54 protein-coding genes, 2 pseudogenes and 1 riboswitch (2 of these 57 only partly in view) are annotated in these 57,671 nt (G+C 35.7%); of the genes and pseudogenes, 14 read left to right on the top strand and 42 right to left on the bottom strand.

Annotated elements, in window-relative coordinates:
* The 10 genes from pulA to AC4G3O_RS10490 all read right to left on the bottom strand — a co-directional run.
* Window positions 1-1,000, bottom strand: the beginning of a protein-coding gene (gene pulA / locus AC4G3O_RS10535; RefSeq protein ID WP_490558375.1) for a type I pullulanase. The gene continues 1,562 nt to the left of window position 1, outside the view; only the first 1,000 of its 2,562 coding nucleotides appear in the window; its start codon is at window positions 998-1,000; its stop codon lies off the left edge, out of view.
* A gap of 752 nt (window positions 1,001-1,752) precedes the next feature.
* Window positions 1,753-2,781, bottom strand: coding sequence for a PTS sugar transporter subunit IIC (locus AC4G3O_RS10530; protein WP_066099792.1), 1,029 nt, complete (start codon window positions 2,779-2,781; stop codon window positions 1,753-1,755).
* Window positions 2,782-3,334: 553 nt separating this feature from the next.
* A complete protein-coding gene (locus AC4G3O_RS10525) occupies window positions 3,335-3,760 on the bottom strand; it encodes a hypothetical protein (RefSeq protein ID WP_490558334.1) in 426 nt (141 codons plus the stop codon).
* Between the two features lie 271 nt (window positions 3,761-4,031).
* Window positions 4,032-4,559, bottom strand: a complete 528-nt coding sequence (locus AC4G3O_RS10520) for a hypothetical protein (RefSeq protein ID WP_066099799.1) — start codon at window positions 4,557-4,559, stop codon at window positions 4,032-4,034.
* 94 nt (window positions 4,560-4,653) lie between these two features.
* Complete coding sequence (locus AC4G3O_RS10515) at window positions 4,654-5,451, bottom strand: ABC transporter ATP-binding protein (protein ID WP_490558333.1); 798 nt, start codon at window positions 5,449-5,451, stop codon at window positions 4,654-4,656.
* Between the two features lies 1 nt (window position 5,452).
* Window positions 5,453-6,484 carry a FecCD family ABC transporter permease gene (locus tag AC4G3O_RS10510; RefSeq protein WP_490558332.1) on the bottom strand — a complete coding sequence of 344 codons (1,032 nt, stop codon included), beginning with the start codon at window positions 6,482-6,484 and terminating at the stop codon, window positions 5,453-5,455.
* A gap of 1 nt (window position 6,485) precedes the next feature.
* Complete coding sequence (locus AC4G3O_RS10505; RefSeq protein ID WP_491136139.1) at window positions 6,486-7,457, bottom strand: ABC transporter substrate-binding protein; 972 nt, start codon at window positions 7,455-7,457, stop codon at window positions 6,486-6,488.
* A gap of 191 nt (window positions 7,458-7,648) precedes the next feature.
* Window positions 7,649-7,828: riboswitch (cobalamin riboswitch) on the bottom strand.
* A 141-nt stretch (window positions 7,829-7,969) separates the two neighbouring features.
* Complete coding sequence (locus AC4G3O_RS10500; protein ID WP_491136138.1) at window positions 7,970-9,469, bottom strand: amidase; 1,500 nt, start codon at window positions 9,467-9,469, stop codon at window positions 7,970-7,972.
* A 94-nt stretch (window positions 9,470-9,563) separates the two neighbouring features.
* Window positions 9,564-10,631, bottom strand: a complete 1,068-nt coding sequence (gene murG / locus AC4G3O_RS10495) for an undecaprenyldiphospho-muramoylpentapeptide beta-N-acetylglucosaminyltransferase (protein ID WP_491136137.1) — start codon at window positions 10,629-10,631, stop codon at window positions 9,564-9,566.
* Window positions 10,632-10,761: 130 nt separating this feature from the next.
* Window positions 10,762-11,223 carry a histidine phosphatase family protein gene (locus AC4G3O_RS10490; RefSeq protein ID WP_491136183.1) on the bottom strand — a complete coding sequence of 154 codons (462 nt, stop codon included), beginning with the start codon at window positions 11,221-11,223 and terminating at the stop codon, window positions 10,762-10,764.
* 343 nt (window positions 11,224-11,566) lie between these two features.
* Between AC4G3O_RS10490 and AC4G3O_RS10485 the strand changes: the two genes are divergently transcribed.
* The 3 genes from AC4G3O_RS10485 to AC4G3O_RS10475 all read left to right on the top strand — a co-directional run bounded on the left by AC4G3O_RS10485 (window position 11,567) and on the right by AC4G3O_RS10475 (window position 13,245).
* Window positions 11,567-11,833 carry an acylphosphatase gene (locus AC4G3O_RS10485; RefSeq protein WP_491136136.1) on the top strand — a complete coding sequence of 89 codons (267 nt, stop codon included), beginning with the start codon at window positions 11,567-11,569 and terminating at the stop codon, window positions 11,831-11,833.
* A gap of 144 nt (window positions 11,834-11,977) precedes the next feature.
* A complete protein-coding gene (locus tag AC4G3O_RS10480) occupies window positions 11,978-12,754 on the top strand; it encodes a C40 family peptidase (RefSeq protein WP_066099829.1) in 777 nt (258 codons plus the stop codon).
* 182 nt (window positions 12,755-12,936) lie between these two features.
* Window positions 12,937-13,245, top strand: a complete 309-nt coding sequence (locus AC4G3O_RS10475; protein ID WP_066099832.1) for a hypothetical protein — start codon at window positions 12,937-12,939, stop codon at window positions 13,243-13,245.
* A gap of 28 nt (window positions 13,246-13,273) precedes the next feature.
* On the opposite strand, the gene AC4G3O_RS10470 is transcribed toward AC4G3O_RS10475, so the two are convergent.
* The 3 genes from AC4G3O_RS10470 to AC4G3O_RS10460 form a co-directional block, all read right to left on the bottom strand.
* Complete coding sequence (locus tag AC4G3O_RS10470) at window positions 13,274-13,474, bottom strand: ChaB family protein (RefSeq protein WP_066102205.1); 201 nt, start codon at window positions 13,472-13,474, stop codon at window positions 13,274-13,276.
* A 108-nt stretch (window positions 13,475-13,582) separates the two neighbouring features.
* Complete coding sequence (locus AC4G3O_RS10465) at window positions 13,583-14,302, bottom strand: YebC/PmpR family DNA-binding transcriptional regulator (protein ID WP_066099835.1); 720 nt, start codon at window positions 14,300-14,302, stop codon at window positions 13,583-13,585.
* Between the two features lie 669 nt (window positions 14,303-14,971).
* Entirely contained in the window at window positions 14,972-16,096 is a 1,125-nt protein-coding gene (locus tag AC4G3O_RS10460) for an acyltransferase (protein WP_491089946.1), read from the bottom strand.
* Between the two features lie 229 nt (window positions 16,097-16,325).
* Here AC4G3O_RS10460 and AC4G3O_RS10455 point away from each other — a divergent pair.
* Window positions 16,326-16,583 (top strand): annotated as a pseudogene (locus AC4G3O_RS10455) (IS3 family transposase); the annotation flags it as partial.
* 192 nt (window positions 16,584-16,775) lie between these two features.
* Here the strand turns inward: AC4G3O_RS10455 and AC4G3O_RS10450 are convergent.
* Window positions 16,776-17,249: a hypothetical protein gene (locus AC4G3O_RS10450; RefSeq protein WP_491136135.1), complete on the bottom strand. Its 474-nt coding sequence runs from the start codon at window positions 17,247-17,249 to the stop codon at window positions 16,776-16,778.
* Between the two features lie 144 nt (window positions 17,250-17,393).
* Complete coding sequence (locus tag AC4G3O_RS10445) at window positions 17,394-18,143, bottom strand: aminoglycoside phosphotransferase family protein (RefSeq protein ID WP_491136134.1); 750 nt, start codon at window positions 18,141-18,143, stop codon at window positions 17,394-17,396.
* 538 nt (window positions 18,144-18,681) lie between these two features.
* On the opposite strand from AC4G3O_RS10445, the gene AC4G3O_RS10440 reads away from it, so the two are divergent.
* The 4 genes from AC4G3O_RS10440 (at window position 18,682) to AC4G3O_RS10425 (ending at window position 21,667) form a co-directional block, all read left to right on the top strand.
* Window positions 18,682-19,116: a hypothetical protein gene (locus tag AC4G3O_RS10440; protein ID WP_491136133.1), complete on the top strand. Its 435-nt coding sequence runs from the start codon at window positions 18,682-18,684 to the stop codon at window positions 19,114-19,116.
* A gap of 430 nt (window positions 19,117-19,546) precedes the next feature.
* Window positions 19,547-19,771, top strand: a complete 225-nt coding sequence (locus tag AC4G3O_RS10435; RefSeq protein ID WP_139891144.1) for a hypothetical protein — start codon at window positions 19,547-19,549, stop codon at window positions 19,769-19,771.
* 360 nt (window positions 19,772-20,131) lie between these two features.
* Complete coding sequence (locus tag AC4G3O_RS10430) at window positions 20,132-21,169, top strand: MerR family transcriptional regulator (protein WP_066099853.1); 1,038 nt, start codon at window positions 20,132-20,134, stop codon at window positions 21,167-21,169.
* Between the two features lie 21 nt (window positions 21,170-21,190).
* Window positions 21,191-21,667, top strand: a complete 477-nt coding sequence (locus AC4G3O_RS10425; protein WP_066099855.1) for a MerR family transcriptional regulator — start codon at window positions 21,191-21,193, stop codon at window positions 21,665-21,667.
* A 108-nt stretch (window positions 21,668-21,775) separates the two neighbouring features.
* Here AC4G3O_RS10425 and AC4G3O_RS10420 read toward each other — a convergent pair whose 3' ends face one another.
* Both AC4G3O_RS10420 and AC4G3O_RS10415 read right to left on the bottom strand, forming a co-directional pair.
* A complete protein-coding gene (locus AC4G3O_RS10420) occupies window positions 21,776-22,318 on the bottom strand; it encodes a GNAT family N-acetyltransferase (RefSeq protein ID WP_066099858.1) in 543 nt (180 codons plus the stop codon).
* A 25-nt stretch (window positions 22,319-22,343) separates the two neighbouring features.
* Window positions 22,344-22,826, bottom strand: a complete 483-nt coding sequence (locus AC4G3O_RS10415) for a GNAT family N-acetyltransferase (protein ID WP_175354207.1) — start codon at window positions 22,824-22,826, stop codon at window positions 22,344-22,346.
* Window positions 22,827-23,033: 207 nt separating this feature from the next.
* Between AC4G3O_RS10415 and zupT the strand changes: the two genes are divergently transcribed.
* Window positions 23,034-23,843 (top strand): zinc transporter ZupT, encoded by an 810-nt coding sequence (zupT, locus tag AC4G3O_RS10410; RefSeq protein ID WP_066099864.1) that lies wholly within the window; start codon window positions 23,034-23,036, stop codon window positions 23,841-23,843.
* 64 nt (window positions 23,844-23,907) lie between these two features.
* On the opposite strand, the gene AC4G3O_RS10405 is transcribed toward zupT, so the two are convergent.
* Window positions 23,908-24,729: an STAS domain-containing protein gene (locus tag AC4G3O_RS10405; RefSeq protein ID WP_066099869.1), complete on the bottom strand. Its 822-nt coding sequence runs from the start codon at window positions 24,727-24,729 to the stop codon at window positions 23,908-23,910.
* A gap of 772 nt (window positions 24,730-25,501) precedes the next feature.
* On the opposite strand from AC4G3O_RS10405, the gene AC4G3O_RS10400 reads away from it, so the two are divergent.
* Entirely contained in the window at window positions 25,502-25,765 is a 264-nt protein-coding gene (locus AC4G3O_RS10400; RefSeq protein WP_491136132.1) for a hypothetical protein, read from the top strand.
* A 58-nt stretch (window positions 25,766-25,823) separates the two neighbouring features.
* Here AC4G3O_RS10400 and AC4G3O_RS10395 read toward each other — a convergent pair whose 3' ends face one another.
* Window positions 25,824-26,333: an LURP-one-related family protein gene (locus AC4G3O_RS10395; protein ID WP_066102213.1), complete on the bottom strand. Its 510-nt coding sequence runs from the start codon at window positions 26,331-26,333 to the stop codon at window positions 25,824-25,826.
* Window positions 26,334-26,574: 241 nt separating this feature from the next.
* On the opposite strand from AC4G3O_RS10395, the gene AC4G3O_RS10390 reads away from it, so the two are divergent.
* On the top strand, window positions 26,575-26,865 hold the full coding sequence (locus AC4G3O_RS10390) for a hypothetical protein (protein WP_066099877.1): 291 nt from the start codon (window positions 26,575-26,577) through the stop codon (window positions 26,863-26,865).
* Between the two features lie 191 nt (window positions 26,866-27,056).
* Here AC4G3O_RS10390 and AC4G3O_RS10385 read toward each other — a convergent pair whose 3' ends face one another.
* The 4 genes from AC4G3O_RS10385 to fosB form a co-directional block, all read right to left on the bottom strand.
* Window positions 27,057-28,019, bottom strand: coding sequence for a S8 family peptidase (locus tag AC4G3O_RS10385; protein ID WP_491136131.1), 963 nt, complete (start codon window positions 28,017-28,019; stop codon window positions 27,057-27,059).
* A gap of 379 nt (window positions 28,020-28,398) precedes the next feature.
* Window positions 28,399-29,109, bottom strand: coding sequence for a 6-phosphogluconolactonase (locus AC4G3O_RS10380; RefSeq protein ID WP_066099884.1), 711 nt, complete (start codon window positions 29,107-29,109; stop codon window positions 28,399-28,401).
* A gap of 375 nt (window positions 29,110-29,484) precedes the next feature.
* On the bottom strand, window positions 29,485-30,444 hold the full coding sequence (locus AC4G3O_RS10375) for a DMT family transporter (protein ID WP_491136130.1): 960 nt from the start codon (window positions 30,442-30,444) through the stop codon (window positions 29,485-29,487).
* A gap of 334 nt (window positions 30,445-30,778) precedes the next feature.
* Window positions 30,779-31,198 (bottom strand): metallothiol transferase FosB, encoded by a 420-nt coding sequence (gene fosB / locus AC4G3O_RS10370; RefSeq protein ID WP_140461336.1) that lies wholly within the window; start codon window positions 31,196-31,198, stop codon window positions 30,779-30,781.
* Between the two features lie 178 nt (window positions 31,199-31,376).
* On the opposite strand from fosB, the gene AC4G3O_RS10365 reads away from it, so the two are divergent.
* A complete protein-coding gene (locus AC4G3O_RS10365) occupies window positions 31,377-32,750 on the top strand; it encodes an MATE family efflux transporter (protein WP_490551759.1) in 1,374 nt (457 codons plus the stop codon).
* Window positions 32,751-32,815: 65 nt separating this feature from the next.
* Here AC4G3O_RS10365 and AC4G3O_RS10360 read toward each other — a convergent pair whose 3' ends face one another.
* The 9 genes and pseudogenes from AC4G3O_RS10360 to coaA form a co-directional block, all read right to left on the bottom strand.
* Window positions 32,816-34,885 (bottom strand): catalase, encoded by a 2,070-nt coding sequence (locus tag AC4G3O_RS10360; RefSeq protein WP_491136129.1) that lies wholly within the window; start codon window positions 34,883-34,885, stop codon window positions 32,816-32,818.
* A gap of 323 nt (window positions 34,886-35,208) precedes the next feature.
* Entirely contained in the window at window positions 35,209-35,358 is a 150-nt protein-coding gene (locus AC4G3O_RS10355) for a YvrJ family protein (protein ID WP_066099896.1), read from the bottom strand.
* Between the two features lie 74 nt (window positions 35,359-35,432).
* Window positions 35,433-35,651, bottom strand: a complete 219-nt coding sequence (locus AC4G3O_RS10350) for a DUF2922 domain-containing protein (protein ID WP_066099898.1) — start codon at window positions 35,649-35,651, stop codon at window positions 35,433-35,435.
* A gap of 42 nt (window positions 35,652-35,693) precedes the next feature.
* A complete protein-coding gene (locus AC4G3O_RS10345; protein WP_066099901.1) occupies window positions 35,694-35,906 on the bottom strand; it encodes a DUF1659 domain-containing protein in 213 nt (70 codons plus the stop codon).
* Between the two features lie 417 nt (window positions 35,907-36,323).
* On the bottom strand, window positions 36,324-38,099 hold the full coding sequence (locus AC4G3O_RS10340; protein WP_066102216.1) for an ABC transporter ATP-binding protein: 1,776 nt from the start codon (window positions 38,097-38,099) through the stop codon (window positions 36,324-36,326).
* A 32-nt stretch (window positions 38,100-38,131) separates the two neighbouring features.
* On the bottom strand, window positions 38,132-39,871 hold the full coding sequence (locus tag AC4G3O_RS10335) for an ABC transporter ATP-binding protein (protein ID WP_140461333.1): 1,740 nt from the start codon (window positions 39,869-39,871) through the stop codon (window positions 38,132-38,134).
* 371 nt (window positions 39,872-40,242) lie between these two features.
* Entirely contained in the window at window positions 40,243-40,992 is a 750-nt protein-coding gene (pssA, locus tag AC4G3O_RS10330) for a CDP-diacylglycerol--serine O-phosphatidyltransferase (RefSeq protein WP_066099906.1), read from the bottom strand.
* A gap of 207 nt (window positions 40,993-41,199) precedes the next feature.
* Window positions 41,200-41,760: pseudogene (gene maa / locus AC4G3O_RS10325) on the bottom strand (maltose O-acetyltransferase).
* A 29-nt stretch (window positions 41,761-41,789) separates the two neighbouring features.
* On the bottom strand, window positions 41,790-42,725 hold the full coding sequence (coaA, locus tag AC4G3O_RS10320) for a type I pantothenate kinase (RefSeq protein WP_066099908.1): 936 nt from the start codon (window positions 42,723-42,725) through the stop codon (window positions 41,790-41,792).
* A gap of 162 nt (window positions 42,726-42,887) precedes the next feature.
* Here coaA and AC4G3O_RS10315 point away from each other — a divergent pair, with 162 nt between their 5' ends.
* Entirely contained in the window at window positions 42,888-43,832 is a 945-nt protein-coding gene (locus AC4G3O_RS10315) for an ATP-grasp domain-containing protein (protein ID WP_491136128.1), read from the top strand.
* A 226-nt stretch (window positions 43,833-44,058) separates the two neighbouring features.
* On the opposite strand, the gene AC4G3O_RS10310 is transcribed toward AC4G3O_RS10315, so the two are convergent.
* Window positions 44,059-46,365: a tetratricopeptide repeat protein gene (locus AC4G3O_RS10310; RefSeq protein WP_491136127.1), complete on the bottom strand. Its 2,307-nt coding sequence runs from the start codon at window positions 46,363-46,365 to the stop codon at window positions 44,059-44,061.
* A 37-nt stretch (window positions 46,366-46,402) separates the two neighbouring features.
* On the bottom strand, window positions 46,403-48,154 hold the full coding sequence (locus tag AC4G3O_RS10305; protein WP_491136126.1) for an Hsp70 family protein: 1,752 nt from the start codon (window positions 48,152-48,154) through the stop codon (window positions 46,403-46,405).
* A 388-nt stretch (window positions 48,155-48,542) separates the two neighbouring features.
* On the opposite strand from AC4G3O_RS10305, the gene AC4G3O_RS10300 reads away from it, so the two are divergent.
* The gene (locus AC4G3O_RS10300) at window positions 48,543-48,800 is read left to right on the top strand and encodes a hypothetical protein (protein WP_139891156.1); all 258 of its coding nucleotides are present in this window, start codon (window positions 48,543-48,545) and stop codon (window positions 48,798-48,800) included.
* A 113-nt stretch (window positions 48,801-48,913) separates the two neighbouring features.
* Here the strand turns inward: AC4G3O_RS10300 and AC4G3O_RS10295 are convergent, their stop codons facing one another.
* The 8 genes from AC4G3O_RS10295 to AC4G3O_RS10260 all read right to left on the bottom strand — a co-directional run.
* Entirely contained in the window at window positions 48,914-50,194 is a 1,281-nt protein-coding gene (locus AC4G3O_RS10295; RefSeq protein WP_066099922.1) for an ADP-ribosylglycohydrolase family protein, read from the bottom strand.
* A gap of 530 nt (window positions 50,195-50,724) precedes the next feature.
* Window positions 50,725-51,579 (bottom strand): malate synthase, encoded by an 855-nt coding sequence (locus AC4G3O_RS10290; RefSeq protein ID WP_066099925.1) that lies wholly within the window; start codon window positions 51,577-51,579, stop codon window positions 50,725-50,727.
* 753 nt (window positions 51,580-52,332) lie between these two features.
* On the bottom strand, window positions 52,333-53,523 hold the full coding sequence (locus tag AC4G3O_RS10285; RefSeq protein WP_066099928.1) for an NRAMP family divalent metal transporter: 1,191 nt from the start codon (window positions 53,521-53,523) through the stop codon (window positions 52,333-52,335).
* A gap of 77 nt (window positions 53,524-53,600) precedes the next feature.
* A complete protein-coding gene (locus AC4G3O_RS10280) occupies window positions 53,601-54,380 on the bottom strand; it encodes a LamB/YcsF family protein (RefSeq protein ID WP_066099931.1) in 780 nt (259 codons plus the stop codon).
* Window positions 54,373-55,350 (bottom strand): 5-oxoprolinase subunit C family protein, encoded by a 978-nt coding sequence (locus AC4G3O_RS10275; RefSeq protein ID WP_140461328.1) that lies wholly within the window; start codon window positions 55,348-55,350, stop codon window positions 54,373-54,375. Before AC4G3O_RS10275 ends, AC4G3O_RS10280 begins: the two co-directional genes overlap by 8 nt.
* Window positions 55,344-56,060, bottom strand: a complete 717-nt coding sequence (gene pxpB, locus AC4G3O_RS10270) for a 5-oxoprolinase subunit PxpB (RefSeq protein ID WP_140461327.1) — start codon at window positions 56,058-56,060, stop codon at window positions 55,344-55,346. The genes AC4G3O_RS10275 and pxpB overlap by 7 nt, the downstream gene beginning before the upstream one ends.
* Before the next feature lie 415 nt (window positions 56,061-56,475).
* A complete protein-coding gene (locus AC4G3O_RS10265) occupies window positions 56,476-57,120 on the bottom strand; it encodes a hypothetical protein (protein WP_140461326.1) in 645 nt (214 codons plus the stop codon).
* Window positions 57,121-57,535: 415 nt separating this feature from the next.
* Window positions 57,536-57,671: the 3' end of a DUF2087 domain-containing protein gene (locus tag AC4G3O_RS10260; protein ID WP_262365956.1), read on the bottom strand. The gene runs 161 nt beyond the window's last position; 136 of the gene's 297 nt are visible here — the last part of the coding sequence; the start codon falls outside the window, past its right edge; its stop codon occupies window positions 57,536-57,538.

Here is a 57,671-nt window from a genome sequence, read left to right as displayed (position 1 = left end):
TATCCCAGCCCTTCGGATTTGTTTTCGCTAATTCTATCACGGCTCCTTTTTGACCATTGACTGACGCTGCCTTTACATATGGATCAACAGCCTCTGTCCATTTCCCACCTATATTCACTTTATATGTGTAAAAGAGACCATCCTGATTTCCTTTTAATTTAGCCGTCCATGTCCCCTTTTTATCCGACTTCATCGTAATTTCCTTGCCCTTAGGATCATTCCAATTTTCATAAAGAACGAGCTTTGCCTCTTGAGCTGTTGGAGCCCATAAACGGAAGTTGGTCGAAAAACGTGAGTAGGTGTTCCCAAGATCATTGCCACCATAATAATACTGGCGATCAAACTCCTCTGTCCGCACCACTCCTCCTATCTCAACAGCCCGCTCTCCATAGCCCTCAATTCTCACGGCATAGCTTCCACGCACATCAAGCTTCTTGTTTGTTTTTATCGTAAACTTATTTGTTACTGAGTTATTCCCTTCCTCAGGAATAATTGCTTGAATGGGTGCATTTTCAAGCTCAATCACTGTTCTGTTTATATCAAGTGGATTATTTGTCGTGACAGTGATTTCTGTAAAGCTGTCCATCGCTGCCTTTTTGATGCTCGGCTCACTGTTTGGTTCTGAATAGTACACTTCATCATCTCCTGAAATAATCCACACCTCCGCCTTTCCATCCTTTATTCCTTCAATCCAACGGTCGCCTCCATCTTTTTCCCATGAATCAGTACGAATAATAAAGCCAACCCGCTCATGAAGTCCCTCCAGTGTAAATCTCGCAACCTTTCCAAATGCATCTTCTTCCTCAAACTGTTCGACATGACCTTCTCCATTTTCAGGCCATACCCATAGATTCCAATCCTTTGCATCATCATTTTCCTGATAATGGATGACAATCTCCGTGTTTCCATCTTCTGCTTTTGCACTTAGCTGAGGGAGCATTGTCAATAACAAGCAAAATGTGCCTAGCCACGCGATAATTCTCTTCTTTCTCACAGACATCTTCCACTCCTCCTTCATTCTTCTCTTAGTAGGCAAACGATTGCATAAATTCATATATGTAATCGTTTTCATAATTACACCCTTCCATTCTAGTAAACTAGCTTTCTGAAGAACAGTTTACGTTTTCCTATTTTTAGAAGAATATGATTCAGAAATATGGACTTTATACCTATACCTTCATATAAAATACACGAAAGAAGATTTTCAGGCAGTTGAATCATTTTCCCTTACCAAAAAGATCCGTAATTCTTGAATAAGTCCTCTTTGACAGAAGGAAAGTTGCCCATCAACATACAAATGTCATTAATTATATGTATCTGCTACTATATTGCAGAATTCTCTTACATAATGGAGATATTTTTCACCCCAACAATAATCTGATTATTGATTACGAAGACATATTATCCCCCAAAGAATAATCGTGAAATATTCTAGCCATATTCTTAAACTCATGGCCCACCTGAAACATTCTTTGTACTTAAGTAAACTGAAGTACTTTATATTTTAAATCAACAAGCAACTAAGCTATCATTCTGTACACGAAGAAAGATGGTCTCTGCATCATACAGAAACCATCTACCCACCACGTAAAATTTTTATATGTTCAATAAAATGAAAATAGAACTAACTTTCTCTATTCATCATTGTTTAGGTTCATTTTTAACACATTCTATCAAAATAGATTCTCTTCTTCGTATGATTTACCTAAACCCCTATCTGAGTCAATATTTCAAAAGAGACAAAGCAGACAACTATTGAACTTCAAGATGAAGATCACCTGCTTTAACCTTTCCAGCCATTTTTAGGAGGCGGTGAATCGCAAGAGCAATCATAACAGGAAGCACCATCCCTATTCCTACATAGTTGAGGAATATGCCCATCCCTTGATTAGCTAAGATGTTTATCGGTGCAATCAACGAGCTTAGCCCCATCCCGCCTAGTTCATACGGTACTTTAAAATCAAAGACCATCGTAGCTATTGGCGCAGCAATTGCGGCAGCCGTAAACGCAGGTATAATGTAGATTGGGTTTTTTATCAAATTTGGAAACTGTACCTTTGGTGTCACGATTGATTGTGCAAGAAAGCCACCTAAATCATTATCTTTATAGCTCATTGCTGTAAAGGCTACAAATTGTACCGTACAGCCAATCAAGGCTGCTGCACTTGATACTGGGTCCAACTGCAGAGCAATCGCAAGCGCAGCTGATGAAGCTGGGGTCATTAATAAAAGACTAAATATTAAGGATAAGACAATCGATCCAATTAAAGGTGAGCCTTCTACAGAAGCTGTAATTTGTGCACTTATCCTTGTTAGTAATGGTGTTGTCACCGCTGCTAATCCAACTCCGGAAATCCCACCAATAAAAATAGCTGTAATCGGAATTGCCATAATGTCCAATTTTGTTTTACCAACCATCCTCTTGCCTATATATGTAGCGATGAGTGCAGCCAATACAGCTGATATAGGTTGTCCAGTGACAATCGTAAAAGCACCTTCTGCTGTTTTTTGAATAGCGGCTCCACCAACAGAGGCACATGCCATTGCACTAAATTGTACTAATGAGTTACCTCCAAGCTGATAGGCAATCCCTGCACCAAGAGCAGGCGCAAGCAAGACCTTTGCCGCTCCTCCAATAGTAAGGAATATTTGCCAATCAAAGTAACCCCCAATTGATTCGAATAATAGACCGATTCCTAATGTTACTAAAACGGCATTTGCGATTCCCGTAGATGCCTTATACATTCGATCAATAATATATTCTTTTCTCTTCATCCCCATCGCCCCTTAGTAGTTAATTAAATATTCTGAAAAATAAAGGTGTTATGTTTTCTTTTTTCTGCATCCTTCCTTTATTGGAGATATTAGTATTTAGATATATTAACACAAATAAAATATAAATAGCAAAATATTTTGAAAATTTAATATAAATAAGTAAATTTGTACTTCGAAATAATTCCATAACGCTTTTATCAACTAATTTTCCCGGTTTATATTAAACTTTTAACCCACAGTTATAGTTGGTTTCTGGCATATCCACAGTTATAGTTGGTTTCTGGCATATTTTCCTTTTTCACTCTCCACTTTCCACAGCCTATAATTCTATTTTTAAATATAATCTAGTTTACACATTTTTATTTATGAATACTTACTAATAATTTCAGTCATAAAGTATCATACAAACAGACAAATATACAAAACTTGTTCTACCTTTTAACCAGTGCGAAGTATCTATGAATGATTTAGAGGATTTCTATCTAAAATAGGTGCTACATCTAATCTTTTTGGTCCAAAAAAAGGATTTCCGCACTTTTACGGAAATCCTCGCTCTTCTTTATAATGATAATGTTAACTTGATTGTCCCATCATTCATCTCATACGATTTAATTTTTCCAACAGGTATCTTTTTGACGATACCCCAGGAATTAAAATCCATTTTAATCGTCTGATTTGTGTAATTTGAAAATGGCGGACTGTTAAAAATTTTAATTTCATCTATCTTTATATCAATCGGCTTCATACTCTCAATTTCAAAAATAATCACTCTTTTTTCCATATGAATTGGTTTCAGGCTTATCATATATGAAACATTTTTATCTGTTTTACCTCGAATGTTCAAATGGCCTGTTGTTATTTCTACTTTTATATCTTTTTGGCCAGACTGTCTTTTTATTAGTTGTTCTAACATTACTGGCTTAATAGGAACGGTCACTCCATTTTTACTTATTTCGTTAAATTTCTGTTTAAATTTATCCAGCACGGTGGCAACACTCCTAAAGTATTTAGTTTCCGGTTTAATTAAACTCAAATTTTACTTCTGCTTGTTTCTTTTTAATATAACTTAATCGTAACATGGCTAGAATTACATTCCCTACTAATGTGTCCTCTTTTCATCCATAAAAAAGCACGATTCTTTCTTTGGTTATGAAAGAATCGTGCTTTTCTTTTTATCAAATCATACATTCTCTCTTCATTAAAAATGGATAACAAGATCTATCTAACTCTATTATTTTAGATGTAGGCTTAAACATTCATTTCTTTTTCACAGCATATGATTTACTGACAAAAGGAATTTCCTGTATGCCGTTCACCTGATTTACATAAACAGCCATCACAAAACAAACATTTGCGAGCAATCCTAGGAAATCAAATAAGATGTCTAGCACTTCTCGCTCTTCACTAACTTTATGCAGGGCACGATAGGATTTCTTGGCCTCACTGCGTACGACATGAAGTGCGCATGCAGCGTTGCTTCCTTGCGGTAATACGAATTGTTTTACCTTTTCCCCTGTTTTCTCAACATAAAAATCATATCTATCACTCAACCACTGTAAATCTGCTTCAGTTATCGCCAATTTTCCGCGCACAGAACCGTTCACATGATAGCATAGCGCTTGAACCTTACGAAGGTCATCAATGACTGCTTGCTCTTTCTCAGTCAATAACGGGAAAACAGCTCCAAGCCTTGTGGTTAAACTATCAGTGCGAATCTCATAATCAACTAAACAGCTTTTTTCTCTCATGAATGGATAACTGGAGTAACGCCAGTCTTTTTTCAAGGTTCATTCCCCCTTATTTAAAACTTAGGTTTTAGTATGAAATAATGGTAACTCCGCGACGCCTTCACATAGAAGGCCATCGCACATGAATTCTTCATGCCTCCCCTTTTATATCTATGGCATAAGGAATCATCTGCCTTTTTCCAAAATAGGAATCATTGTATGTATACGTATGAGTTTTAAAAATACGCATCAAGTTAAGATCCGTAATGACTTGTTCGGGTTCCCCTGCTGCAACGAGTTCTCCATTTCCCATAAGTATGAGTCGATCACAATAGCGAGTGGCTAAATTAATATCATGGATGGCCGCGAAGACAGCCTTTCCCTCTTTTACAAGCTCCCGGATGACCTCGGCAATTTGGACCTGATGATAAATATCCAGATCTGAAGTTGGCTCATCCAACAAAATAACCTCAGAATTCTGAGTGATGGCTTTAGCTAAGAAAACAAGCTGACGTTCTCCTCCTGATAGGGATGTGATATAACGGTCTCTCAAATGATGAATTCCTGTTTGTTTCATCGCTTTCTCTGCCAGTTGAGTATCATCTTTTTGTGAGAATTGCCATTTCTTCCGATGCGGATGCCTTCCCATAAGTACTACCTGACTCACTGTAAATTCATAGTCAAGGACCGTGCTTTGTGGCATATAGGTGATGGCTTTGGCCACTTCAAGAGTAGTCATCTCAGAGAGAGTTTGATTCTTGAATTCTATTGAACCTGCAGTTGGCTTTAACAATCCAGCCATTAAACGAAGCAAAGTAGATTTTCCGGTACCATTCGGACCAATCAAGCAAGTGAACTGGTTAGTTTCCAAAGAGATATCCATTGCTTTTAAAATCACCTGCTTCCCACGACTAAAGCTGAGTTTCTCCACATTCAAAACAGCTGCCATCTCATAGTTCCCCCTTCTTTTTATTCTTTAAAATTAAATAAAGGAAAAACGGAGCGCCGAAAAAAGCAGTGATAATACCGATTTGAATCTCAGCAGGCCTGATGGCCAAACGGGAGATTAAATCAGCTATAATTAAGAAGCTCGCTCCCCCAAGGGCACTGGCCAACAGCAAATTCCAATGGGAGGGCCCAATGATCATACGGATCATATGAGGGACAATCAAACCAACAAATCCGATGGCTCCTGTTAATGAAACACTCATTCCAGTCACTAATGAAGCAGTAATTAACAACAGATTACGGGTTCGCTGAACAGAAATCCCCATATTTTGTGCCTGTTCTTCACCCAGCAGAAAGATATCCAAGTCGTTTGCATAGTACAAAAAGAGACAAATCGAAAATAAAACAGGGACAATCAATAGTTGCACATGACTCCAATCACGCCCGTTTAAGTTTCCCATCATCCATTGGACAATCTGCTGCATTACTCCTGCATTCGAAAAAGAGATCAGCAGGGAAGTACTGGCTGACAAAAATGAACTAATCGCAATACCCGTCAGTAGCAACGTCAACACTGAAGTTTTTCCATTGTTCGTCGCAATCAAATAGATTGTAAACAGTGTCAAGGCAGCCAGGATAAACCCCATTAACGGGACGAAAAGAGAATGGACAGCTGACAAACCAAAATAGATGGCCAGCACTCCTCCGAACGCTCCGCCTGAAGATACACCAATAATTCCCGGATCAGCCATCGGGTTGCGAAAAACACTTTGCATCACAACTCCCGATATAGCCAGACCTGCCCCAACTAATCCAGCTACAACAACCCGCCCCAGGCGAATCTGAACGAGGATTGTTTCATACATCGGGTTATAGTCAAACTCTATAAACGGAAGCAATGAGAGTAATACTTTCACAGTTTCCGTAAATGGAACGATGACCCCGCCATACATCGTTGCTAAAAGCAACGATGCGAGCAAGGAACAAATCAGGATTATGAAAATAAGTACCTGTTTAGACTGTTTAAAAGCCATATTATTCTCCATAAAGAACTTTATAAATATCTTCTGCTCCCTCAATCACAAAATGGGATGCCGTTGTTAAATTTGCACTGTCTATTACATGCACTTCATTATTCTTAAAGGCCTTCACATTTTTAAGAGCCGGATCCTTTTTCCATTCCTCGACGAATGTTGCTTTTGAGCCATCATACTGCCAATCACTTGTAATAATCACATCTGGATTTAACTCAACTAATTTTTCCTTTGAAAGATTCGGATAATCAGGATACTCTTCACCGGTAATGCCCGCTTCTGTAATGGCATTTATCCCGCCTGCTAAGGTGATGATTTCTCCTATTGTAGTATTCTCAGTAACTGAAGAATTTTGCTGTGTCCAGTAAACCACTCGTTTTTTATCTGTTTGTGCTTTTGCTTTCGTTTGTAAATCTGACATCCTCTTTTTGACATCAGCTATGATTTCTTCTGCTTTATCTTCTTCGCCAACAATGGTACCAACCTCCATTAGACCCTCCAATACACCTGATATAGAGGAATCATCTTTAAGTTGGTAGGTGGTGATGTCTGCAGCATCAATTTGTTTAAGAACCTCAGGATCTACATAGGAAGGAATCAGCACTAAATCAGGCTGAAGTGACAGCACCAATTCAGATGTAACTGATTCAATTTTTGTATCAATTCCATCTGTTAGATCTGCTACATTCGAAATCCCTGAGTCTGTCGACATTTTCGTAACCGCTGCAATCCGTTCCTCTTCTGCCAATGGCAATAAATATTCATCAATGGCCAACGTTGTTGAAACAATCCTTGAAGGTTTTTCTTTTATTGTTACCTTTTCTCCACGACCATCTGTCAGTGTTTTCGGATACTCGCTAGTTTCCTGGTTTGTTTCATTTTTCTGGTTATTTACTGTCTCATCATTTCCGCATGCAAACAATGCAAAAACGGATAAGAACACCAAAAGTGATAAGCTTGCAATCTTTTTCATCTCACTATTCTCCCTTTTCCAAAATTTATTATATTTAGCGAATTCACGCTGAAATATTAAACATAAAAAAGCCTGTCTTCCCGGTTAAGGAAAACAGGCTTGATTCATGCACAGACAAAAAAACGCTGTCAAAATCAGCGCAAAGACACAATCATCTCTACGTTCGCCATCCCTTTTCCCACCGAAAAGTAAGCAATACACATTCATAAGCAGGTTTCCTGACTCTGAGCTTCACTTTACTCTCACACCTTCCCTCATTTAAAGGTGGTCACGTGATTTCATCAGCTCTTACAGTAGCGGGGGCTGTTCCAGATTTACACTGGATTCCCTTTTACCTCACAATAGTGAGCACTTATGATTGTTTTAAATTTTCGTATTATTAATATATCATGTTGAAAATGTAAACGGAAGATATTTTCGATATATAGGAATTCTCATAAATATAAACAAGTGAAATGACTGTTTTAATTGACCAACTGAATTACACGCATCTTCTAGTCGATCTATCACTTTTATCGCCATCCAATATATGGATTCCCTTTCTGTCCAACCCATATATCGGATTGCTCTAACAACGCTCCTATTTTAAGAAGCCAATCTTCCCTTCCCTTTGGAGCCATCAATTGCACTCCAAGGGGTAAGCCAGAATCTGTCATATGAACAGGCAAGCTAATCGCAGGCTGTCCGATGATGTTCGCCAACTGTGTAAAAGGCGTATACGTTAAACTTGGTTTAAACATTTCATAGACCATTGCTAACTGTTCAGAGGGTTTTAGTTCATTTACTTTCAATAACTGCAAGCTCTGTTCATCCGTATGCGTCAATTCGCCCACCTTTGGAGCTGAGAAAGCTGTTGCCGGCGTCAAATACAAATCATAATCCTCATTGAACCTGGCCATTTGTGCAGCTGCCGTATCCCATTCAGCTAAACTGCGTGTAAATTGAACAGCTGATACATTCTGCCCGGCAGTTCTGAGTACCCATGTGACTATCTCTATATCATTAACGGTAATCGGCCGTCCAATGGCTTCCTCAATGGACAGTATATCTGCTGCCATTTCTCCGCTATTCATAATATAGTAATTTTCCATAAGGCGGATTCCATCTACCCCATTATCACATTCTTCAACGGTGAACCCTGCCTGTTCCAGCCATTTGACTGTCTTATGTACCGCTTCTACAGCTTCTTCACTAACGGGTGTTCCCACCGGAGACTTTGTGGAAAAAGCAATTTCAAACCTTTCTTTCAATGGATTCGAAAGCTCCTTCAAATAGCTCCCATTATATAAAGGTACCTGAAAGGCAGTATCCGGCTGAATGATTTGCAAGGCATCCAGCATAGCTGCACTATCACGAACCGTTTTGGTTAAGGCAAAATCTACCGCAGCTCCATGCCATTGGCGGCCCACACCTGGACCAACGGGTGTCCTTCCCCTTGTTGGCTTCAAGCCTACTAATCCAGTGAATGATGCCGGTATACGAATAGAGCCGCCGCCATCACTGGCACCGCTAATTGGGACCATACCTGAAGTTATACTGGCTGATGCTCCGCCGCTTGATCCACCCGATGAATGCTGCAGGTTCCATGGATTACGTGTCGCTCCATATACAGCTGGCTCAGTAATATTTTTCAGACCAAACTCCGGAGAACTCGTCTGTCCAATAATGACAAATCCTGCCTCACGAATTTTTTTCACAAAATTAGAATCCCGTTTAGCAATCCGATTTACATGTAATTTTGAACCCGCTGTAATCGGTTCGCCTTTAATAGATTGTGATAAGTCTTTTAATAAGATAGGTACTCCTGCAAAAGGTCCGTATATAGATTCAGACTTTCCAGTTTCCATCATTGCCTTTTCGAATCTAGTTCGAACAACTGCATTTGTTTTAGGATTTAGTTCATTTATTTGTTCAAATGCGTCCTCTATTAATTCTATTGCGGATACTTGTTTTTCCTTTACAAGCTTCGCTAACCCAAGTCCATCATATTGGGTATAACATTTAAGATTCATTGCTCCGACACTCCTACTTTTTGGCTACAAATCCTGTTTAGTGTTCTGTTTTAATGCTTTTTTCGTATATAGAATAATACTTATCATTTCAACATTAAATTTTATAGGTATCAATCAATTCATACAAGCGTTCCAGTCCATCTTCTTCCTCAAAATTGTTCATTTTATCGATAATCATCTGTTTGTTTTTAAATATAGTTTCTACCTTATCAGCTAACGTGTTTAACGAAAGCTCATCCTCTTCAATAACATAGGCAAAACCCTGCTTTTTAAATGATTCAGCATTCATGATTTGATCGCCTCTGCTGGCTTGCCTTGATAACGGGATTAAGACCATTGGAATTTTTAAACTTAAAAATTCAAAAATAGAATTTGAACCGGCCCTTGAAACAGCCACAGCTGTCATAGCCAATATATCTGCCAAGCCTTGGTTAATATATTCAAACTGAGCATATCCATCACGATGTAGGGTGGAATCTACTTTTCCTTTTCCGCATAAATGAATGACATTAAAGGTTTTGAGCAATCGATCCAAGTCCGTACGCAAAGCCTTATTCACTGCTTCAGAACCCTGACTGCCTCCCATGATCAATAATCCAGGTTTCCTTGTATTAAATTGGCATATTTTCATTCCAATCGATGGGTCACCCTGACGCAGTTCATCTCTTACGATGGGCCCTAAGAAAAAAGACTTTTCTGCAGGAATATGATTTTTAGCCTCCGGAAAGGTATAACAAATTTTTTGAACAAAAGGCAATGATAGCTTATTGGCCAACCCTGGTGTAATGTCTGACTCATGCGAAATGATCGGTACTTTTCTACTCGCCGCAGCAAGAATGACAGGAACGGAAACAAAGCCACCTTTTGAAAAGATTATGGACGGCTGTAATCGCTTAATAATCTTTCTTGATTGCATAAAGCCTTTCAAAATATTAAAAGGGTCTTTTACATTTTTTATATCCATATATCTGCGAAGTTTACCTGTGGATATTGGAAAATAAGTGACACGATCAAACTCCTTTATCAAAGAGACTTCAATTCCCTCTTTAGATCCTATATAGTAAATCTCCCAATCCCTTTCAATCAAATAGGGAATGAGCGCCAAATTGACAGCAACATGCCCAGTTGATCCCCCACCTGTTAAAATGATTCTTTTTTTCATTTTATAAACCTCCGACAAATTTAAACGAGTCATGGAAAGTAACCATTAATATGTATGCTAAGACATGAAATCTAAATTTTATTCTCTCCTATTCACCTTGCTAATCAAAAACGGAGATGTCATCAGTGACTTACTTCCACACCCTTGTGATATTGCTTTGATCCTCATCTATCTTTAAACAATACACATCCGGATTAGTCAGACCCAACCAAGTTTCGTAACCAAAGGATTCATCCAGATGATTTAGGATTAAAGTCAGTAAGTTACCATGTGTTACGATTAATATATTGAGATTCTCGCTATCCAATGCCTCCTTTATTACAGTAAAACCTCTTTTAGCAGCCTCATTGCTGGATTCTCCTCCGGCTAATTTAACATCACGTTCCAAAAACGATTGGTATAATCTATTTTTCCAATCAGGTAAATCATGTCCAGATAAGATCCGTTCCTTTAAACGATCATCATATTCGAGCTGTATATTCTTTTCTTCAGCAATTGCTTCAGAAGACTCAATTGCCCTTTTATATGGACTGCAGACTATACGCTCTATTGAAATAGAGTTAAAAAAATCAGCTAGTTCCCTCGCCTGTATTTTCCCTTTTTCTGTTAAATCACATTCAGAACCCTGTCCGGTAGCCTCAACAATGTCGAACTAAATATATGTATTTCAACACGACACTCTCCTACTCCCTATAAATTTCATTTACTATATTCTACCATATAAGGAATTCCATTAGAGCTTTGGTTAGTACGTCATCCTATTGTTGATAGTTAAATAAAAAATAAGTACCATTAAAATATAGAAATATGAATTCTTAAAACAAGTAGTGCTGAAGCACCTAGTCTTGTACACTCATGTAAATTCTAAATATTTGAGATGCTTGGGATTAAAGATATTGGGATTCTATCTATATATCAGAATAGGAGGATAAATAATGAAGCAATATCACATAATTGTCTCTGGGATTGTTCAAGGTGTAGGATTTCGCTATTTTACTCTGCTTACAGCAAAAGATTATGATATACACGGGTGGGTGCGTAATTTAGTAAATGGTGATGTAGAAATTGTTGCACAAGGAATAGAAGAAGCATTGGATCATTTTCTTGGCAAAATTAGAATAGGCCCAAAATATAGTCGAATAAACCATGTAGAGGTTAACACTCAGGTCGCTACTGAATATAAAAATTTTACAATTAAGTAAACTTATCCAAACACAGAAAACTCACTTTTATTACAATAAACTTTCTGTTTTGTTACATTTAGGAAACATACCTAGTAATTTTTTGTCGAATCTACTACACTAGGCTAGTACTTTAAAATTTTACTAAGTTTAGTGGGGGTCAACATGAAGAATAAAGTTTTATCTATTACTGCTACCGCTGTCCTGGCGTCTTCTATTTTTGCTGGTGCTGCTTCTGCTGCTACCGTCACAGTTTCTAAAGGTGATTCTTTATGGAAATTAGCAGTTAAATATAATACTACTGTGTCTGCAATCAAAAAGGAAAACAACCTAACGTCTGATACTATTTACATAGGTCAAACACTTAATATTGGTGAAAATACGACTGCAAGCACTTCTACAAAGAAATATACAGTAAAATCCGGTGATTCTTTATGGAAAATTGCAAATACCTATAATACAACTGTTGCAAACTTAAAATCTTGGAATAATTTAAAAAGCGACACCATTTATGTTGGACAAGTATTGGTTGTAAGCAAATCAACTACTTCAACTGGTACCACTTCAGGCAGTACGGTTACAAAATCAGAAGCTGAGCGCATGGTTGCTACGGCAAAAAGTTTAATTGGCACTCCTTATAAATGGGGTGGAACAACACCATCAGGATTCGATTGCAGCGGGTTCATTTACTATATCGTTAAACAAGAACGCCCAAGCTTTACACGTACTAACACAGCAACTTACTTCTCTACTATGAAGAAAGTAAACACACCTTCTGTAGGTGACTTTGTATTCTTTGAAACATATACTTCCGGTGCTTCTCATATGGGAATCTATGTTGGAAACAATAAATTCATCCACGCTGGCTCCAGCGGTGTTGTACAGGCTGATATGACATCATCCTATTGGAAACCAAAATACTTAGGCGCAAGAAGCCTATAAGCATATCTTTATCAATCAAAATCGGTAAGCTACTATTGCTTGCCGATTTTTTATTTTTTCTTCTGAATTATGATTTCATTATTTGAGGATTTATCTAAATTTATACAATTAGGAATTAGCCGTATAGCTGAATATCATTCGGACATCATATTCTTAAATCGGTTATGTAAGGAGATTGTCAGATGGCTAAAGTATTTGGAAATGACCCATTACATATACTATTTGCATCCATTCAAGGAGAAACTGAACGAGATTACTGGGAGCAACTAAATGATGGCTTATCCTATCATAAAGGAATATCATGCTTGGAAGATGGCAGCTATCTGATTATTGAACAAAGGCAATGGATTGAACAAGAAAGCATTGGCTACCCCATTTCAAAGGAAGATGCCCTAAAAGAAATTCTCTTATCAGATAATCTTCATTTATTAAATCACCCTAAATTTTATGATTTAAAAATTCTTTATGAAAAAACAAGGAATACTCCATAATCGAAAGGAGTATTCCTCTTAAATTAGCCTATTCTTTTTCTACCCATTCGCCATCATCGTTTTTCTTGTATTTATTTTTCACCGCACTCCAGGCTACTTTAAAAGCTGTTTCTTCTTCATCATATTCTTCTCTTGCCGAATTAAAGGCTTCTTTAAATATTTCCTGAGCATGATGCGGTAACGAGTCCTTTACGGAATCTGGGAGTTCACTAACAGATTTGTAGGGCATATGATAAACCTCCAGTAATAAATGTTTTAACATTTTATTACCTTGTATCCCCCTTCTTTAAACAAAAAGTCTCTCCAAAGGAATACCCCGGAGAGACATTAAATAAAATTATTCACCAAGATCAACATTATGATAAACTTGCTGAACATCCTCTAAATCTTCAATTGCATCAATCATTTTTTCAAATTGCGCCTGTGCATCTGGATCCAATGTTACATCATTTTGAGCAAGCATGGTAAGCTCTGCCACAGTGAATTCTGTAATTCCCACATTTTTCAATGCTTCTTGAACAGCATGGAATTGATGCGGTTCTGCATAGATGATAACCGCCTCATCTTCTTCCAGGATATCACGAACATCTATATCTGCTTCCATTAGCAATTCAAGCACTTCATCAGATGTTTTCCCTTCAATACCAAAAACTGCTGTAGCATCAAACATATAGGCAACAGATCCGCTGACACCCATATTCCCGCCATTCTTACCAAACGCTGCACGGACTTCTGAAGCTGTACGATTAACATTATTCGTTAATGCATCCACAATCACCATGGAACCATTTGGCCCAAAACCTTCATAACGAAGCTCATCATAGTTTTCTTCTGCTCCGCCTTTAGCTTTCTCAATCGCACGATCAATAATTGCTTTTGGTACACTGTATGTTTTTGCACGTTCAAGTACCATTTTTAATGCTTGGTTAGATTCGGGGCTTGGTTCACCCTGTTTTGCAGCTACGTATATTTCACGTCCAAATTTGGCATAAATACGACTGGTATTAGCATCCTTAGAAGCCTTTTTCTCTTTAATGTTATTCCATTTACGTCCCATTATGAACACTCTCTTTCCACTATATATCTACTTAAAAATAGTAATACGAATAAGCTTTTACTTCAATACTTTTTGTTACAATCCCTTGGTTTCTCCAAGTTTCTATGTATAAATGAAGCAACTTTACTATTATACCTCATATATTATACATTTAATGGTTAAGATAATGAAGGAATAGAGATTTTAAATTTAATATCAGGGAGCGATTCACTCAGTAAAGAAACCCTTTAATTAATCTTATTAATGCTACTCAATATCTAACACAAAGGTATAAGATATCGTTCCATCATTCCATTCAGCTAATACTTCATCCACGACAATTACTGAGCTGCTATCGAACCAATCAATGGCTCATCTAACTCAGCAGTAATTTCAATTTAATATTCTGATTTTTTGACATGGGCTCAAGAAAATCAGCAATAATCTTATCATCTCCGCTGTATATCAAGTTAAATCCCCATACAATAATTTGAGGTATCCATATTTTAAATAACATCTTACTTAATAATAAAATAAGCGTTACATCTGTTACACTCAGTATTTACAAGAGATTCAAGTGTTTCACTGTTTCATTTTTTATACATCCTTGTTTTTAAGTTTAAAATACATGTTATATTAAAGAATTAAAGTCTGGTGCATTCAAAAAATAAGAGGAGCTAAATAAGCTCCTCAAAAATTTATTACTCCAGATATTTTACTACCAATTTTTGCAATAACGTTATAGATAACATTAATAATATAAGATAAAATAAGAGAGCAACAAAATACAACTGGTACTATAATGAAATAATATGGAGTTTTGTCACCTACATTTTCGATATTAGCATTAAGAATCGCATAAAAATGTTTGTCAAAAATCCATGAGACTATATAAATTCCAAAAGACAAATCAGCTATTACTTTAAAAATTTTTCTTACAACTAAATTAACTGATTTAGTATTTATTCTGATAAAAAATATAAACACCAAAACAGAGTTAATAACGTTCCCTACGCTTCCCCATGAACTCCATATACCCCATATAAAATTGGAATCATATGATCTCCAATATGAAAACAGACCAAATACTATCATACAAATAATTATTGCAAAGAAATTCTTTCTGAGTGATAACTTTATTGAGTCTTTATATTCTCTAATATAAGCACCAATAAAGTAATAAACTAATGGGTAAAAGCCAGACCACCAAAACGGTAATATTTTTTGATAATCATTAGAAATACTAGGCTTATCAATCCAATTCATTGTAAAAAAATCATATATATTTGTCATTGTTGGTATAGTAACCAATATCAATAATGTAATAATTAAGTATAATTTATGTTTTTTTTCTGAAAGATTATTATATATCAAATTTAAGAAAGGTATTAGCATAAAAAGTCCTATATACATTTCTACATACCAAGAATATTGCTTAAAAGACAAAATGTTAAAAATACCTTGATTTATACTAATTTCACTTTTCAAAAAAATACCTTGATATATTAATATACATATTGTAGCTAGTACATAAATAGAAAGTGTTTTTATAATACCAAAATAATAACTTTTAGATAATTTCTTATAACACATTAGATAGCCTGTTAAAATTATAAATAATGGCACACATATCATAAAAGAGCTTCTCATTATTGTAGCAATTAACATATCTCTTCCCTGAATATTTTCTGAATAAAAACCATTATTCAAGAAAAAATGAACTGAGAGTACAGCAAAAACAGCAATAGTTCTAATAATGTCAACATTTAGATTTCTATTGTATAATTTTTGCTTTTCATTATCTAATTTAATCAAAAACTTCCACATCTCCTGTATTAAACTATATTAAAATAATATATATTTTAGTATAAGAATCAACACCTGTAAAGGCGCATATTCCTATATATTAATAAGCGCTTTAGGATTATTACATCAATTTATATTGTTTAATTTAGAGAGAGAACGATAGAGGGTGGTTTAAAGTACCTATATCCTCCAGAGAAATGTTAGGAAATATACATGAGGTTAAAGTACCACTTAAGTTCGACAAACAAAAGTAAAAGTCATCTATGAATTAAGGTATAAATACCCGGTAAAAGCACTAGTGGCAGTTTCACACACCCCACGTGGTACATATTACAATTTAGTAAGGAAGATGGAGCGTCCATACCCAGATTTCGATTTAAAGACTGAAATTCAAGCGATTTATGAGGAACATGAAGGGCTTGGACGTTATTGCTACCGCCGTATACGGGATGAGTTAGCGAACCGTGGGCAAAAAGTGAATTATAAGAAGGTTCAATGCTCGAATTACTTTATTGGAAAGAAATTTGAATGTGTAGAGCATTTTAAAATCGAATTAGAAAAATCATAACCTATTACAACACGAAACGAATGAAGGCGAATTTAAAATTAAATCCGGTGTAATACCTAACGCATTTTACCCAAGTTGCCTAATGAAAACCATGTCTAACTTCTTGGGATCACCTTAATGCTAGTCAATTTCTAACACAAATGTATAAGATATCGTTCCATCATTCCATTCAGCTAATACTTCATATATATAACGGCCTTTACTTGCAGGAATATAAAACTGTTTATTTTTATGTTCGATTTCTTGTCCTCTGCCCTTTTCATTCCATAAATAAATTTTAATATCTGGGTTATCGTCAATTTGGATAGTGGCTTTTTGATTAGATTTAACCTTAATTGATTCTATGCTGTCCGCCATCCGATAAGGAGAGGCGTGATCTGTTTCCACCATTTCTTCTTCTTCTTCTCCGTTAATCCTTTTCCATTTATAATTTCCTTTTTCCAGCTGATACTCTATCCCATTAATTATTACTTCTCCCTTCATATGTGGAGGAAATTCATTAGCATTAGCTTCATTTTCTTTACCTGTATTATTTGAACAACCTGTAATCAGAAGTAAAACGAAAATTAACATCCCCATAAAAAAGTTTCTCATCGACTGGTTCCTCCATTCTCTTACCCTCTAAGATGAGTTTTTTATATTTTTAAACGGTCTGCTTTTATATAAGTACAAAACCATAATTATATTATGTAAATTAAAATCCATCTAACGCATAAGGTTATCTTAATAAATCTCTTCCTATAGCGGACATTGCTGATGAACAATTTCCAGTAGATGTTTAGATTTTCCCTTGGAAACATGCTCTGCTAGTCTTGCTCCAGCAATAATTGGGATCCACTGCAAAACATCCTTTTCTGATAACCCGCTTCTCACGCAATACAGATGCAAATACATTTCGGCCAACTCCATTGAAACTTCTGAATACAAAAGATACGTCCGACATACATCAGCACGAATATCTCCTAAGCTGCTATCTACCCAATCAATAATCGTTACTTTATTGTCTGAATCGATTAAATTAAATAAATGGAAATCACCATGGCAAAGTCGCTTATCATATGACATTTCATTCATTTTTTGTATCAAAATATCCTTATGTTTTCTTTTTAAAACTGCTGCCTGCTCAATTTGGCGTATTAATTTATCTGTCATGAGTTCAAGAGAATCAGCAATAACCGAATGTATTTCCTGCTGTATATCAATCGACATACTCATGTAATATTCAGCTTTACTCATGTTTTCAGATACGATACTGCCAAATGTTCTGCCCTTAATGTACTCCATTATGATTGCTTGTTTTCCATCTATTACTGTCACATCCACTATTTCTGGAACAGAAAGTCCCAAAGAGAAAACTAGCTTTTGCTTATTAGCTTCATACCTTGCTTCCGTCGCTGGTAAATACTCTTTAAATACTTTGATAATCTTATTATCCCAAAGATATATATTTGCTGTATTCCCCATCGCGAATGGAGCGGCTAATTCCATTGAATATCTCCCCTTGATTCATACTCATGTAGCTTCCACTGTAGACATTACTCTAAAAAATAATATATATATTGCCTGATTACTTCTTTATATTTCAACAAATACTGTGTAATTCCTCTTTCTATAGTACGTTTAATGCCGCTTATCAACAAAAGAGCCTCATTTAAGGATGAATTTATACAAAAATAAAGATTGCAATTAACTTCTTATAATTGCATCCTATCTATATTTCCTGAGGTTCATCAATCAAATAGAGCTATTCCCCTCCAGTCATATTATTAGATAATGCGGAATGTTATGGTGGTTAACTGATAAATTTAAACATTTCCTGTGTTTTATTTATACATTCATTCTGGCAATAGGGACATTCGGAAGTTTCTTTGGCCTAATCCGTAAGTATTCGAATTCTCTTTGCCTTAGCGCAGTCATCAAGAAAATGTAACTTATTACCAAAAGGCAAAAACTATTTCTTTCTTCCCTGATGTTCATTAAAATGTAATTACAAAAATAGGTATCTTACGTGAGAAAGGAAAAAAACATGAAGAATTTTTTTTTCATAATACTTGCACTTGTAATGTCCACGGGGTTAGTTGCATGTGGCGGTTTATCTAGTAGTAAACAGGAGGGATATACACCTGCTAAACCACTAGATCTTTCAGGTACATGGGTTCAAATTAATAGCAATTCTGATGAAGCTTGGCAGGAAGCCACAATTGCAGATGGCACAATTGAAATCAACTGGATCAGTGATAAAGGGGAAACAAAATCATTGTACTGGTCTGGCACATATGAAGCGCCAACTAAATCCACTAATGAATATGAATGGACATCTAAAAATGATAAAGAAAAAACTGACAGTGCCTTGTTAACATCTGGTGCTGACACTAAAGATTTCACTTATAAAGATGGTGTGATTTCCTATGAAGCATCAGCTATGGGAACAACTACTACTATCAAATTGGAAAGACAGTAAATCATCTTAGCATAAATTGAAAGCCCATGAAAAAAACAGGTCAGAGGCCAAATGCCCTCTGGCCTTTTCTCATGAACATCTTTTTTGATTTCATTAATTTGAATACCTTTTCAAAGGAAGTATCCCCTCTAAATTAGCAACGCCAACTTTCGCTACTATATAAGATTCTTTGGGTTTTACTTTCGCAAACTAAATACATCACTGCACCGATTGCTAATAACAAAATCTAAATGATTCATTTTTCACCTTTTTACTTCCGTAAATTTTATGCTCAACAAACAATTAATTCCTGGAAATCAGCCCTGCGTAATTAAGGATCTCTTAACAAAAAAATAATTAAGCATTATTTGTTCACAAAATATACACAATCTGTTACGATAATTGTAACAATTTAAATTTTTTTACTATTCCTACAAAGGGTGGGGTTCAAATGAAATTAAAAACATACGGGTTATTTATACTTTCCATTATTTTTGCTGTTATAGGACATTTTAAAGTTTCCGGAAGCATACAGCCAAATGGTATTGAGGTATACTCCAACACAACCGTTCTTGAGAGTATTTCCAACGGAGTTTTGTTAGGCGGGTTTGTCTTCTTTATCGGAATGGCAATGCTAGGATATTCTGTTTATAACTTTGTAAAAGAACATTCTTAATGTTTGGCCCTCAGGTACTTGCTGAGGGTTTTTTTATTTGCTTTTTTTGTCCTACACCTTTTTACTGTTAAGCTACAAACTTCACTTTTTTCTACCGCAAAATATTTCAACCTATCCTGTTTCCCCCTTTATCGTGCATATAATTGCCATGCCTCGTCCGTATTATGAATCCTTCCCAGCATTCTCTGTTTTTAGATAGGTAAACCTCCCGAAATGAACATAAAAACAAGGACTCTGAAGAAATACAACTTGTTTTGATAGCTTTTGTCATGCAGCAGGAAAAGTATATTGCCTGTGAAGAATACATGTATTAGAAAGATACAAATATACCTAAACGACAAAGGGAAAGGATTGTTAATAATGAAAGATAATCAAATCTTACGAGCATATTCCATTAAAGAAGTTTCACGGAGAATAAATGTACCTGCAGGAACAATCCGCCAATGGGAAAAGGACTTAAATGGCGTATTAATTATTCCGCGTTCTAAACAGGGAGCCCGTTTTTATACTGAAGTTGAAATTTCAATTTTAAAAAGAATAAAGGAAATGCGTGATAAAAATCTTAGTAAGGAAATTATTAAGGACATGCTACAAAAACATTTAACTCAAGAAAAACAGCCTGTTTCAGAACCCCCTTCTGAAGATTCCGGAACCTCTTTGGCTGTTGTAGAAAAACCAGCTGAACCAAGGATGGAGGATTTCTTGGTAGCCATGGATGATTATAAGAATAATTTAATGAAAGAAATGTCAGCAGAGTTACGAAATAATCGGAACCTTATGATTGAAGAGGTAAAAAAAGAAATTTCACAAGGTTCAATTGATACGATTAAAGGCCTATCGAAAACGATTCAACGATCCAATATAAAAACAAACGGAGAGTTACGAAAACTTTCTCTAAATGTTTCAAAAGCATCAGAGCGTACATCCGAAACATTCGGAGCACTAACGACCACCATTGCGAGGTCTTCAGAGGGAGCCTTTGAATCGTTTTCCAAACGGATATCCGAAGCGGCCGCAGATGGTTATCGTGACTTACTTGCAGACCTCTCTGCGTCCGTAACTGAAACACAACAAGAAATTAAAAGTGTAACAGAGGCCATGTATCAGGATCGCGAGCAGTATTTCGAAACGATGAATAATGAATTAGACCAGTATCGAAATGACATCCGTCAACGAGAGGAAGCTTTTAAACAAATGGTCATGAGCTTCCGAGATGCGGCACCTACAAAAGAAATAGAAAAACCAAAAACAGTGAAATTTAAAGACGTTAAAAAGAATAAAACAAAGGAAAAAGGAAAAGTCAAAACAGAAAAAAATAAGCAAGATAAACAGACTTTAAAGGAAAAGGATATGGTTCCAGCAGAAAAGAAATGGTGGAGTTTTCGACGCAAGAAGTAAAATCTAAAGGTGGTATTAAAAATGAATACAAACGAAGTAGCTAAAATCTTAGGAGTTTCATCGAGTACAGTTAAACGTTGGGTTAAACACCTATCTATTGAACCTGCCAGAAATTCTAAAGGGCACTTTATCTTTACAAAGGAAGAATTCAGCCAATTGGAACACTATCATAATCAAGATCAAATTCAATCCGTTCAAATGCTCTCTCATCCAAATAACGAAGAGGTAGAGAAACTAAAACTAAAAGTTAATGAACTTGAATTAAAACTGTATAAAAAAGCGGATGGTGTTGCGTCCATCCAGCTACTCCAACATCGAAATGAACTTGAGGATTTACTGTCAATCGTAAATGAACTAACAACTCGAATGGATCATCTTGAGACCCAATTAAGCGGAACAAAAAAACCTCCCGCTATTTCTAAGCCGATTGCACTTGATACAATAAAATCCAGGCGAAAAAGGAAACGGAAAATAACACAAATCATGTTTGGGTTATAAGGATATTAACTTAGAAGTATAACGGGACTTTTTCAATAAGTTCCGTTATTTGCTTTATTAATGTCTGTATACGTCCAACCGCCGAAAAATAATACAGCGGAGTATTTATCAGTGTTTCCATTCCGGTTTCGTAATTGAAAATACATAGGCATCATGTGATTGATTTCTCTGATATAAATATCCTCGAAGTGTCCCTTCTAATGTAAAACCCATTTTCAGCAACAAATGATTAGATGAAGTATTAGCCGGATACGTAATAGCCCCTATCCGGAATAAATCAAGTTGATGAAAGGAATAGTTTACTACTGATATAATAGCTTCTGTTGCATATCCTAACCGCCAAAAATCCGGATGAATCTCATACCCAATCTCGGCACGTTTGCTTTTTAAACTAAGATTATTTAAGCCAACTGTACCAATTAACTGACCAGATTCCTTTAAAGTAATACCCCACCTTATGGATTGCCCAAGTGCCAGCCCTCTATCCAGAGTTGCAAAAATTAAAGCAGCATCTTCCTTTTTGGTCAAAGGCTCCATCCCATAATACTCCATTACTTCTTGTTTAGACATGATCGTAAAATACTGGTTTAGATGAGAGGTATTTAATCTTACTAATTGTAAACGCTTAGTTTCTAATTCTACAAAATCCATTTTAACTCCTCCATTTCTTATCCCCTTAAATCTTCAAATGCAAAACCATTTGTTCTCCTCTTTTCCCCATTCTCCTCTCCCCCATATCCTTAAAGCCGCAGTTTATGTATAAGGATTGAGCAGGGATATTTTTCATATTCACTAGCAGAACAACTTCATCAATTTCCTCAAAATGATTTTTGATAAAGTTGGAGATGGAGTATAATGCTTGTTTGGCAAACCCTCTCTTTTGGTATTTATAATTAACTGAAAAACTGGTTAATAACAGTGCTCTATGGTTTGTCGTCACTTCAGCCACCCTTTTGCCACTGTATAAACAGAAAAAGCCGACTGCCTTTCCGTTATTAAGAATCAACACTGGAAACTTATCACAACCCTGATATACTTGTTCTAATGCTTCGAGCGGATATGATGTAAATAGATATTGTTCAGGGGGTAACTTATAATCTCTTATACCTTCTATATATTCGTCGGAATAACTAGCTAATGTAATTTTAGAAGTATCCAAATGTTTCATCCTCCATATTTTTCAAAATAGAAGTAATAATTTATAATACCTAATTTATTTTAAAGATTCAATTTTTTATGAACAATATACTTTTGACGAACATATTAATTAGAGTATAGAATTATAATCTATAGAGTTATATTTTGATTTTACTTGATTCAAAAAGGTACACTATGTTTAAGTTATAAGGTTAGAGAGGTTTTCATAATGGATCAAACTATTTTATTTGCCTTTGCATTAACACTCATGGCTGGTTTAGCAACAGGAATCGGGAGCTTGATTGCTCTGTTAACATCTCGTACCAATAAAGTATTTTTATCCGTTTCCCTTGGCTTTTCTGCCGGCGTCATGATTTATGTTTCAATGGTTGAAATTTTTGTTAAGGCAAAAGATTCTCTTGTCAGTGCTTTAGGCTATGAAAAGGGCTATACAATGACTGTGGTTGGTTTTTTTGGCGGTATCTTACTTATCGCCTTAATTGACCGTTTTATCCCAAAGCAAGGGAATCCTCATGAACCAAAAAAAGTGGAGGACATGAATAAGCCGCGAAGTGAAATTCATAGTGATGAGCTTATGAAAATGGGTGTGTTTACCGCTTTGGCAATTGGTATTCACAATTTCCCGGAAGGTATCGCTACATTTACATCAGCAATACAGGATCCTGGCTTAGGAATTGCTATTGCAGTCGCCATCGCTATTCACAATATTCCCGAGGGGATAGCGGTTGCCGTGCCTATCTATTTTGCGACCGGGGACAAACGAAAAGCCTTTAAACTTTCATTTCTCTCCGGATTGGCAGAGCCAGTCGGTGCTCTAGTAGCTTACTTACTGTTAATGCCATTCTTAACTGATATGTTGTTTGGAATTATCTTTTCGGCGGTTGCAGGGATTATGGTATTCATTTCGTTGGATGAATTATTACCTGCAGCTAAAAAGTATGATGAAGGTCACCATGCCATTTATGGGTTGATAGCAGGGATGGCGTTAATGGCAATCAGTTTATTATTATTTATTTAACCAGCTATTTCAAAAAAAGTAGGTCCTGAATTTTCAGGGCCTACTTTTCTTTTACTTAAAAGTTTTAAAGAAATCTTTTGATAGCTTGTTGAAGACTGCCCATTGTAGTAGCTTTGTTTTCAAAATTAATCCCCATATGGATAATTTGCTGTACAATATCGGGGCGAAGTCCTGTGATAATGGATTCACACCCCATCATTGAAGTACCCTCAATTAACTTCATTAGTTGATCAATAACATCAGGATCCATCTCAGCTATACCGGATAAATCAATAATTAAGGTTTGGATATGGTGTTCTCCAACTGCCTGTAACGCTTTTTTTTCTATAATTTTGGACCTATTATCATCCCATACACCGATTAGTGGTAAGATACAAATCGTCGGTGTGATCGGTATAATCGGGACGGATAAATTTTCAACCATTTTAGTCTGCTTTTCAATTAATATATCTTTATAATTCGAATAGCTGATAAAGAAAGTATTCAAGAAACTATCAATTTGATTGTTAATTTGTTTTTCCATAATAAAAAAATCTTCCATATTAAAAGATTCTTCTGATTGTTGAACAAATTGATTGATAAATGCCCACATCGTTCTTCTTATTGCTTGTACCCATTCCAATTTAAAATTCAAAGTAAGGGAATGAGTAGCCCAAGCTATGCCTTCTTGCTTAGCAAAATCAATAACTTCTTTCTTCTCCTGGTCAAGAACGTATATAACCAGTTTATGGGCGTTATTTATCAAATCAATATTGCCAATCAGTAAGATTTCTTCTATTTTCCGCCTGACATTTACTGCTTCAGATAATAACATATCGCTAAAGGACTGGCGATTTTCCACGATATATTCTTTGATCATGGCAGCTTTATCCAAGGTTGTATCCATTCTATCCCTCCTATTATAGTCGTCTGGCTACATAAATTTTATCAGACACTTCAAAAATCGTAAAATATTAACTCTTCCTTTCTAAAGTATTTAATAGGTCATCTTATTAATTCGTATGACAGAAAAGCTACAAAGGATTTTACCCTTTATAAAGGCTTTTCGTATAGTTTGTTGTTAGTAGTCAAAGGTTGAGTGCGAAAACCCAAATTAGAGGAAAATAAAGTGAAAAAAATCCAATAAATACGAAGAGAAATGTGATATAAATACTTGTAGTATTTTAATTAGATGGGGGATTCAATGTATAAAAGATATTGGGGATCTTTGACATTTTTGAGCTTGTATGTAGTTGTGTCTATACGTGTTTTCCACACCTAAACTCTTTCCTAATTTAAGCCAGCGAAACCAATTGAGGCAGTTATCAAATATTGAGTTGCAACAACTTAAATATGCTAACGGATCTTCAGTCTACTATAAAAAATATCGTTATTCCCTCTTTAAGCTTAATATATCAACCCCCATTTGGTATAACCATCACGAAAACAGCCTTTAAAAAAGAAAAGTCATGAAGGGTTATGTATTCTGGAACGAATCGTTGGTCACTTAGAAGAACATAAAAAAACTAGAATGAACCCATATAATCTCGCTTACAGAGTTCATTTTAGTCTCATAGCATTTGTTTGATTAAAAATTGTTACTCTTAATTTCTACTACTTTTTTGTAAATTCAATCATATACTAATATGGATTATGAAAATTTTTAACGGAGGTTAAGGATGATAACGATAAAATCCTTATATGGAGTCACAGCCATGAATTTATTTATCCTTTTACCCTTATTAACAGAGTCCTTACTTCAGGATTGGTCATTTTCTTTTTCCCAGCTCGCCTATTTTTTCTGCCCCATTATTACCATGATAACACTTATTAAGATTATCCAATTAGATATATTAAAAACCTATCATGGTGCCTTCAACTTTATTGTTCAATTACTTATTGGAGGCACTTCAATTATTATCGCGTTCAATCAGTCTGGCTAAGTCACCTCTATTTACTCTTTTAGTTCTATCAATTAAAGTTTTAAGAGTAATCTCTCGTTTATACGGTACTGTTCGCAGCCGAATGACTCCTTTTTTGAATAGCATTTACACCCATGACAACAGCTATCATTTCACCTATTTCGATTTCATTGGAAGTTTTAGATAATTCATAGGCAGGACTTGATAAGATGGAGTTGACTTTTCTAAATCGGCCAACTTGCTTTCCTTTTTCACTGAGGATTTCATATCTTTTGGAAAAGGTTTCTGAATCAATACGGAATACTCCCCGGTTATGAGCTGTGTACTCGTATTTTTTGGCAAAAAAGCTAAATCTTGCACGTACGAAACCAAGTTCATCCCCCTCTTGATTTGTAACGATCCACCTGTTGCTGAAAAGCGGGAATTTGCCGCTAATCAAAATATTTCCCTTCAAATCTAATACATCGATTGTGGAAGTAAAGGCACTTTTTAAATCTAATTTACCAACAATGTGTTCATCCCTTGTATAAATATCTTTTTGGCCAGATGAAAAAAAACTATCTGTAAAGTATAAATTCTTATAATCCATATTGCCACTCCCTGACATTCTTAATTCCCTCTTCATTAACATTTCTACATCTAAAACCGTATTCCTGCCTTAAAATATATATTGCCACTGAAGTTTGTCTACCTTTATAATGAATACAAAATTATCCATTTTCACGATGTCCCCCTAAATGATTGGCATTCGTTAATGAAGCCCTTTATCCTGCCTGTCCACCAATCATTTTTCAAATATTAAAAGAATAACTAATAAAGGAGTGGAGACATTGGATTGGAATTTATTTGGCGCCCTAGCGATTGCTCTCTTTCTTATTCGCTGGGATCAGAACAACATTAAACTTATTAATTTATTTAAAGAACTGTTAATGATAGGCTTGTTTGTACTTATTTTATCTTTTAGCCTTAAAGTTGAGAATCTAGCATTTTCCGTTTTCAACTATGTTCCTGAACAATTTGAAATTTGGACTGGCGCTCTCCTCTTCATTTCCTTTATTGGCGCATTGACTCACAGAGGCTGGCGCATCTTCAACACAAACCATATCAATCGTCATCATTAAAAATGAATGCTAATCCATTTCCTACATAAACGAAAGGACTGCCATACTGAGCTAGCTATTCAGTGTGGCAGTCCTTTTTATGGTTACGCGGCCAATCTTACTATCACTGTTATAATGAAGCTTTTCAAATCTTCTCATTCGCATCATAAATCTTTTTAACGATTCAAGAATACTTTTGTACTGTCAACAATCTACATATTTATAGCATCATCTAAGGACAGTTTATTAACCAGCTCTGTTAAATAGTCAGGGGCTGTCAAATACAGCAAGCCATTTCCCTCTAATTTAGGTGAGTTCCCAAGCGGTATTGTTCTCTTTATTAATTGTGCATATATTTCCGGCTCACTTAAGTTACGATCAAAGCTGTTATTGGTCATAACCTTAATAAGAGCCATTGCTCCTGCCACATGAGGCGTAGCCATAGATGTTCCACTTAAAGTCGCATATTTTCCGTTCAAATAAGTGGATAGAATTTTCTCACCAGGTGCTACCAAATCGATTTCTTTATTCGAATTAGAAAATCGGGATGACCGGTGTTCGAGATCAATCGCGCCAACACTGATGACTTCGTTGTAAACTGCCGGATAGCAAAGCTCTTCCGTCTCTTCATTACCATCTCCATCATTGCCTGCGGCACAAATAACTGCAATATTATTCATTACTGCCTTCTTAATTGCTTCATGCAACTCAGGTACATCTTCTGTTCCCCCTAGAGACATAGAAATAATATCTGCTTTTTGCTCGATTGCATAAAGAATCCCGTTAATAATCCAGTCATATTCACCGGAGCCATCCTTATCCAATACTTTCAGAATAAGCAGCTTGGCAGCTGGAGCAACCCCAACTACCCCACTTTTATCTTGCGTGGCTGCAATTGTTCCCGCCACATGTGTACCATGCCCGTTATAATCCTGGAATTTATCAGGGTCACTATCATCGTCTGTAGTAAAATTCCGGCCGCCAATAATTTGCTTTGCCAAATCAGGATGGTTCACATCACAACCAGTATCCAACACTGCAATGGTTACACCTTCACCCATCGTAACATTCCAGATTTCAGGGGCTTCAATCATTTCAATTCCCTTTGGCACCTCATTGACTGAATCAAGCTGTTGATCAATATGATATGGTATAACTTGCACTTCTCTCTTCATCTTATCTCCTCCACTTGAGATTAATTTGAAGCCGGTACCAGTTGTTACCCATATTTTAACAATATATATAAAAATATCATAGGTACATTCGCACTGATTTTTAATTAGCTTATTTACATAATTATTCATGATTCATGGTTACTACTTATCAATCGTTATAATTTGACAAGTTAACATTATAATTAACCTGAGTGTAACAATGGGCGTGATTCAAAAATGAAAGACAAAATCGTATTTTATCACTAATACAAAAAACGATTATCCGACCTCTTCACTGATTCAAAACCGATAAATAGTATAATGAATATTCAGAAAATGGTATGTAATAAAGCTGACTGATTATTTTACTTAATATTGATTTTTATACCATGTACGTTTTTTAAACCCTTAATAAGCTTCCAGCTTCCTGATCTAATAAGAAAGTTGTATTTTGGTGTAAAACTTTCTTTTGTGTATGTAAATGTAAATTCTCCTTTAACGTTTTCCTGATTATTTGCGCTTTATGCAAACCATTCGCCAACACAATAACTTCCCGTGCTCCCATTATATGTTTATATCCTACCAAGTAAGCTGCAGGCAGATCCTGTGTATCAGACTGATTATAATAATCCTTATCTCCTATGCGGCGAACATGTGAATAACAAGAAAAAGAACTACTGGGACTAATAAAACCAATCTTGCAATCTCCGCCAATTCCCAATAGGACTAAATCTAATCCCCCGTTTTTAATAATATCATTGTCAATTCTCTTACATTCCTTATGAGGTATCTCAGATTTTCCGTTAAAAAAAACCAATTGTGAAGCTTTGACATTAACTTTAGAAAAAAATTCTTTATAGAGGAATTGATTGCAGCTGCCTTCATCATAAGTGCTTCTGCCCATCCATTCATACATAACTGCAAAACGGCACTCTGAAAAATCAACCAACCCCAATGAATATTGGTTCGCTAATATCTCCAATACTCGCCTTAGACTATTTTCGGCAGGGAGACCTATAAAAAGGTTTGGTTTTTCATTGATTTCTTGTATGATTATTTCAGCCGCGGATGTGGACATTTCTTCGTAATCTTTAAAAATTGTATAGTTCATTTTCTCACAATACTCCTTCCAATATTTAAGCATTTAATTCATTATCCTAAAGATGTATTTCTATTCAGTCATTCATTAACTAGTCCAATTTGTGAAATTTAAGAGAAAGTACAGAGGCGGAGTAAGTAATCATTTATGTACTAAACAGAGGAGGTTATAAACTGTATTGAAGTTAGAAGTTATAAGAAATTGTTGGTTTTATCAAACTACCTTTCCAATAATACAATGCTTCCATCCTCCTAGGCAAGAAAGATGTCTGAAATTTTTGTTAAATTAATCAGAATAAAGTCTTACTAGGAGATAAAAAAAGAAAAAATGTCAATTTCAGCAGAATTAACATTTTAGAAGGATTACTATTTATATATTTCTACCTTTTTATATTTCTTTTGCAGTAATCGTATTCTCTTTCTTCTCAACAGAACTTAAGCTATGCAAGACTAATCCAAACATGACAATAAATATTCCAATCATAGCCGAGATGGACGGAAATAAAATAGATAAGAATATCATCTCTCCTGCTAAAGCAAACAAAATTTCCATGGATTGAGTGGCCTCCACCGCTGCCATCTTTTTCATATCACGGTTAACGAGATCGGTTGCTTTAAAAAATAGAACGGTGGCAATGACTCCTGAAGATATAGCAACTATCAATGTTTGAATATTTTGCATATGGCTTGGTGGTCCAACTGTAGACAGCGCCAGAATGGAGACGATAATCCAAAGAGGTAAGCTGGCTATGGTCATTCCTAGTACTCGTTGATATGCATCCAACCGACCTTTTGTAATTTCCATCATTTTACGGTTTCCTAATGGATAAGCAAATGCTGCTATCAGGATTGGGATAAAACCAAATAAGAATTCCTTTATTGTTAACTGATTCATATTTTCCATCTGTATCAATAAAATCCCCAGTAAAATAAAGCATGAGAAAAACAATTGCTTTTTAGGTATGATACCTTTTTTTGAATAAATCCCCTCTTTAAATTCAAAAAACAATGGTGTCAATAAAGTACCTGCCACTATTGTAATTTGCCAGGTTCCTGCTGTAAGCCACCCTGGAGAATATGCTGCAGCAAAACATAAAGGCAGATAGAACATCCCAAAACCAATAAAGCTCCAAAAAAACCATGCCTTTAAGTTTTCTCGCATAATAACAAACAATTGCCATAAATTCTTTCGGAAATAAACAATTGCCATTAAAAATGGAATCATATAAATATAGCGCAATGACGCACTCCAAAGCCAGCTACCTCCTGAGAGTTCCATTGACCTGTTTAGTATAAATGTCACCGCAAAGAAAAAAGATGCCAATATACCTAACAATATGGATTGCACTCACATCAACTCCCCATACTAAATTCTTCTCAAAATGGCTATGCCTTTCTCTTAAACCATCTATTATAAAAGGTTTTACAAATGTAAAAGATGCGTAGGTAAAATAAAATGTACATTTGGAATTATTAACAACCTTCTAATAACAAGAAAATCATTCTTTTCCTCAAACGTTTATCTATGAAACGTGTAATATTCGTAACGGCAAAAAAGTTAGAATTAAGGAACAAGTTTCAATCATTTTATCTTTTTTTAAATGCTGCGTGAATACATTATCATTGGCATCCAAGCTTAATAAATATAGAATAATGATTACTTTAAGCTGCTTTCACATCAACTAAAAAAACTTCATATGGGTTTTCGCTTCTTTATAATAGGAAAGACGATCATCAAGATTCCCAGTATGGAACTCAAATTTATGTCCATCAGGATCAGTAAAATAAACGGATCGCTGATCTTTTAGATCTCTTATTCTTCCTGGAAGAATATTCACGTTTAACTTTTTTAAGTGATTTATACACTCATCGAAATCTGCTTCTTCTACGGAGAAAGCTATGTGGGTATATGAATATTCTATGTCCCTCCGAGGTATCATTTTTTCTTCATTCAATGCTAACCATAAACCATTAAAATTAAAATATGCAGTTGTTCTCCCTTTTACAAGTAATTTCGCTTCGAACACTTGTTCATAAAATAAAATGGATTGATCCAGATTGGATACGGAAAATAACAAATGATTAATCCCTTTTATATTCATCCTTTATTCACCCTTTGTTTTTGGTTCATTATACTTGAAAACGAACCAAATCCCCCAGATAAAAGATACTTCCAAAAGATAAAACTCATGTTTTCATAATCTCTTCTATACATATAATGGTAAAGTATTATAGAATGATTTATTAGGTGTTTAATTTAAACTAAAGGAGTCAGACGGATTGGTAAATACAGAAAATTTAAAAAATCAATCGCTTTTTTCTATATCATGGCCTTTATTTATAGAGCTTAGCTTACATATAGCAATGGGGTTACTGGCTACATTGATGCTTGGACATTATTCTGACCTAGCTGCAGCAGGAGTAGGTGTCGCCAACCAATTAATAAGTATTTTTATCTTAGTTTTTAATGTCTCTTCTATTGGTGCGATGATCTTAATTGGACAAAGAATCGGGGCACAGCGTCTTGATAAAGCAAGACAATTATCAAGATCTGCATTTAGCATTAATGTATGGTTTGGTGTCCTCATATCTCTTATTGTAGTTATTTTCGGGCAGAGTTTATTGAATTTATTTGACATTAGCGGAGAGGTTTATGACTATGCTCTTCTATTCATAAGGATTGTTGGATTTTCTTTATTTCTTGAGTCAATTTCACTTGTTCTAAGCGCTATTCTCAGGAGCCATGGAAGAACAAAGGAACCTATGTATGTTTCACTCTTTATGAATATTATCAGTACACTAGGCTATGTCATTAGTATTTACGGAGTATTCAATCTTCCGATAACCGGTGTGACTGGTGTTTCATGGACGATGGTTATTGCTCGAAGTTTTGCAGTGGTCGCTTTAATAATGATCGTTGCCAAAGAGCTTGCATTGCGCTTCCGATTAAGTGATTTATTTCATATTAACACTGAAGACATGAAAAATCTTTTTCAAATAGGTATTCCCTCTGCCGGTGAAAATTTATCCTATCATTTTTCACAGCTGTTGGTAACTGCTTTCGTTGCCACCCTCGGTGATGCTTCATTAGTTGCACGTGTTTATTTAACGAATATTACAATGCTCTGTTATTTATTCAGCGTTGCGATTGGCGAGGGAACACAACTGTTGGTTGCAAGATATATAGGGGGCGGTCACTTTGATCAGGCCTTAAAAAGAGGAATGAAAACCGTAAAAATAGCTGTATTTGCCTCTACAGCTGTGTCACTGACATTTGCACTAATGGGAAATTCATTGATTGAGTTATTTACATCTGATGCGGCCATTTTAGCGATTGCTTTGCCTGTTCTCTGGGGAATTGCCTTTGTTGAACCTGGCAGAGCTGTCAACATTGTTTTAATGAGCTCATTAAAATCAGCAGGGGATGTTCGTTTCCCAGTCATTATCGGCATTTTATCTATGTGGACATTTACTGTAGGTTTCGGGTATTTGTTTGGCATTACATTCGGGCTTGGTTTACTCGGAATATGGATTGCTCAGGGAATTGACGAATGGTTCCGTGCAATCTTTGCAGTCAAACGCTGGCACAGCCGTCCATGGGAGAAAAAATTCGCTCATCAGACAAAAAAACAAGATCCTATTCATATTTCCTAACTGAGAAAAAGCCTCTAAATCCGTTGTTGTGGATTAGAGGCTTTTTAATCAATATTTGAACTTTCTTATTGAATACGATCCCAGTGGCGATGCTTAGCAACCGCTACAATAAACTGCTCAACTGACTTATTTATTGGTTCATCAGAAGCCGAGGTAATAATACCGGAAGCTCCATTAGATGTCCGGATAAATGGAGCAACCAAATCTGCAGCTTCTTTTGGGGCACCTATTGCTTTAAAGTGATTGAATGCATCCATTATAAACTCATTCACCTTGTTGATCGTTTTTAGAGCATCTACACTATGTTGACCCGAAGCAAGATAGACAGCATCATATAAAACTGAATCTGTTGTCAAAAACGTCTGGTCTACCTTTAACACAGCTCCATTAGCGCTAGTTATTTCTCCTTGGTTCTCAGAAACAATTTCAGCAATTAAACCAGCCTCCTCAAAGGCTACCAACGCCTGTTTTAAATCAATCCCATCAAATCCATTATGGACAAGGACAGCAACCTTTCTTGTCGCGGCACCCATGGTTGTATTCAATTGACTGAGTGCAGGTGATGAATCAATTACTTTTGATTCTTTAACTTCAGTATTTGATGGTACCTCAAGACCTAAACCAATCGCAATTTGTTCAGCCAAATAATGATCCACATTCGCATACATATTAACAACTTGTTGTTGGATATCCTTACTTAGACATTTACCAAGCTCAAAGCGGAATGCATCGATGATATGTTGTTTTTCTACTGAAGACATGCTGTTCCAAAATAATTTAGCTTGGCTGTAGTGATCCTTAAAACTTTCACTTCTCTTCCGAACTTTAGATCCATCTACCTTTTCCTGATAATGCTCGAAACCGCCTTCTTCAGGAGAGGCCGGTGATGGAGAATTATTGGCTAACCCATTTTTATTGTAGCTAACCTGTCCTTTATCGATACGCATTTGATGATATCCGTCACGTTGGTGATTGTGTACGGGTGAAATCGGGCGGTTAATCGGAATTTGTTGGAAGTTCGGTCCCCCAAGCCTTAACAGCTGTGTATCCGTATAAGAGAATAGACGCCCCTGTAATAATGGATCATTGGTAAAATCAATTCCCGGTACAATATGACCAATATGGAATGCCGCCTGTTCCGTTTCCGCAAATACATTATCCACATTTTTATTAAGCGTCATTTTACCTATTTTCTGTACAGGTATGAGTTCTTCTGGCCACACTTTAGTAGGATCCAGTATATCGAAATCAAACTTAAATTCATCTTCTTCCTTAACTACCTGAATACCAAACTCATACTCTGGATAATTTCCCATTTCAATCGCTTCATATAAATCACGACGATGAAAATCAGGATCTTTACCTGCGATTTTTTGCGCTTCATCCCAGACAAGAGAATGGACCCCAAGTATTGGTTTCCAATGGAATTTAACAAAATGGGCTTCTCCTTGTTCATTTACAAGTCTAAATGTATGGACACCAAACCCTTCCATCATCCGATAGCTTCTAGGTATACCCCTATCAGAGTTCGTCCATAGAACCATATGTGCAGATTCAGTATTATTTACAACAAAATCATAAAAAGTATCGTGGGCTGTTGCTGCTTGAGGCATCTCATTGTGTGGCTCAGGCTTAAAGGAATGAACTAAATCTGGAAACTTAATCGCATCCTGAATGAAAAATACAGGAATATTATTTCCTACGAGATCAAAATTACCTTCATCCGTATAAAATTTGGTTGCAAATCCACGGGCATCCCTTACAGAATCAGCAGATCCCCTGGAGCCTGCCACAGTGGAAAATCGTACAAAGACTGGTGTTTTTTTAGATGGATCCTGCAAAAAACTTGCTTTGGTCAGCTTCGTCATTGGTTCATACACCTGAAAATAACCATGTGCACCAAAACCACGAGCGTGGACAATTCGTTCCGGAATTCTCTCATGGTCAAAATGCGTCATTTTTTCCCGAAAATGAAAATCCTCCATGAGAGTCGGTCCACGGTCACCCGCTTTTAAAGAATGTTCATCTTCAGAAACTCGTACACCATGATTGGTTGTTAATTTTTTTTCACTATTATCCACTCTAAAATCATCTAATTGCTTGTCTTTTTTGTTTTGAATATGGTTATCAGCCATCATCTCTACCTCATCTCTTTGTCTAATGGTTTCATATATACATAAACATATATAAAAATACACATTTTTCAAAAAATACCACTGATTCATTATTTTTAAACCTTAAAAAGTTAAAAGGAATTAATATAGAAATGTTAATTAGGTAGAAAATAAAACATATAGGATAAAACTAGAAAGCCGAAGCCAGAGAGCTGTATTGGTGTTGAAAGCGGTTGTTATTTCATACGTATCACTTGCACTTACTACACTGGCACTTAGTATTCGCAATGAGTGATGGCCCAATAAAAAAAGCTTGCCATTCTTACTGATGGCAAGCCTTATAATTATTTTTTGATCAGTTCACTAAGCATTAAAGGCAATGATTGTATGGAATTATTCAGCATCTCCAGCTTCCCTTCAATACGGTATAAAAGATAAACGGTTACCACAATAGGGAAACCCACATCTTTAATTAACGGAATTAAATCGTTCACGGATTGCCACCTCCTCGCTCAATCCTTAAAAAATGGCTAATCCAGCTTATTTGGATTAGCCATCTGTTCATCAATTACATAAATGAATATTCGGTTTTTGCTGTTTCAACTAACTGTGCTTCTTCTTTACTAACGTAAAAACCTGATTTTGTTAAGAATACTTTCGATTCAATAATGATATCCATTGCCTGTCTAACCGCTTCTTGGTCAACTGGCATTTTTGGGTTATCAATTGATAGTTTAGCAGTTTTACCTTCTTCTGTTAGAAAATATAATTCTAGAACATTTTCCATCTGTAGCCCCTCCTTTCTATCCGATATTCCCTTCTACCGATACTAGATTTGCCAAGTATCCAAGCGCCTTACTCCTGCTACTTCATGGACTTGAAGAGAGATAATCGCATTTGCACATCGTTTTAATGCTTCACCATCCGCCCCATTATTAATATTGGATAGTGTTCTTTTCTGGGTGATTGGTTCCCCTTGTGCATCGACCCCAACAACAAATTCAATTTGCAGCTTTGTTAACTCTAAGAATTGATTTTCCATGTTCTCACCTCCTTTTCACCTCTTATATATAAATAAAGAAACTAAAAAGGAGCATCTATAAAAATATTATTTCTCTATTCTTAGCTAGTTTGGTATTTCTCGGCAACCGATGTATTTTTCTCGATATCGTGCTGTTTATATAAATGCAATTTGTACTTTTTTGGAAGTGAAGTACAGTTTTATTCTTGGCAGAAATATCGCTGTACTGATGAATGTAAGTGTAAGACTGAAAACAAGATAGCATACATGCTTGGTGCGGGGCTTTAGCATCAGTTGAACCAATCCGCTTGTCTCCCACAATTCGTTATTGCTTCTCATTCGTTTAAAGTGAGGATTTTGGCTCCAGTTTGAACAAAAAAAAGAGCAACAGAAGTAAATCCATTGCTCTTCTTTAAAAAAGGATATTATTTAGTGAAATCAAATCGTGAATTGGCTTTCATATAGTCTGTGATAATACCCTTTATTTTGAATAAGCTCTTCATGGGTTCCATGTTCCACAATCAACCCATCATCGATGACATATATACAGTCAGCATTCTCGATTGTTTTTAAGCGGTGTGCAATTACAAAGGTTGTACGACCCTTAGTCAAATTTTTCATTCCGTTTTGAATGGCTATTTCTGTACGTGTATCAATACTCGAAGTGGCTTCATCCAATATTAAAATATCTGAATCTGCTAAAACCGCTCGTGCAATCGAGATTAATTGCCTTTGACCCTGGCTTAAGTTGATACCACCCGATGTGATGACTGTATTATATTGATTTGGCAAATGTTTAATAAACTGGTGTGCAGCAGCAATCTTAGCAGCTCGAATGACCTCCTCATCAGAGGCATCCAGTTTGCCATAACGGATATTCTCCATGATTGTTCCAGAAAACAAATATGTTTCCTGTAGAACGATTCCTATCCTTTTTCTTAAATCTTCGACTAAATAATCCTCTATTAATCTGTCATCAATCCAAATTTCACCGCTTAATCGATCATAGAATCTTGATAGCAGATTAATAATAGTCGTTTTTCCTGAACCAGTTTTGCCTACCAATGCTATGGTTTGTCCGCTTTTAGCTTCTAAGGAAATACCTTTTATAATTTCCTTCTCTTTCTCATAGCCAAATCGAACACCTTTAAATCGGACATTCCCTTTTATAGAAGTCGCTGGTATAGCTCCCCTTTTATTCTTTAAATCAGGTACTTCATCCATTATCTCAAACACACGCTCAGCTCCTGCTATAGCGGATTGAATCGTATTCATCAAATTGGATAACTGATTGATCGGTCTGAAAAATAATCTTGAATACGTAACAAAAGCAGCGATTACACCTATTGTTGTCAGCCCATGCACCGACATGATGGCCCCAGTGCCAATAATCAAGCTAAGGCCGAGATTATTGATAAAGTTATTGACAGGGCCGAGAAAACCACCATATGTATCAGCCTGTATAGCCGATTCACGCAAGTCCTCATTGATCTTTTTAAACTCCTTGATGGTTTCCTGCTCTCGTCCAAAAAGAGTGATGACCTCTTTGCCGCTTATTGCTTCTTCTACATACCCATTCAGGTTACCTAAATTTTGCTGCCTCTTGGCATAATTACGGCTGCTCACTTGGATAATCTTTTTGGATGTAAAAATCATAAGGGGTATCACAAGAAATGAGACAATAGACAACACCCAATTTAATGCAAACATGGCGATTGAGACACCAATGATTGTCAGTAAGGAAGAAAAAATCTGGACTACACTTTGGCTTAATGCATTATTTAAATTATCAATATCGTTGGTTACCCGGCTCATTAAATCGCCGGATGAGCGTTTATCAAAAAATCGGAGGCTTAATGTATGCAGGGTTGAAAATAATTCTTCTCTAATTGTCCGAATCGTTTTTAATGAAATATGTATCATCAAGTTTTGCTGGAGCCAGGTAAGAATCGCACCTGCTATATAAATAACGGCTAATAGCAAAGTCATTCGAATAGAACCATCTACATCTTTAACAAGTACATATTCATCAATTGTGATACCAATATAATAAGGACCAAGCAAACTGAACACAGTCGAAAATAGTACGCATATGATTGACGCATACAGTGTTAATTTTCGCCTTTTAAGATAGGTCCATATTCTTAGGACCGTTTCCTTTTGATGTTTTGCCTTGCTTTTAGGCCCAAATGAATGTCTGTGACCTGGTCTCATATTCACTTGTTTTTGAGTTTGCGTCTGCTGGCTCATAGATGGCTCACCCCCTGCTCACTCTGTATAGAGCATAATTCACGATAGAGTTCATTTTTTTGGTAAAGATCACTATGGCTGCCAATTCCAGTTACTTTACCATCCTCAAGAACCAAAATTTGATCCGCATGTTTTAATGATGAAAGCTTTGAAGAAATAATAATTTTAGTTGAATCCGGATATTTATTTATCAATACTTTTCTGATACGGCTTTCCGATATCGCATCCACCGCTGAAGTAGAATCATCCAATATAATTACGGATGGCTTCCGTATAAAAGCCCGAGCAATGGATATTCTTTGTCTTTGGCCACCTGATAGGTTAGTTGCCCCCTGAGTGAGTTCATATGCATAATCCGGGTCTAATTGTTCTACAAATTGAAGGGCTTCAGCATTTTGAAGAGCTTCTGTCATGTCGTCCTTTGTTGCATTTTCATTACCCTGAGTTAAATTCTGACTAATAGTTCCAGAAAATAACAACGCTTTCTGCGGTACAAATCCGACGGACTTTCGTAATTCTTGTATATCCATATCTTTGATATCTATTCCATTCAACAGGATTTGCCCTTCATCCACGTCATAAAGTCTAGGTAGTAATTTGACCAGCGTTGTCTTTCCGCTACCTGTTGCTCCAATGATTCCAAGTGTTTGTCCACTCGGTACACTAAAAGAAACATTAGAAAGAACTCTCTCCCCATTTTTGCTATAACTAAAACTCACATTTTTGAATTCCAAAGTACCTTTATCCGGTACAGGAACAAGCGGTTGGTCAGATTGTTTAATGTCTTGCTCTGTATTCAATACATCAACAATCCGCCCTGCAGATGGAAAAGCTCTAGTGATTTGCATGAGAACATTACTGCTTGTCATAAGGGAGTTCAAAATGATTGTTAAATAATTTATAAATGCTACAATTACTCCCACATTCAAGCTTCCGTTATCAACCTTAATCGCACCCATCCAAATAGCCGCAACTATTCCCATGTTAACGATAAACAATAGTATGGGCATTAACCCCATAATGACTTGGTCAGCACGGATATTGACCGCTGTTAATTCCTTATTAACAATCTGAAATTGTTTCATTTCATGGTTCTGTGTACCGAATGCTTTAATTACCCTGATTCCAGCAAGGTTTTCCTGTAATTTCGTATTGACACGATCAATTGCCTTCTGCACCATTTGAAAAAGATGACCGGCCTTCCATGTAAATAAAACGATTAATATTGTTAATACAGGTACAACTGCCAGAAGAATTGGAAAAAGTTCTCTGGCAGTAAAAAACACAATAATAATACTGCCAATAAACATAATTGGGCCACGAACAAATATACGTAAGGTCATCATGACAGCCTGCTGCACGGCTGATATATCATTCGTCATAATAGTAATCAGTTTTCCAGCACCGAATTTATCTGTATTTTCTCCAGAAAAGTAATCAATTTTTTCGAAAACATCTCTGCGAAGGTCAGTTGAAAAATGGATCGCTGAGCGCGTACTGAATATCGTACTTCCCATACCACCAAGCAGCCCTATAATTGCAGAGAACAGCATAAATATACTCATTGTTACTACATAACGACTATCACTCGAAGCAATCCCTTTATCAATAATATTTTGCATGATTGTCGGCTGAATCAGGTCCATAGTTACTTCCACAATCATACATAAGGGGCCAAGCAATACAATTAACTTGTATGACTTTAGATATTTGATTAATGCTAAAAAAGAATTCATAAAAATACCCACCTTCACTTATGCTGTCAAACAATCAATTTCATTTACTTAGGATAATAGCTAGAAATAGTTGCAGGATAGCTTATCTCGGATGTCTTAATTTTCAGACTCCATATCTAAATCTGAATCCTACCCTTTCTTTCCGATTGTTACATAGGATTCTTCCCCAGCTATCCATTTCTCAAAAATTAACCATAAATAAACACCCCAAAAGTCAGATTCGAAATCCAACATTTGGGGTGTGAAAAAGCTCAGAGGATCATAAAACGTTTGAATATGAGTCTTCTTATTTTTAAAACCTGAATGCCTTTTAACTTTCTATGTCATAGAAACCAAAAAGGAATATAAGGTGCAGTAGACTCAATAGATCATTATTTCTTTTTCATTCCTTTATTAATTTTCTTTTTTCTGACCCGAATCGTTCTCATTTTTTTCAGACGAAACTTAGGTGTCTTACCTTTTATGTATCTGGCAATGATAAAGATAATATAAATAGCAATGGCAACATAGAAAAATTCAGGAACACTTTTAAACCCTGACTTTGCAATAAGATAAAACATATACAATAGGAATAAAGTTATAATGACCGTATAATAATTTAATTTTACCTTTTTGAAGCTTGGGATTTTAATGGTACTGACCATCAAGATTGCCAAACTAAAGAATATAATGACAAATACGCTGACATGAATCCAGTTTTCAAATAGTACTAAAAAGGCAACAAGTCCCCCTGCAAATGTAATTGGGATTCCTTTAAAATGCTTTAATGATTCCTCAGTAGGCGTAATATTAAATCTTGCAAGTCGATAACATCCAAAAAGCGGGAACAAACCGGCAATCAAAAGACCATATTGTTCAAAATCGTATAAATATGTATAAGATGCTAAAAAGGCAGGCGCGACCCCAAATGATACAATATCAGCCAATGAATCAAGCTGTTTTCCCATATCATCGGCTACCCTTAAAATTCTTGCCATTCTTCCATCCAGCGCATCAAGCATCAATGCAATAAAAATGAGTATAGTCGCATTTCGCACATCCCCGCTGATAATGTAAGAAATGGACAGATAACCACAATAAAGATTTCCTAAAGTCAATAAATTTGGTATATGTTTCTTCATTCTTCACATCCTCAATTTTGTTCGTACTTCATTTGAAGTTATAAGTGCTATTATATCTTAAACTATTAATTAAATTTTATCAAAAGTACCCATATAATGTAATCAAAATAATCTCATTTTAACAATAAGTTCATTTATCAATGGAATAATAGCACCAAGGAATATTATTCTTCCTACACAACTCATTATGTAAATGGGAATAGAATCTTATTCTTTATCAATTCGTTTTATAATACGGGCCGGATTACCGCCAACAACCACATTATCTGGAATACCTTTCGTTACAACAGTTCCTGAGGCAACCACTACATTGTTTCCAATTGTCACCCCTGGATTAATAACCGCTCGGCCGCCAATCCAGACATTGTCACCGATTGTGACCGGCTTTCCATATTCATTTCCTGAATTTCATTCATCAGGGTTGAGCGGGTGTGTGGCTGTATAAATATGAACACCAGGGCAAGCATGCAATTTTGACCAATTCGAACTTCGCATGTATCTAAAATAACACAATCAAAATTGGCATAAAAGTTTTCACCAACATGAATATTGTACCCATAATCACACCTAAAAGTCGGTTCAATATAGCAATTTTTTTCGGTTGAACCGAGTAACTTTTTTAATAAAGCTGTTCGTTCTGCATAATCAGTTTCCATTGTCTGATTATATAGTCTCGTAAGCTTCCTGGCACGGAGACGTTCATTGGCGAGCTCTTCATCTTGGCCTATATAATTCTCCATTAATCATTTTCTGTTTCTCAGTTGCCATACTTCACCCGCTCCCCATAGTACATCCTTTTAAATCTTTCTCAGCTTCACTGAGGAAATAGAATGATCTGAATCCTTCTTAAGAATAATGTTCGCTCTCGTTTTAGTTGGAGCTATATTTAAATCCAAGTTGATTTTGTTAATGGTGTTCCATATATTTGTTGCAATTTCGTCTGCTTCTTCATCCGTCAAATCGGCATAGCGGTGGAAATAAGACTCCGGATTGGCGAAAGCGGTTTTACGAAGCGTTTTAAAACGTTCAACATACCAATTATAAATATTATTTTCAGTGGCATCGACATAGATGGAGATGTCGAAGAAGTCTGATACATAAACACTTGGGAAATGATCATCCTGTTTAGGAGTCTGCAGAACATTAATCCCTTCCACTATTACGATATCCGGTTGTTGAATGACAGTATATTGGTTAGGCATTATATCATAATACAGATGCGAATATATAGGTGCCTTCACCTTTGGATGTCCAGCTTTAATCCTAGATAAAACCTTGATTAATTCCTTCGTATTATAACTCTCAGGAAAACCTTTTTTGTCCATTATTCCTCTTTCCTCAAGAACAGCATTAGGATAGAGGAATCCATCCGTTGTGATAATTTCTACCTGTGGAGTATTTGGCCATCGGGATAAAAGAGCCTGAATAATACGGGCTGTTGTACTTTTCCCTACAGCCACACTTCCTGCTACACCAATAACATATGGCACTTTTCTTGTAGTATTCCCAAAGAATGTGTCCGTGACCGTGTGCAGCATTTGTGATGAGTTCACATATAAATTTAATAAACGGGTTAACGGCAGATAAATAGTCGTAATTTCCTCAACAGAAAGCTTTTCATTAACACCTTGAAGTTCTTCTATTTCCGATTGAGTCAATGTCATTGGCGTATTAAATCGCAAGTTAGCCCAGTCTTTTTTTGAAAAATATCTGTATGGCGAAAAATTTGGCATGGTATCTCCCTTTTAATCTCTTTCTCAATCAACAGTATAAACTTTGCCAAACTGTTTTTCCACTGCAATAATTATTTTTCCTAAATTTCAACATTTGACCCAATTCCAAGTTAAATGGTATGATTTTCATAAATTGACGAAAACTAGAGGGAGATTTTCCTAATGACACATATACATATCATTCATGAAAATGATGACTGGACCAATCATTTAATTAATAGAATGGAAGAATTAAACCTTCCATACAAAAACTGGCATTCAGCTGAGGGCTTAGTCGATTTGACGGATACTCCGCCAGAAGGTATTTTTTACAACCGTATGAGTGCGTCATCCCACACACGCGGACACCGTTATGCACCTGAACTTGCTAGCGGAGTAATCAACTGGCTCGAACGTCATAATCGAAAAGTATTTAACGGTTCAAAGGCTTTAGGAATGGAAATCAGCAAAATCAATCAATATACTGCTCTTCAAGCTTCAGGTATCAAAACTCCTGCCACGATTGCAGCTGTCGGTCGGAGTAATATCATTTCTGCCGCTAAAAAACTTGGAACGACACCTTTTATTACTAAACACAACAGAGCTGGAAAAGGTCTTGGTGTGCAGCTATTTCAATCTGTAGAAGCCCTAGAGGAATACGTAAACAGCCCTCTTTTTGAAGAGCCAGTAGATGGGATCACACTCATACAGCAATATATCCTCTCCCCTGATTCTTCGATAACCCGCTGTGAATTTATCGGAGGAAAATTTCTATATGCTGTTCGTGTTGATACATCAAAAGGTTTTGAATTATGTCCTGCCGATGCCTGCCAAATAGAGGATTTATTTTGCCCAGTTGGAGAACAAGAGGATATATCTCCGCAATTTAAAATTATTAAGGATTTCAATGATCCTATTATTGCGAAATACGAAGAATTTCTTACCTCAGCAAGTATTGACATTGCCGGAATTGAGTTTATCCGTGATCAGGATGGAATGATTTACACATATGATATCAATACAAATACAAACTATAATTCCGACGCCGAAGCTGAGGCAGGCCTATATGGAATGCTTGAGCTCGCAAAATTTTTGGGAGCCGAATTAGATAAAGCAAATAGGTCTTAATCTAGCCTGTAGTTTTAATATTCTTTACCTATAATCTTAAAGAACGAAAGACCTCCAATTGTTTTTACAATTGGAGGTCTGTTAATTATATAATGAAATTTATTTTCATATAGAGCTAACTATACCATTACCAATTAGATGGTATTAAAGTTAATTTAACGTATTATTTATTGAATCATTTCTTGTATTAATTAGCAAAACGACTAACCCAAGGTCAAAAAATAATTTATAGGTTCTTTGTCTCTATAAAAAGAGAGGTAAACGCGACTTGCAGCAATGTAGTAGCTATTGGCAAGTCCCCGTTATTTTCAGCCACTAATGCACAAGTTAATGAACCGTACAACAATAACACCGCAAATACATATACGGTTAACTTTCCATTAAATAACCGATTAATTATTTTTGTAGTATTAATTATTGATACGATTATCAACAAAAAAATACTTATTCCAATATACTTTAATACACTAAACTCTGTTAATACGTTTTCTGCAGACCACTGGATAGCATAATAGATACCTGATGCGAATAAATAAGTTTTTACTCCGTCAAAAATGATTGTTTTAACATTGACCTTAATTGCGTCATTTGGACTATGAACTTCCTTAATAATATATAGAGGAAACAACACTATTAAATATATTCCCACAGAAACCCAGTTTACTCCATAATTTAATAGGAGGGATAAAAATTCCGGGATTTCTCCAACGTCTGCTTCAGTTAACCAAGGTTTAATTAACCCCTCCGTGTAAAACAACAAGAAACAAACACATCCAAACAATAATATCGCTATGGTTAATATCCGCTTTTTATTTAAATATATATATTGTACAATCTTTGCCTGAAGTGTCCTTATATTATCAAACTTGATTAGTTGATTTAACCATGATGGATTTATATAGAAATACAAGCTTGTAAAGATCATCCATGCAAATAATATCCCAAAATAGATTAATACATTAGCTATATTAAAATCAGTTGGAAGAACTTCTTGTAAATAATACAAAGATACTAAACACAATAAAATATAAGAACCTGAAGTTATCCCAATCATTATAATTGGCCTATAAGTAATCTCTCGCTCTATTTTTCTTATTCTTCCTTTAGCCGTTTCATCACTTACTTTGTTGTAATGAACCAGTGCTTTTTTATAATTCTTAGTAGTGCCTTTCCCTTTATAATAACAGTCACCTAAATCTAAATGAGCTTGATTGTAAAAATCATTCGAAGCATGCAAATTATTGACAAATTCCTTTAAATGACTAAAACCAACTTGTTCATTTTTTACGCAACCCTCTCCACTGAAACACATCTGACTTATCCGATACAACGAATTTTTATTATTTCCTTTTTTAGAATTGATTTTATTTATCGCCTCTTCATGTAATTTTATTGCCCTATTCAGATCCCTAGGAAGGCTATCTGTACCTGTATAATATAATTCAGCTAATTCATACAGTGCATAACTGTGATCAATAATATTAGATTCTTTAAAATGCTCAAAAGCTTTATCAAACTCTTTATTTTTTAATGCCTCACGACCACAATGATACTCATAATCTTTTATAGAAAGAACTTTTTGCAATGTTTGTTGAGTATCTTCCTCTCCAAAATCCTTATGCCCGACATTGGCGATATAATAATCCGTAACAGGAGAAATACCTTTAATGCCAAAATACTTGTGGTTTTTTAATAAAAACAAGATGAATTTTTTTTCATCGATACCTTCTTCTTTTACTTTCTCCAATAAAATATCTTTGAAATAAATGGTAGTAATATCCTTATCTTTTATATTCAGTAATAATTGGATAAACATTGAATATTTTAGAAAATGTTTATATTCCTCATAGTGATCTTTGAAATCATTTGTTAAGAACACTTCTTTTTCAAACTTTCTCAGGATATCCTTCTTATTAATATATTTTTTATAACTACTATCATTTGGGTGCTCATCATATATTTTTTGTAAATCATCTTGTTTTTGCTTGATTTTATTTTTGACTGTTTCATAGTTTGCTTTTTCATCAAATCCAAAAGCAGTAAATAAATTCACTTCTCCTAACTGTTTCAATTCATTTTCATAAATGGCTAGCTTATTAAGTAGATTCATTGATATGGCTTCATCTGGTCTTTCTTTAGCTTTAAATATCTCTTTGACTATTTTTTCAATTTCCGATTCATCTAGATATTGATGGTATTGTTTCTTTAAAGCTTCAAGATCCATATCCTCTTCATTAGATTCGATTAATCTAGTTTTTAGTTCCGATTGCTTCTCCTCTTTAATTTTCAAGTAATACCGTTGTCGTTCTGTCGGATTTTTTAAAATATCAAATTCATGTGCTTTCAATCTCTTTAAATTTTCAGACGCTTCATCGCTTTTCTTACCTAAATGTTTTAGCTTTAATTGTTTCCATCTGTTTTCCGTTTCTAAAAAAGCTTTATTTATTTGCTCTTCATACTCAGAAGTAGGATTTAATATCAGCGACTCATCCACTTTAAGTTTAAACAAATCAAAATAATTATCATTCGTCATATCAATCACCACATTCCAAGGTTGTATGATTTTCTTCTTAATTGAATGATTGGTGTTTATTACGTTCTATAGCTCGTTTTGTTTCCTCAGTGGATAAAGAGTTCGAAACATCAAAAGTACCATTATACATACTATTTGTTTCTTTATGAAAGGCACTAACTTCCAATAAACCAGCACTATTCATGCGAAGTGTGATCTCAATAGGTGTTCCCTTCGGCATGCTATTTGGAAACTCAAGTATTCCTGATCCAATTTTATTACCTTCTTCAAGTTCAGCCTTTGCACTCATAGTAAATGATTCATATACGTCAATATCCACTCCAACTTGCCCTTCATCCATCGTATAAAACATCAGGGTTTGTTTTTGTGGAAGTTCATCATTTCTTTTTATAAAATTAAAGATTACTAGTTTATCTCTGGAAGAGTTTTCATAGGCTGCTGTTCCGTATGTTCTTGGAGAAACATTTGTAAAAATCATGCCACGCGATTCTTGCTTTTGAACCATATGTCTTGGCAGTACATCTTCATACTGTTTGATTATGCTTTCATTTCCCTCCTGAATCGCTTCTTTCACAAAATCATAATCTTGCTCGCCAACTGATTTTTTTACCAATTGCCAGTCTTCTTCACTGAATTCCACATAATCATTGCTTGCACAAATGGCCGCTCCCTTTGCAACAGCCTCATCCAAGTCTGCTTCTTTTGCTTTAATACCATATTTACTCTGAATTAATTTTGATACTTGAGGCATTTTGGAAGAACCCCCGACTAATAATATGTCGGTAAGTTCTTCATGAAGATATTTATTTATTTCTTCATTCGTTATAGCTTCAATATCTTTTCCATATTTTTTCGCTGCAGCAATTTTCAAACATTTATCTGTATAACTAATACTTCTTTCTAATAGATCCTTCGTTTTTTCATCAAATTCGTTGCGTGTCATCGTAAAGTTTATTCGTCCTGAATCACCAATAATCATAATTGGTGCTGATTCTCTGTTGCTCAGAGTTATTTTAGTTTGTTCCGCCTTTAAAAATAACTCCTGTAAGATATCCAGGTTTTCTCTAGGGTCTTCACCCTTTTCTTCTATATATTTTTCAGCAAAATATTGAACAAGTGCATCATCCCAATCTTTCCCGCCTAATGTATGACTACCATCTGTACAAATAACTCGCGGAATACCATCGTGGACTTCAATAATCGTAACGTCAAATGTACCTCCGCCTAAATCATAAACCATAACGGTTTGTTCTTTACCCTTATTAACATGAGCATAATTTAATGCTGCAGCTGTAGGCTCTGGGATAATATTCATTACATTTAAACCTGCAATCTTGCCTGCAGCCTTAGTTGCCTCTCTTTCAGCCATACCAAAATAGGCAGGACAGGTAATCACCACATCCTTAATATCTGGATTTCCATCACTTAATTTCCCTATTTTCCTTAGCTCAGCATTAGCATCCTTGACTATTTTCGTAAGAATCTTTGCCGAAATCTCTTGTGGAGACATACTTATTCCATGAATTGTTCTCATAATTGGCGCCTTTGTTTCATCGTCTATTTTCCCCATATCACGCTTAATAAAGGCTACCGTATTATCCGGTTCAGATACCAAGCTTTGTTTTGCTACTTCTCCTACTACAATATTTTCCTGTGATTCAAAATAAACAACAGATGGTGTTGTAGCATTGCCTTCTGCATTTTTTAATACAATTGGATTTTGGTTTTCATCGATATACGCCACACATGAAAAAGTTGTTCCCAAGTCAATTCCTAGTCCTTTGACCATTTGCCCTCTCTCCTTCCCATTAGCTTGTTTTCGATTTTATAAGTCTATTTCTCTTAATAAGAGCATTTATTCTATATTAATATAATTTCTCTAAATTCTTATAATTAAACGTTAATTCAAGTTATTTAACGATTTTTTATACCTGATTGGTTGGTCAGATTAAAGTTTGTAATTATATAAAAGAGAAAAAGTGAATTAACAGCTACGGTATCAAATATCGTATATTAATTTTTATAACGAATAAAAACACAAAGGCTTTACTGCCATTGTGCTCTTAGAATAATGGTTCAAACTTATGTATATGTTGTAATCAAGCACTTGAATTTGTTTATCCATCAAGCAACACTTATAATAAACCTGATTCTATACAAATAAAGGAGTTTCTATCGTGATTGAATTTTACAGCTGGCCCTTATTAAAAAATTATTTAATAACAGAATACGATTTTCAGGAGCACGGACTTGAAGAAGCATTCAGCACATTCGAAAGAAAGGTAATTTTAAAGCATGGATTAACAACTAGTGCTCAGCCTGCCACTTTTCCCTTTAATTGGTTAACAGAAGATGGAGTGGATGTGACACTTAACTTTGCCTTTATCTTTGATGAAGAGGAAGAAGAAAAAAAGTATGCGATTGTTATGTATTGATACATATACGTGAGGATTACGCCCAGATGATTATTTAAAATACTCTGGATATAATCCTTTATTAATTACACAATATTGGTACTTAACATTCTTCTTTCCGGATACTCACCAGTTTAACAAATTCCATTAATACCAGTAGAATTATTCTCATCAATCGTTTTCAACCTTTTTAGCCACTTCACCATGCATCCATTCTCAAAAAAGCTTAGCAGAGCCCCCTCACTGAATCGCTCCGCTCGAGTGGCACCCATAATGAGTGCAAGGATACATTGGGCATCGAGAGAATCCTCATCCGCATTACGCATTGCTTCCTGATTCCATTTAAGACCATTCCTCTCCAAAATATCACTGTAACTGGTCAAATTGTATTCCGGATGGGATTCGGAAAAGTGATAGAATTCCTTAACAAATAAATTTATAAGCTTTTTATACATGACATATGGCATTTGGATGGATTGCCCTAGTGTTTCATTATACTCTCGATCTATAAACCATTCACCAAAGGAATCCGTATCACAAATTTTAGGTATATATTTTGTTAGTACTGTGAACTTACCAGAGTGATGTTCGTTCTTATAAAGACACCAGTCATCGTAAATAGACTGCAGTTCATCATCCAAATAGGTTAATACCTTTTCCTTCAGGGTTTCAGGTACTCCGTAATACGCTTCCGCTATAGCGCCGGTAATGGCTGCCAGAGTATCACTATCTCCACCAATCGAAATGGCATTACGAATTGCATCTTCAAAGGACGTTGATTCTAAAAAAGCAACAATCGCTTGCGGAACGGTCTCTTGGCATATCTCATTAAACACGTATGTGTCTCGGATTTGATCAATTGAGAAATCTAAATGATAGTAATAACCATTAATCCTATTTTTAATTTCACTTTTGGTAAATCCACGTCTCGCCATAAATATGGCTAGAGCGGTAGCCTCAGCACCCTTTATTCCCTCTTCATGATTATGGGTTGTTCTGGTAACAATCTTAGATAAATCCTTTGCTTCATTCTCGGTTCTGGCTAAAAAACCTACAGGACTTATTCGCATCGCTGCCCCGTTTCCAAAACTGTTATAAGGTTCGGGATTATCACTGAAGACCCATTTCGCAAACATCCCACCAAACCCACAATTCGGATATTTACGCCCCAATTCTTGCATAAATGTAATCGACATACTCTCAAGTAGTGTCTCGTACTCACCGTCATAATCCCTTGCAGTGATAGAAGAGTGAATAGACCCTTCTGTCTCCATAAAAGCTTTAGCAATCGCAAGAGTCATAATGCTGTCGTCCGTTACTCGGCACTCTTCGGTAAACAACTCAAATTCCTTGCTACGATGATTATTAAATTCAAAACGAGATCCAACAACATCACCTATAATCGCACCAATCATAAATAATCCCTCTCTCTCATTACTCAACTCACTATTTCAAGGCTTAAAAAACGAAAGGAAATTTAGACAGACAACTGTAACAACCTTTAAGTCATTAGCATTACCTTGGTAATAAAAAATCAAATTTCTAATGTTCCAGCTTCTCTTACTGAGGTTTCATTGTTCACGAAAACAAATATAGTTTGCAAAAGAGCTATTCAAATTTTTAAATATATCTACACTTCAGTAACCACTCACAGTATAAAATTAATTATATATACGTCTCCACCAATATTTTAATATAACATCAAGTGGTTCATATACCTATAAATCAAAAATCAGATTTTTAATTTTACTTTTTCACACGGCATATAAAAAACCCTAATCTCCGCTCAGAGATTAGGGTACTTTCATTCGAATTAAAACTGTTTCAATCTGTGTCATTCACTCAACCTAGAGTATACTATATGTGTGTACACATGATCCTGTTGGTTTTAATGACATATGCTCGCTATTTTTTATTCGTCTTCAACTAATCTTTAGACTAGCGTCTAAGTACGCATTATAGCGCCATTAGGCTTTGGTATATCTTGTTCCATGATCTGATTCATTTTACAAAAATGATTAAAGAATTGCTGTGCAAGTTCTCGTTCATTCGGGTCACTTTTCAACGAAATGATAGCAAGTAAAATTTGAGCCATCCATAAATTATCGAAATAACGGTATTTACCTGTATTCCATGTCATTTTTTCTGGATTTTTCTCATTTACATAATATTCCCAGAAAGCCAACTGATCTGATTCCTCTTCTGTAAGTTGGATTCTGTATTTTGAATGAGCAGGAATAATTCCATCTTCACACATCTTTCCGACAAAATTTTCATGCACCATATAGACACCTAAGATACGTCTGTCTTTTTCAGACATATTGGAATCGACTGCAGTTAACAGGACAGCGCTATTTTGATGTAAACGGACTGGCTTGTTCGGATTTCCTTTGTTTTTACCGCTTTTTATTACACCCGAAAAAACCTTCCACTCTGAAAGAGAACTATTCTGTTCTTCTGTGTCACACCAAAAAACCATTTGTGATTCAGGATGTAGCTTATGATGCTTCATAAGTTTTTCGTGTTCTACGCGAAGTTCCTGTTTTTTTCGTTGTAGTTTTTTTTCTTCTTCCTTTTTCCATTCTTCCTCTTTTAGTTCGTCTTCCTTTTTTTGTATAATTTCTTCGAGTGACTTAGCATCACTTTTATCATGTAGTTTTAGATGCTCTCCAAAAACATCAGGGTAAACAAACATTTTATTTTCCGATTCGAAATTTATTTCAATTTTAGACTCATTATGCCCAACTATACTACCCGTTCCAAAACGTTTGTGTGTAACTTTCTTATTGATTAGATTCATTATTAAAGTCCTCCTTGTATATAAAAACTCGTTTACTAATAAAGTGAAACTTTGCTCGGTGAAGGTTTTCTTTCATCCCCTCCCGAGCATTCGTTGAACCAATCGGGTTCTTACCGACGCTTATCTCCGCCTTAACCGTGATTGCTTCTGCTTACGTTTGAAGGCGGAGTCTTAGCACCAGTTTGAACGGGATAAATAGTTTATTGAAAATTTTATTCAACTAACTTACTTTAAAGCTTAAAAAACATCTGAATTTTCCTTCGTTTTATAAAAGTATATAAAAAAAACGTATGCAAATTCTATCTGTAAAGAAAAGTCCAGCGGAATTTGAAATACGATAAAAAACAACTGTAAAACTATTATACCATTTTTTTGATATTTTTACAAATTAATTATTGACAAAACATTTTGTGTTGATGTAAAATGAAATTTTATTCCACGCACTTACGTATAATAACCATAAATTTAAGGTGTATAAAAAGGCGCAAAACTCTAAGGAAATCCGCTTAAATCACCGCTGATTACCGGTGATAAACAGGGGTGAATATAATATACAATAAGTTGATTCCTTTCCTGGAAAATTAACCGATGAATGAATCCGTGCCACGAACCATATATGCGGAACATTACATAAAAAGACCCTGATTTTCACAAAGATTATATGAACGAAATTAGGGTTTTGATTAAAATCTAGATGTTATAACTTCTCAATGGATTAAATGATATTGAGACTCATTAATCAAAGATTATTTACTAAAACAATTGTGACAAACCATTAATGAGTGAATAACCTCCCATTATCGCCATACCAATAACGATAACTACACCAAAAACAGTAAGCCATAAAGGCTGTTTATAGTCTCCTACTATTTTCTTCTTATAGGCTGCTATTAGCATAACACCAAGAGCCACAGGAAGAATCAAACCATTTAATGCCCCCACCAGCACGAGAATCTGTACAGGCTGGCCAATTGTCGCAAACACTGCCGTTGAAATAACGATAAAAGCAATGACAAACCATTTTTGATAACGATCAACAAAACTACTAAAGGTTTTGATAAAGGAAACCGATGTATATGCTGCACCTATAACTGAAGTAATGGCAGCAGCCCACATTATGACCCCAAACATTTTATATCCTACATTCCCTGCAGCTTGCTTAAAGACAGAGGCTGCCGGATTACCGGCATCCAAAACAAAGCCCTGTGAAACCACTCCCAATACTGCTAAAAACAAAAATATTCGCATGATGGATGCAATGCCAATGGCACTAACCGCACTCTTAGTAACTTGAGGTAAATTTTGTTTTCCAGTCAACCCGGCATCAATTAATCTGTGCCCACCCGCAAAAGTTATATAACCACCGACTGTTCCTCCAACCAATGTGACAATCGCCAGCAGATTAATCTCATCAGGCCACACTGTATGTACAAGAGCTTTGGCATAGGGAGGATTAGCTGTGAACATTACATAAACAGTAAGAAAAATCATAATAAAGCCCATAATTTGTACAAACCGATCCATTACTTTACCAGCCTCACGAACTAAGAATATTCCTACCGCAACTAATCCACTTAAAAGCGCACCCCATTTTGCATCGACCCCAGTGATTACATTGATACCGAGTCCTGCCCCCGCAATATTCCCAATATTAAATGCTAATCCCCCTAATACAATTAAAGTAGCTAAAAAATAACCTAATCCCGGTAGTAATTCATTCGCTATATCCTGCGCCCTCTTTTCTGATACAGCTATAATTCTCCAAATATTCACCTGTGCCCCAATATCTATAATAATGGATATCAAAATAACAAAGCCCATACTCGCCAATAGCTGTTCAGTAAATACAGACGTTTGTGTTAAAAATCCTGGGCCGATCGCTGATGTGGCCATTAAAAAGGCAGCCCCTACTAAAATACTCAAATGCGATTCTTTCTTTTTCATACGACTCCCCCATCCAGCTTTGGCTCATTAGTTAGAATAACAACCAGCTGTATTCAAATGTCTTCCAAAGAGATTTTTTATATCAATTCATTTATGAAACGATCTATTTTTTGAATTTCGATATCTTCTCTTTTTAATGTTTCTGAGATTTGCTTTGCAAATTCCAACGCGTTTTCTCCATCTCCATGAATACAGACTGTATCTGCTTTTATTGTTATCACCTCATCCTGAACGGAAGTAACCCTCTGCTCTTTCACCATACGAACAACTTGATGAATGGCTTTTGTTGGATCTTTAATCAATGCATTGGCTTCCGTTCTGGAGGTTAATGTTCCATCCGCCTGATAAGTGCGGTCTGAAAAAACCTCACTGGCAGCACGTAAACCAATACGTTTGGCCGCCTTCACCAATTCTCCACCGGATAATCCAAATAAAATCAATTCAGGATCGACATCATATACCGCTTCCGAAATGGCTTCGGACAGAGCAACATCCTTTGCCGCCATATTAAATAAAGCTCCGTGCGGTTTTACGTGCTGTAGCTTGCCTCCCTCTGCCTTTGTAAACGCATATAATGCACCGATTTGATAGATTACCAGATCATAGGCTTCCTCAGGACTAACCCTCATTTCCCTGCGCCCAAAACCTATTAAATCCTGAAAACCCGGATGTGCTCCTATTCCAACTCCCTTCGAAAGCGCTAACCGTACTGTTTTCTTCATTGTCGATGGATCGCCTGCATGAAAACCACAGGCTATATTAGCTGAAGATACATAATTTAGTATCTCTTCATCTCGCCCCAATCGATACTGCCCAAAGCTTTCTCCCATATCGCAATTAATGTCAATCTTATACATATTGTTTCCCCTTATTAAATTTCATCCCAATTCCCCTTTTTAAAATTTTCAGTTGTTTTTCTTGATTAATATAAAGCTGCTGCGCCTCATCCAATGTGACGAATTCAAATTGCAAAGAATCACCTGGTTTTGCCTGGGCAACAACTGGCAAATCAACCGAAATAACTTCTGCTATTTTTGGATAGCCGCCGATCGTCTGACTATCAGCCATCAATATAATTGGTTTCCCATTTGCAGGAACCTGTATCGTCCCAAAAGTGACGGCTTCTGAAATAATCTCTTTCTGCTTAAAAAGTTCAAGCGAGACTCCATCAAGACGATAACCCATTCTATCTGATTGAGGAGAAATTTTATAAGATTGCTTAGAAAAGGCATCTATACTCCTTTTTGTAAATTCTTCAAAATGCCTGCCCTTTAAAACCCTTACCTTTTTACGGCCTTCTGGCTCTATATGCAACAAGTTCGAAGCAAACCACTTCGTGCTAATTACATCCCTCTCAAGTTTTAAAGGACCAGCCCCTAAGTGATCGCCCTTTTGCAAAGGTCTCCCTTTGAATCCCCCTATTTGTGCACGTAAATAAGTGGAATAGCTCCCCATCACTTTTGGAATCTTTATGCCCCCGCGTATTGCTAAATAGGCACGGCATCCTGTCTTAGGCTGGCCGAATGTCAGAACATCCCCTTTTTGAATGTGAATAGGACTTGCCATTTGCATTGGCCTGCCATTTAAAGAAGGGGATAAGTTTCCTCCGCACAAAGAAACTATCGTATTCTCTAAAAATCGTATAGTTGGACCATAGAGGGTCATTTCAATCGTCGGTTCATTTTCATGATTCTGGACCAACAGATTTGCCATTCTATGAGATAACGGATCCATTGCTCCGCCTGTGATAATCCCATATTTTTTAAATCCATACCTTCCTAAATCCTGAATGGAGGTTAACAAACCCGATTTTTCAATTATTAACATTGCCGTTCCCCCTCCAGACTGACATACTCTTCAGGGCTAATTGGTTTAAATTGAACCCGGTCCCCAGCTTGCAATAAAGTGGGTGACGAATCAGTTGGATTAAATAATTTCAGAGGAGTTCTCCCAATCAACTGCCAACCTCCTGGTGTTTCAATTGGATAAATTCCTGTTTGTTCACCAGCAATTCCTACCGTTCCCGGGGGTATATTTTGTCTTGGCGATTTTCTTCTTGGTGCTGAAATTTCCTTAGACATTCCTCCAATATAGGGGAATCCAGGTGCAAAACCAAGCATGTATATAAGATAATCACCACTTGAATGAATCTCAATAACTTCCTGTTCAGTTAAATAATTATATTTAGCCACATATACTAGATCCGGACCGTATTCTCCGCCATAGCAAATTGGAATTTCCACTCTTCTTTGTTCGTTTTTAATTGATGGTTGAAGACGGTCTAGCAATCTTTTTAATTCACTAGTGATTACTTCATATGGTAGCCGACTTTCCTGAAATGCTCGATAAACATATTCAGGAGAATAAAATAAGGTAAGTGTTGTATACGCGGGAACCACCTCAATCAGCCACTCAGGTTGCTCACTTTCCAATATGTTGCTTATCTTTCGGACAGAGTTATAGGTCTCTTCATCTATCTCTTTGCCAAATTCAATTAAAATTGCTCGGTCTCCAAGTGGATGTAACGAATAATTCAACTACCATCCCTCACCTTCCATCCCATTCAAGAGAAATATGTAATGTTTTGTAGGAATAATAAAAATCTCCAGATATTCCATTATTATACTTTAAGTGTTTGAATTATTAAAATATTTAAATTATCACCATTTATAATTTACTCCATTCGTTATCGTTGTAATTATCCTTACTTCAATTCAATTCTTCTGTTGATAAACTGAACCAAGATAATATCGAACAAGATAGTATGGCAATGATCATTCTTAACAGCAAGAAAGCGAAGTCCTAAATGAAAAAGTAAAAAAGACAGAGAAATAATCTCCCTGTCTTCAATCTTAATATTCATACGTTAATGGCATCATAAACCTTTATTCGATTAGCCCGACCAAAACTAACCTCATAAAAGCTCAACATAAGCTTTTGATTTTAAAGGATTTACACATTACTTGAAGAGTAATTCAGTTTAAAGATGGAAAGTTCCTTCTCAATCTCGCTATCTATTAACACTTCATTTACTGTATCCTCTTTTGGATTAAGTTCTTTATAGGACTCTTTATCGATAATTTCCCTTTTAATCCGTTCAATATGCTTCTTGCAGTTCCCTCTGTCTAACTTTTCAGAAATCACCAATTCCTGTAATGCTATTTTCTGTTTGATAATAAAAGCTTCTCGATTGCTTTTATCATTATCTAAAACACAAAGGGCTTTATTTAGCCTATATTGATATTCTTGGATTCTTTGATTATGCATATCTATTATTTCATTCAGACATTGTAATTTCTGCTGTTCCTTAACTTTTTCTCGAATCATTTCCCTGGCAGCTGTATCTTTCTTATGATCCACATACTGTGTGACTAACTTATTTATACTTTCAATTCGAATAAGCTTGTTCGATTGTTTCATATCTAAGTAATGACCGATTTCTATATGCTTTGCTAATGCTAACTTTAAAATTTGAATGTTCTCCTCTAAAATTTTTATAGCATCATCTAATATTTGGCGGTAATCGTTCAATTCTTCAATAAATAACTCTTTATCTGTTTTGAAAAATCGGGTTATCTTTTTTAATAAGTTTTTCATGCTACCTCACCCTTAGTTGTATAATTTATATAATTAGTTATCCGATACCCTTTTTCGTCGGTCAAAAGAAATGATTGCCGTATAATAATCATATTATGTAAATAAACTTTTATTTCATGCAGTATACTTGTATTATGATTACAAAACCTACTAATCAAATTAGTTTCATTATTACACTCATAGTATAAATATACACTTATTTCAGTTTATCAATCCACTATTTGTTTTCAACTAAACTGCTCTTTAACAGCATAAAAGAAGACCGTCAATTTGACAGCCGTGGACTTTCGCTATAGTTTGATAGAATACCGGTCTCCAAAGGGTGAGACTAAATAGTTCATCATTCAACATAATTTAAATATCCTATTATCCCCTAACATTTTTGCTTGGCTTGCTCAATATAAATTTTATCCATTTAATCTTCTTTTATCCAATATTCCGAACAATCCTTGCTGCGATTCATAAATCCATACACGATAAGCTCTCTTCTAATTGTTGCAAAATCACCGTAAATTGTTTTCAATACTTCGTTAATTTCTATTTCTGAATAT

It is taken from the genome of Bacillus sp. z14 (2026), assembly GCF_058313575.1.
This window is presented reverse-complemented; position numbering and strand designations above follow the sequence as displayed.

Bases quoted from the DNA above. Each gene is read 5' to 3' on its own strand.
- AC4G3O_RS10530 (WP_066099792.1), bottom strand. From the start codon at position 2,781: ATGGGGATGAAGAGAAAAGAATATATTATTGATCGAATGTATAAGGCA.
- AC4G3O_RS10515 (WP_490558333.1), bottom strand. From the start codon at position 5,451: ATGGCAGCTGTTTTGAATGTGGAGAAACTCAGCTTTAGTCGTGGGAAG.
- AC4G3O_RS10510 (WP_490558332.1), bottom strand. From the start codon at position 6,484: ATGGCTTTTAAACAGTCTAAACAGGTACTTATTTTCATAATCCTGATT.
- AC4G3O_RS10505 (WP_491136139.1), bottom strand. From the start codon at position 7,457: ATGAAAAAGATTGCAAGCTTATCACTTTTGGTGTTCTTATCCGTTTTT.
- AC4G3O_RS10500 (WP_491136138.1), bottom strand. From the start codon at position 9,469: ATGAATCTTAAATGTTATACCCAATATGATGGACTTGGGTTAGCGAAG.
- murG (WP_491136137.1), bottom strand. From the start codon at position 10,631: ATGAAAAAAAGAATCATTTTAACAGGTGGGGGATCAACTGGGCATGTT.
- AC4G3O_RS10485 (WP_491136136.1), top strand. From the start codon at position 11,567: ATGAAGCAATATCACATAATTGTCTCTGGGATTGTTCAAGGTGTAGGA.
- AC4G3O_RS10480 (WP_066099829.1), top strand. From the start codon at position 11,978: ATGAAGAATAAAGTTTTATCTATTACTGCTACCGCTGTCCTGGCGTCT.
- AC4G3O_RS10475 (WP_066099832.1), top strand. From the start codon at position 12,937: ATGGCTAAAGTATTTGGAAATGACCCATTACATATACTATTTGCATCC.
- AC4G3O_RS10470 (WP_066102205.1), bottom strand. From the start codon at position 13,474: ATGCCCTACAAATCTGTTAGTGAACTCCCAGATTCCGTAAAGGACTCG.
- AC4G3O_RS10465 (WP_066099835.1), bottom strand. From the start codon at position 14,302: ATGGGACGTAAATGGAATAACATTAAAGAGAAAAAGGCTTCTAAGGAT.
- AC4G3O_RS10450 (WP_491136135.1), bottom strand. From the start codon at position 17,249: ATGAGAAACTTTTTTATGGGGATGTTAATTTTCGTTTTACTTCTGATT.
- AC4G3O_RS10445 (WP_491136134.1), bottom strand. From the start codon at position 18,143: ATGGAATTAGCCGCTCCATTCGCGATGGGGAATACAGCAAATATATAT.
- AC4G3O_RS10440 (WP_491136133.1), top strand. From the start codon at position 18,682: ATGAAGAATTTTTTTTTCATAATACTTGCACTTGTAATGTCCACGGGG.
- AC4G3O_RS10435 (WP_139891144.1), top strand. From the start codon at position 19,547: ATGAAATTAAAAACATACGGGTTATTTATACTTTCCATTATTTTTGCT.
- AC4G3O_RS10430 (WP_066099853.1), top strand. From the start codon at position 20,132: ATGAAAGATAATCAAATCTTACGAGCATATTCCATTAAAGAAGTTTCA.
- AC4G3O_RS10425 (WP_066099855.1), top strand. From the start codon at position 21,191: ATGAATACAAACGAAGTAGCTAAAATCTTAGGAGTTTCATCGAGTACA.
- AC4G3O_RS10420 (WP_066099858.1), bottom strand. From the start codon at position 22,318: ATGGATTTTGTAGAATTAGAAACTAAGCGTTTACAATTAGTAAGATTA.
- zupT (WP_066099864.1), top strand. From the start codon at position 23,034: ATGGATCAAACTATTTTATTTGCCTTTGCATTAACACTCATGGCTGGT.
- AC4G3O_RS10405 (WP_066099869.1), bottom strand. From the start codon at position 24,729: ATGGATACAACCTTGGATAAAGCTGCCATGATCAAAGAATATATCGTG.
- AC4G3O_RS10400 (WP_491136132.1), top strand. From the start codon at position 25,502: ATGATAACGATAAAATCCTTATATGGAGTCACAGCCATGAATTTATTT.
- AC4G3O_RS10395 (WP_066102213.1), bottom strand. From the start codon at position 26,333: ATGGATTATAAGAATTTATACTTTACAGATAGTTTTTTTTCATCTGGC.
- AC4G3O_RS10385 (WP_491136131.1), bottom strand. From the start codon at position 28,019: ATGAAGAGAGAAGTGCAAGTTATACCATATCATATTGATCAACAGCTT.
- AC4G3O_RS10380 (WP_066099884.1), bottom strand. From the start codon at position 29,109: ATGAACTATACAATTTTTAAAGATTACGAAGAAATGTCCACATCCGCG.
- fosB (WP_140461336.1), bottom strand. From the start codon at position 31,198: ATGAATATAAAAGGGATTAATCATTTGTTATTTTCCGTATCCAATCTG.
- AC4G3O_RS10360 (WP_491136129.1), bottom strand. From the start codon at position 34,885: ATGGCTGATAACCATATTCAAAACAAAAAAGACAAGCAATTAGATGAT.
- AC4G3O_RS10350 (WP_066099898.1), bottom strand. From the start codon at position 35,651: ATGGAAAATGTTCTAGAATTATATTTTCTAACAGAAGAAGGTAAAACT.
- AC4G3O_RS10345 (WP_066099901.1), bottom strand. From the start codon at position 35,906: ATGGAAAATCAATTCTTAGAGTTAACAAAGCTGCAAATTGAATTTGTT.
- AC4G3O_RS10340 (WP_066102216.1), bottom strand. From the start codon at position 38,099: ATGAGACCAGGTCACAGACATTCATTTGGGCCTAAAAGCAAGGCAAAA.
- AC4G3O_RS10335 (WP_140461333.1), bottom strand. From the start codon at position 39,871: ATGAATTCTTTTTTAGCATTAATCAAATATCTAAAGTCATACAAGTTA.
- pssA (WP_066099906.1), bottom strand. From the start codon at position 40,992: ATGAAGAAACATATACCAAATTTATTGACTTTAGGAAATCTTTATTGT.
- coaA (WP_066099908.1), bottom strand. From the start codon at position 42,725: ATGCCAAATTTTTCGCCATACAGATATTTTTCAAAAAAAGACTGGGCT.
- AC4G3O_RS10315 (WP_491136128.1), top strand. From the start codon at position 42,888: ATGACACATATACATATCATTCATGAAAATGATGACTGGACCAATCAT.
- AC4G3O_RS10310 (WP_491136127.1), bottom strand. From the start codon at position 46,365: ATGACGAATGATAATTATTTTGATTTGTTTAAACTTAAAGTGGATGAG.
- AC4G3O_RS10305 (WP_491136126.1), bottom strand. From the start codon at position 48,154: ATGGTCAAAGGACTAGGAATTGACTTGGGAACAACTTTTTCATGTGTG.
- AC4G3O_RS10295 (WP_066099922.1), bottom strand. From the start codon at position 50,194: ATGATTGGTGCGATTATAGGTGATGTTGTTGGATCTCGTTTTGAATTT.
- AC4G3O_RS10290 (WP_066099925.1), bottom strand. From the start codon at position 51,579: ATGAATCTAATCAATAAGAAAGTTACACACAAACGTTTTGGAACGGGT.
- AC4G3O_RS10285 (WP_066099928.1), bottom strand. From the start codon at position 53,523: ATGAAAAAGAAAGAATCGCATTTGAGTATTTTAGTAGGGGCTGCCTTT.
- AC4G3O_RS10280 (WP_066099931.1), bottom strand. From the start codon at position 54,380: ATGTATAAGATTGACATTAATTGCGATATGGGAGAAAGCTTTGGGCAG.
- AC4G3O_RS10275 (WP_140461328.1), bottom strand. From the start codon at position 55,350: ATGTTAATAATTGAAAAATCGGGTTTGTTAACCTCCATTCAGGATTTA.
- AC4G3O_RS10265 (WP_140461326.1), bottom strand. From the start codon at position 57,120: ATGAAAAACTTATTAAAAAAGATAACCCGATTTTTCAAAACAGATAAA.